We start from the raw sequence: 57,671 nt of genomic DNA on the forward strand, positions 1-57,671 counted from the left end.
CACGCTCAGCTTCTGCTTTTTCCGCAGCAATACGTTCTTGCTCTACACGCTCAGCTTCTGCTTTTTCCGCAGCAATGCGTGATTGCTCTACACGCTCAGCTTCTGCTTGTTCAGCAGCAATACGTGCTTGTTCTGCTTTCTCTGCAGCAATACGTGCTTGCTCTACACGCTCAGCTTCTGCTTTTTCCGAAGCAATGCGTGCTTGCTCTGCACGCTCAGCTTCTGCTTTTTCAGCAGCAATGCGTGATTGCTCTTCACGCTCAGCTTCTGCTTTTTCAGCAGCAATGCGTGATTGCTCTTCACGCTCAGCTTCTGCTTTTTCCGCAGCAATACGTGCTTGCTCTACACGCTCAGCTTCTGCTTTTTCCGCAGCAATGCGTGCTTGCTCTACACGCTCAGCTTCTGCATTTTCTGCAGCAATGCGTGCTTGCTCTTCACGCTCAGCTTCTGCATTTTCTGCAGCAATACGTGATTGCTCTTCACGCTCAGCTTCTGCTTTATCTGCAGCAATGCGTGCTTGCTCTACACGCTCAGCTTCTGCATTTTCTGCAGCAATGCGTGCTTGCTCTTCACGCTCAGCTTCTGCATTTTCTGCAGCAATACGTGATTGCTCTTCACGCTCAGCTTCTGCTTTATCTGCAGCAATGCGTGCTTGCTCTGCACGCTCAGCTTCTGCATTTTCTGCAGCAATGCGTGCTTGCTCTTCACGCTCAGCTTCTGCATTTTCTGCAGCAATGCGTTCTTGCTCTGCTAATTGCTTTTGGTTATCAGCATCTACTGCCTGCTCTGTTTGTTGTTTATTTTCTGATTTGCCAAAACCTAGCCAAGACAGGAATTTACTTTTTTTTGCCATAGTTGCTAATAACCACTTATAAAAATCTGATAAACTAATGCAAATAGTTTTATCTGAACTCGCTTTTTAAGCCGTTCATAAAACTATTGTCCAAGATGCTTATGGTAACACTTTTAGCGCAGTTGAAAAATGACGCGCTACGATATCAGTACAATATTATCTGAGCCGCGTAATAGATACCATTTTTTAGTGAGTTAAATGAGAAAAAAATCACCACAAAAACAGCCAAAAAACAAGTCAAATGATGGTTTTATTCGAATCATTAGCGGGCAATTCCGTGGCCGTAAGTTACCTGTTAAAGATGTACAAGGACTGCGTCCAACGACTGACCGCATAAAAGAAACTGTTTTTAATTGGTTAATGCAAGATACTCGAGATGCGAGAGTACTCGACTGCTTTGCTGGCTCCGGCGGGCTTGGCTTTGAGGCGCTTTCTCGATTTGCTCACTGCGCCACTTTTTTAGAGATGGACAATTCAGCAACGGCGCAATTAAAAACCAACGCGCAAACGCTTAATTTGAATAATGCAGAAATTTTTTGTACGGATAGTTTACGGCATTTGAGCCAAAACCCAAACGAACAACAATTTGATTTAGTTTTTGTTGACCCGCCTTTTCGCCAAAACTTAGCTCAACCATGTTGTGATTTACTAATAAAAAATAGTTGGTTAAGCGAAAATGCGTTGATTTATGTAGAAGTCGAAAGTGAACTTTACAATTTAGATCTCCCTAGCAATTGGCTGTTATTAAAAGAAAAAACAGCAGGCCAAGTGCAATGTCAATTATATCAAGTACAATAAAATTAATAACATAGAATTTATTTTAGTTTGCACTCAGAACTAGATAATATTTATCCTTTACATGTGGTGTGGCTTCGGATTACAATACCGCACCATTTTTGAACCACTTGATCATTGTTTGATCAACTTGAGCAACGCTCATTATTTAGGTAGGTGAATTTTTAATGCCAGTAATTAAAGTAAGAGAGAACGAACCGTTTGACGTAGCACTTCGTCGCTTCAAGCGTTCATGTGAAAAAGCAGGTATCCTTTCAGAAGTTCGTCGTCGCGAGCACTATGAAAAGCCGACAGCTGAGCGCAAGCGTAAAAAAGCTGCAGCGGTTAAGCGTCACATGAAGAAGCTTTCTCGCGATAACGCACGTCGCGTTAAATTATACTAATCGTATTTGGTCTTGTATAAATGAGCCTTTTAATAACGCTAAAAGATGCGCAAAAAGATGCAATGCGAGCGAAAGACAAATCACGTCTTAACCCAATTCGTATGGTACTTGCTGCAATCAAGCAACGTGAAATTGACGAGCAAATAACACTTGATGATGACGGTATTACCGCAGTCTTAGTGAAACTTGTTAAACAACGTCGTGATTCTTACACTCAGTACAAAGATGCTGGGCGTGATGATTTAGCGGAAGTTGAAGCCAATGAGATAACTGCACTTGAAGAATTCCTACCTCAACAGCTGAGTGAAGAAGAAATCATTGCCCTCATTGATGCGGCTATTGCTGATACTAATGCAGCTGGTATGCAAGACATGGGTAAAGTAATGGGTATAATCAAAAGCAAAGCTGAAGGTCGCGCCGATTTAGGTAAGATTTCAGGTTTAATTAAGCAACGATTAACAGCCTAATACGCCCACATACAAAGTATGATGAAAGCAAACCGAGCCATGTGCTCGGTTTCTTTGTTTTTAGCTTTAATAAAAATAGCGTTTGTGTTCAAATCTAAATTTGTAGAACGAAAGCCAATTCGCTCACTTTTTTTATTTATTTCAGGACGACTCACTCAGTATGGCCGGAAAAATCCCACGAAATTTTATTGACGATTTACTCGCCAGAACAGATATTGTTGAGCTGATCGACTCAAAAGTAGGCCTTAAAAAAGCAGGGAAAGACTACCAAGCCTGCTGCCCTTTCCATAACGAAAAGTCGCCATCCTTTACCGTGTCACAAGATAAACAGTTTTATCATTGTTTTGGGTGTGGCGCTAACGGTAACGCTATTTCGTTTGTTATGGAGTACGATAAACTCGAATTTGTTGATGCTATAGAAGAGCTTGCTAGTATCCTTAATTTGGATGTACCTCGCGAGCAAGGTAATACGCAGTCAGGCCCACAAAGAACTGCTGAACAAAAACGGTCTGATTATGATTTAATGCTCCACGCTGCACGTTTTTATCAACACCAATTAAAGCATCATGCCAACTCTGCTGACGTCATAGAGTATGTTAAAGGGCGTGGTTTAAGCGGCGAAACCGTTAAAAAGTTTATGATTGGCTATGCCCCCAGTGAATGGGAAGGCCTATGCCAGCAGCTTGGTCGCAATAAAGAACAAAAAGAGCAACTAGTTGAACTGAAACTCGCCTCAGAAAAAACCCCTGGCCGACAGTTTGACTTTTTCCGTGACCGATTAATGTTCCCTATTCGCGACAAGCGTGGTCGTGTTATTGCGTTTGGCGGGCGTGTTATGCAAGCAGATCAGGGGCCAAAATATTTAAACTCTCCTGAAACTCGTATATTCCACAAAGGCTTTGAGCTGTATGGACTCTATGAGGCAAAACAAGCACACAAAAAGCTCGACCATATCCTTATTGTTGAAGGATATATGGACGTGGTCGCACTCAGTGAGCAAGCTATTGAATACGCTGTCGCAGCATTGGGCACAGCTACAACAGCTGAACACATGCACACTTTATTTAGAACCACTGACAAAGTAATTTGTTGCTATGATGGCGACCGTGCAGGTCGTGATGCCGCTTGGCGCGCCCTTGAAAACGCACTCCCCTATCTAAACGATGGGAAAGCCCTGCAATTTGTGTTTTTACCTGATGGTGAAGACCCTGACTCTCTTGTACAAAAAGAAGGAAAAGAGGCCTTTGAGCTACGCTTGTCTAAAGCGGATGATTTTACCCACGTACTGTTTAATAAACTCAGCCAAGAGATTGATTTAACGTCAGATGCAGGTAAAGCAAAGTTACTCAGTGCGGTACTCCCTTTAATAGAAAAAATTCCCAGCGAGTTTTACCAAGAAAATTTACTAGAGCAACTTGGCCGGTTAATTGGGCGTACTAAAGAGCAGTTAAATAATCGCTTAAAAACACCTAAACAACAGCACTCTATTGAACGTAAATTTAAAATAACCCCCATGCGACGTGCTATCGGTTTGCTTGTGCAGCATCCTAGCTTATCGCACGCAGTGCCTTACTTACCAGATTTAGCGCAGATGAATATTGCTGGTATCGCGTTACTCATCAAATTACAGCACTGTGCTTTACAAAAAGACGGTATGACAACGGCACAGTTACTTGAGGCGTTTAGAGAAAGCCCTGAATACGAAGCGCTGATTAAACTAGCCACATGGCGCCATGAAATAAATGATGACCGCTTGGAAGATGAGTTTAAAAATACTTTCAAATTTATTGAAGATCAGTGTTTAAATTATCGACTCGAGACCCTATTAATAAAAGACAAGACCCAAGGGTTAAATAGCGACGAGCGACTCGAGTGTCATTTGTTAACTCAAGCGTTAAAAGGAACTAACGGCTAGTCAAAATTGATAAATGCTGTTATACTGTGCTATTCACTGCGTCAAATTATACTTAGCTTGGCTTATTAATAAGCGAGCTGGCGCCTGTTGTATCAACTTATCAGAGTGGAAGAAACAATCTCTATGGATCCAACTCCTCAGTCACAATTAAAACTTCTGATTCAAAAAGGTAAAGAGCAAGGTTATTTAACTTTTGCAGAAGTTAATGATCACCTTCCACAAGATATTATCGATTCAGATCAAGTAGAAGATATCATTAGTATGATCAATGATATGGGTATCAAGGTTAGCGAAAACGCGCCTGATGCCGATGAATTGATGATGCAAGAAACCACGACAGATGAAGACGCAGCAGAAGCCGCAGCCGCTGCGCTTGCTACTGTTGATAAAGAAATCGGCCGTACAACGGACCCGGTTCGTATGTATATGCGTGAAATGGGCACAGTTGAACTACTGACCCGTGAAGGCGAAATTGTCATCGCTAAGCGCATTGAAGAAGGCATCAACCAAGTACAGATCTCGGTTGCTGAGTACCCTGAAGCAATTACTTATCTTCTTGAACAGTGGGATAAATTTGAAGCTGAAGAAATGCGCTTAAGCGACATTATCTCTGGTTTCTTTGACCCAAATGAAGATGAAACGCAAATTTCTGCAACGCACATTGGTTCTGAATTAAGTGAAAAAGAGCTTGATGAAGAAGATAAAGACGATGCAGATAGTGATGATGATGACGATGAAGAAGAAGTTGATACAGGCCCTGATCCTGAAGAGGCCCGAGTTCACTTTGAAAATCTTCGTGATCTTTATAACAAAGCGCGCGACACGTTTGATAAAAAAGGCCGCTCACACCCTGATTCTCAAGCCGCTATTTTTGAGATCGGTGAGTTATTCAGAACTTTTAAATTAGTACCAAAACAGTTTGATCGCATGGTTAATAACATGCGTGAGATGATGGACCGTGTTCGAGTTCAAGAACGCCTTATCATGAAGCAAGCGGTACAATTTGCAAAATTACCAAAGAAAACATTTGTTAAGCACTTTGCAAATAACGAAACAGATTCATCGTGGATCGATTTGGAAATTGCAGCTAACGAAAAGCATTCAGCGAAGCTTGAAGAAGTGAAACCTGAAATAGTGCGCTGTATTAACAAGCTAAGTACCATCGAAGAAAGTACTGGTTTGAGCATTGAACGGATAAAAGACATCAACCGTCGCATGAGTATCGGTGAAGCAAAAGCACGCCGTGCGAAAAAAGAAATGGTTGAAGCGAACTTACGTCTTGTAATTTCAATCGCTAAAAAATACACCAACCGTGGTTTACAATTCTTGGATTTAATCCAAGAAGGTAACATTGGTTTAATGAAAGCCGTAGATAAGTTTGAATACCGCCGTGGTTATAAGTTCTCTACTTATGCTACATGGTGGATCCGTCAAGCAATCACTCGTTCTATCGCTGACCAAGCACGTACTATCCGTATTCCTGTACATATGATTGAGACGATCAATAAACTGAATCGTATCTCACGTCAAATGCTGCAAGAAATGGGACGTGAACCTAACCCTGAAGAGTTAGCTGAACGCATGATGATGCCTGAGGATAAAATCCGCAAGGTACTGAAGATTGCAAAAGAGCCAATTTCGATGGAAACGCCAATCGGTGATGATGAAGATTCACATTTAGGTGACTTTATCGAAGATACCACCATTGATTCGCCTATCGATTCAGCAACAATGGAATCACTTCGTGGTGCTACCAACGATGTACTAGCAGGCTTAACAGCCCGTGAAGCTAAAGTATTACGTATGCGTTTTGGTATTGATATGAATACCGACCATACTCTAGAAGAAGTAGGTAAGCAGTTTGACGTAACACGTGAACGTATTCGTCAGATTGAAGCGAAGGCACTGCGCAAACTACGCCACCCTTCTCGCTCTGATTTACTTAAGAGCTTCTTAGACGCTAAATAATTAGCTGCTAACAAACATAATCAAAAGGCCGCTGTAGCGGCCTTTTTTCTATTTCAAGGAAATAATCATGGCTTGGATCCAAATACGTATTAATGCTAATGCCGCAACTGCTGATGCTGTCAGTGACTTATTAATGGAAGCTGGCAGTGCATCTGTTACCTTTATTGATGCTAAAGACACCCCTATCTATGAGCCTAAGATTGGCACAGTCGAGTTTTGGGCTGATACCACTGTTATTGGTCTGTTTGAAGCTAATCACGATATGAATGCGGTTATTGAGCTATTAAAGCGCCATGACGAGATAAGAGACTCGTTAGTTTATAAAGTAGAACAACTAGAAGATAAAGACTGGGAACGTGAATGGATGGATAATTTCCACCCAATTCAGTTTGGCGAAAAGCTCTGGATTTGTCCAAGCTGGCGCGATATTCCAGATCCTGATGCCGTAAATGTATTACTTGACCCAGGCCTTGCGTTTGGCACTGGTACTCATGCAACCACGGCGCTTTGTTTGAAATGGCTAGAAAGCCAAGACTTAACAGGTAAGACTGTCGTCGACTTTGGGTGTGGTTCAGGCATATTAGGCATTGCAGCAATCAAATTGGGTGCTGAGCGAATGATAGGGATTGATATAGACCCGCAAGCACTTGAAGCGAGCCTTGATAACGCACAGCGTAACGGAGTAGCTGACAAGCTGGAAGTCTACTTGCCTGAGAACCAACCAGAATTTACCGCCGACATTGTTGTTGCGAATATTTTGGCGGCTCCTTTACGTGAATTACATGGTGTTATTTTAGGTTTACTCAAACCTGACGGAAAAATCGCCATGTCTGGTATATTAGAAGAACAAGCACAATCAGTTGCCGATGTTTATGCGCCTTTTATCGCCCTTGATGAGATTGCAGTTGAAGGTGAATGGACCCGTGTTAGTGGCCAAAAGCACACCAGCTAGCTGCTCGGTTTTTAATTAACTATTAACCCTAAATGCGTTTGTAAAGCCTGTCGTTAACAGGCTTTACCTATTATTTACACACTTATTTATGAAACAAAATAGACCCTTCATTTTTATTTTTGTATAAATAACAAACAAATAAACCCACCCTTCAAACTGTTATCAAAAGTCAATACGAAAAAGTCAAAAAAAAGTCACTTTTGTTCAATTTATAGCCTTTGTTTTTTAGCAAAAACACCGTAAACTTAGCGCCCCTTGAAAAGAGGCCTTTGAATATCGTGCGTATCGGTTCATACCAACTTGAGAATAATGTTATTGTCGCGCCAATGGCGGGCATAACAGACAGACCATTTAGACAGCTTTGCCGACGCTTAGGTGCAGGCCTTGCCGTGTCTGAAATGCTTTCGTCGAATCCAAGAGTATGGAAAACCGAAAAATCGATGAACCGTATGGATCATAGCGGTGAGTCAGGAATACGCGCAGTGCAAATAGCAGGAGCTGATCCTGAGTTAATGGCTCAGGCTGCACAATTCAATGTCAGCAATGGGGCGCAAATCATAGATATTAATATGGGGTGCCCTGCTAAGAAAGTGAACAAGAAACTCGCAGGCTCAGCCTTGTTACAGTTCCCTGGTTTAGTGGAAGAGATCGTCGATGCCGTAGTCAACGCTGTCGATGTACCTGTGACATTAAAGATTCGTACTGGATGGGATCAGGATAACCGTAACGGTGTTGAGATTGCGAGAATAGCTGAACGTTATGGCATTGCTTCATTAGCCGTACATGGGCGTACACGCGCATGCATGTATAAAGGTGAAGCAGAGTACGCCACAATCAGGGATATAAAGCGTTCAGTAACGATACCTGTCGTTGCCAATGGTGATATTACATCACCTGAAAAAGCAAAACAGGTTTTGGACTATACGGGTGCAGATGCCATTATGATTGGTCGAGCCGCCCAAGGTCGCCCTTGGATATTTAGGGAGATAGACCACTTTTTGCGAACCGGAGAACACTTATCTACACCGCCAATTGAGGAGGTACGGGGTATTTTGATGGAACACTTAGTGAACCTTCATGCGTTTTACGGGGAACCAATGGGAGCGCGCATTGCTCGCAAACATGTATCTTGGTATTTGCAAACCCATGACAGTGACGGTCAGTTTAGGCGAGTATTTAATGCTCTCGATAATCCACAGGCACAAATCGAGACATTAGAGCAATACTTTAAAACACTAGCAGCTAACTAAGAAAGAAAGAGATATAAACAATGTTCGAACAAAACGTGACTTCTCCATTTATCACTAACCCTCATGTTCAGTCACACGAGAAACCGCAGCCATTACGCGATGCAGTGAAAAAAGCTGTTCATCACTACTTAAAACAGCTTAACGGTCAAGATGTGCAAGACGTTTACGACCTTGTTCTTTCAGAGCTAGAAGCACCATTACTTGAAGAAGTAATGACTTACACACGTGGTAACCAAACACGTGCAGCAATCTTACTTGGTATCAACCGCGGTACTTTACGTAAGAAACTAAAGAAATACGGCATGAACTAATAGCCGTTTTAATGGTTTATTAATCCATTACAACAGTTATAGAAAGTAATAATTTAAAGTAACCATGTTATTTTAAATAAAAAAGCACCTTAGGGTGCTTTTTTTATATCTTAATTAATCCTCAAAAAGCGTCTAATTGCAAAATCCTCACCCTTTAAACATCGTTTTTTAAGCGATATTCAGTTAAAATACCGCCTTTCTAAGCTAGCTAAAACCTGAGGTAATCAAACTACAATGGATACACATCGTCCAATTCGTCGCGCACTTTTAAGTGTGTCAGATAAAACCGGTATTGTTGAATTTGCTCGCGCGCTTGAGTCACAAGGTGTCGAACTTTTATCAACTGGCGGTACTTGTAAATTACTTGCTGATAACGGCATTAAAGTCACTGAAGTATCTGACCACACAGGTCACCCTGAGATCATGGATGGTCGCGTAAAAACGCTTCATCCAAAAATTCATGGCGGCATCTTAGCGCGTCGTGGACAAGATGAAGACGTGATGAGCGAGAATAATATCTCGGCCATCGATATTGTTGTAGTTAACTTATACCCCTTTGCGAATACAGTCGCTCAAGAGAACTGCAGCCTTGAAGATGCTATCGAAAACATCGATATCGGTGGTCCAACTATGGTGCGTGCTGCGGCTAAGAACCACAAAGACGTGACTATCGTAGTAAATGCAACAGATTACGATCGCGTGATCAGCGAAATGCATAGCAACAATGGTTCAACAACGTATAAAACACGTTTCGACCTTGCAATTGCAGCTTACGAGCACACAGCTCAGTACGATGGCATGATTGCTAACTATTTCGGTAAAATGGTTCCTGATTATACTGATGAAGCGGCTGAGGAAACTAAATTCCCTCGCACAATCAATATGCAGTTCACTAAAAAGCAAGATATGCGCTACGGTGAGAACTCACACCAAGACGCGGCCTTTTATGTTGAGAACGACATACAAGAAGCCTCTGTTGCAACTGCAACTCAGTTACAAGGTAAAGCGCTCTCTTTCAATAACATTGCTGATACAGATGCTGCGCTTGAGTGCGTTAAAGAGTTCGACGTACCAGCCTGCGTTATCGTAAAACATGCAAACCCATGTGGCGTGTCGATTGGTGAAAACATTCTTGAAGCCTATGACCGTGCATTTAAAACTGACCCGACATCTGCATTTGGTGGCATCATTGCCTTTAACCAAGAGCTTGATGCCCAGACCGCAGAAGCTATTGTTGCACGCCAATTTGTTGAAGTGATCATTGCACCTAAAGTATCAGAAGCAGCAGCACAAATCGTATCTGCAAAGCAAAATGTGCGTTTATTAGAATGTGGTGAGTTTTCTGCTAAAGGCACAAGCCATGACATCAAACGTGTTAACGGCGGTGTATTAATTCAAGACCGTGATTTAGGTATGGTAACGCAAGGCGACTTAAAAGTTGTGTCTAAGCGTCAGCCTACTGAGCAAGAGCTTAAAGATTTATTATTCTGCTGGAAAGTCGCTAAGTTTGTTAAATCAAACGCTATTGTTTATGCCCGTGACGGTATGACAATCGGTGTAGGCGCAGGCCAAATGAGCCGCGTTTATTCAGCTAAAATTGCCGGTATTAAAGCCGCTGATGAAAACCTTGAAGTTAAAGGTTCAGTCATGGCGTCTGATGCATTCTTCCCATTCCGTGATGGTATAGATGCAGCCGCTGACGCTGGCATTACCGCGGTCATTCAACCCGGTGGCTCAATGCGCGATGAAGAAGTTATCGCTGCAGCTGACGAAGCTGGCATGGCAATGGTGTTTACTGGCATGCGTCACTTCCGCCACTAATCACGCAAAGAGCTAACGGTAAAAGTTAGCTCTTTTTGTTTGCACTAAATTCACGTATTCTGCTTATTCTATAACCTCTTGTAATATTATAATGTGAAGGAACAGACGATGAAATTTGCACTAAAATCTCTATTGGTTGCTACGTTAGCAGTCAGCTCAACAATGGCCATTGCGCACAACCACAGCAGCGGCTCGGCACTGCAAAAAGCTGTCGAATCTGCTGAGCGCAATAATGAGCGAGACCAGTATCGTAATCCTGTACAAACATTGGATTTTTTTGGTTTTAAACCAACGATGACCGTGGTTGAAATTGCCCCGGGCGGTGGTTGGTACAGTGATATTTTAGCGCCTGCATTAAAAGGACAAGGTACTTACTATGCCGCGCACTTTCCTGCAGATTCATCGGTTGGTTACTACCAACGTTCACTGGCAAGCTTTAAAAAGAAAATCACTGAAGATAAACGATATAGCCAAGTTAAGGTTACAGAGTTTGCTCCATTAACACATTTAGAAATAGCTCCAGCAAACAGCGCTGATATGGTATTAACCTTCCGCAACGTGCATAACTGGTATATGAGCAAAGAAAAAGACGCAGCATTAAGTGCCTTTCAGTCTTTTTTCTCAGCATTAAAACCAGGGGGGACGCTAGGTGTGGTTGAGCATCGCTTACCAGAAAGTAGCGCTGATGAAATGCAAAAGTCGTCAGGTTATATGAAGCAAAGTGTCGTTATTGCACTTGCTAAACAAGCAGGCTTTGAACTTGAAGCAAGCAGTGAAATCAATGCAAACCCTCTTGATACAGCTGATCACCCTAAAGGGGTATGGACCCTTCCACCTCGCTTAGCGCTTGATGAAAAAGACGCAGCTAAATATAAAGCGATTGGTGAAAGTGACCGTATGACGCTGAAATTTAAAAAACCGCTTTAATAGATAGGATATTACGCCATGAATGTATTAGTCATTGGCAGCGGCGGCCGCGAACACGCACTTGCGTTTAAGGCCGCTCAAAACACCAAAGTTAACACTGTATTTGTAGCACCCGGTAATGCTGGCACAGCGCTTGAGCCAAAGCTTGAGAATGTTGCTATTAACGTTGAAGATCTAGACGGCTTACTGAACTTTGCAAAGCAAAACAATATTGGCCTTACTATTGTGGGCCCTGAAGTGCCACTGGTACTGGGCGTTGTAGATAAGTTTCGCGAACATGGGTTAGCAATCTTTGGCCCAACAGCCGGTGCTGCACAACTTGAAGGCTCTAAATCATTTACTAAAGACTTTTTAGCACGCCATGCGATACCTACAGCAGATTACCAAACTTTTGAGCAAATCGACCCTGCTCTTGCCTATTTAAAAGAAAAAGGGGCGCCGATTGTAATTAAAGCGGACGGTTTAGCTGCAGGTAAAGGCGTTATTGTAGCCATGACTGAAACCGAAGCTGAAGATGCTATTCGCGATATGCTTGCGGGTAACGCGTTTGGTGACGCGGGTAGTCGCGTAGTCATTGAAGAGTTCTTAGAAGGCGAAGAAGCCTCGTTCATTGTCATGGTAGATGGTAAGAACGTATTACCGTTTGCAACGAGCCAAGATCACAAACGCGCTTACAATGGCGATAAAGGTCCAAACACTGGTGGTATGGGTGCATATTCACCAGCCCCTGTAGTAACCGATGAAATTCATCAACGCATCATGAACGAAGTGATCTACCCTACGGTAGAAGGTATGGCAAGTGAAGGCCATCCATACACTGGTTTCTTGTATGCAGGCCTGATGATCGACAGCGATGGCACACCTAAAGTTATCGAGTATAACTGTCGTTTTGGCGACCCGGAAACACAACCTATGATGCTCCGTCTGCAATCAGATCTTGTTGAACTGATTGAAGCGGCAAATCGTGTTGAACTTGATAAAACAACGATCGAGTTTGATTCGCGAGCAGCGGTCGGCATAGTGTTAGCTGCAAAAGGTTACCCTGCAAGCTACCCTAAAGGTGATGCAATCAACGGCCTTAAAGTAAACTATGCTGAGGGTGAAAAAGTATTTCACGCTGGCACTAAACAAGATGGCGAACACGTTGTCACTGCTGGCGGGCGCGTATTATGTGCAACCGCACTGGGCAACACCGTCACTGAAGCGCAACAACGTGCCTACAAACTAGTCGACGAAATTAGCTGGGAAGGCATGGAGTATCGAACTGATATTGCTTACCGTGCAATTGCACGCGAGCAATAAGCCTTACTTTATTGTTTTATTATTTACTATAAAGCGCAGTTCACTGCGCTTTATATTTTAGATTAATGCTACACTCTTTACAGGATCCGAAAAAGAACAACGAACATTGAAAAATAATTACTTACGTTATCACTTTATTGCTGTTTTAATATTAGTACTTTTATTTTATGTGATCGCAAATTTTGCGAGTAATCTCGCGAACCCTACTAAATACACCATAGATAAAACCACCCCCATCTATTTGAAGCATAGTTATTTAATTGATGACACAAAAAAACTGTCAGATGAAACTGTGTTAGACAACCTGCATACTTTTATAACTAAACCATTTGAAACAATCAATTGGAACTTTACCCCTCGCAATTACTGGCTACAAATCAAGCTAGATAACCGTAGTCATAAAGACGAAAATGTTGTCGCTCACTTTGATAACCCGATGATAGATCACTTAACGGTGTATCACTTAGATGAAAAAAACGCGCTCCTTTCACTCACTCGGCTTGGAGATTTAAGAGACGATCTCACTCTTTTTCAATACAGTGTGCCACACATTCAATTAAGCATTCCCTCACACACTAAACACACACTGTTGGTTAAAATAGACACGACGGGTATCAGTAAAACGCCCATTAACTTATATGGCGAGGTTGAATTTCAAAGTTTAAACAGATCACAAGCAACAATTTGGGGGATTTTTGTTGGTGTACTTATCATGGCGGCGCTTTACAACTTAGTGCTGTTTTTTGGTATTAAAGACCGCGTTTATCTTATTTACATTGGGTATATTATTAGCGCAATTATTCTAATGGGTGGAGTACTTGGCTTTGGTTTTTACCTTTGGCCTATAAGCTGGCAGCTGTTTTTTCAGAAATATATTATTGTAAGTAATTACGCCATCTCTATTTTCACACTCGCATTTTGCACCATGTTCTTACGCTATCACAAAGAGCGCTGCTGGCGTTTTAAAGCTAGTGTAGCATTGATGGCCGTTATGTTTATTTTGGCCATAGCCTCTTTTTTTATTGTCGAAAATATCGCCGCGCGGATCTTTTTTTCCACGATGGTATTGTTATACATTATCTGCATCATTATGATTTACAAAAAGCTGCGCAGTGGTTTTAGGTGGGCTAAGTTCTATGTTATTTCATGGATACCACTCATTATAGGCGCAGCAATTCAGCCCTTAGAATTAACCGATGTGCTCCCTTACAGTTTTGCTATTCGACACGCCTTTCTAATGGCCATTTTATGTGAAGTCATTTTAATGGCAATGGCACTGGCTGACCGTGTACGCTACCAGCGTGAGCGTGCGTTGTACCACGCAACCCATACACAGCAAACAAAATTGCTTAACAGTGCAATGTTAAAACAAGCCTACATGAGCCTTGAACATGCACAGCGTAAAAACACTTTATGCTTGATTAAAATTCGCTATTTTCATTCATTACACACCTTATTGACACCTACGCAAAGCAATAACTTAATCATCCAAGTCGCTCACTCTCTGGAGTTACAACTGACCGGTGAGCGCCAGTTTGCTCACTTGGATTCAACGTTAGATAGCCACTCAAAATTAGCTGACTTAGGAACAGGTATTTTTGCCTGTATTTCAACGAAAACACAAACGGCTGAAGCGCTGTCATTATGCTTAGCAAAAATAATTAAAGGGCTCCCTAAACAATATGAAATTCAAGGGTTAAGCTTGCAGTTGAAATACGCTGTTGGCATTAGCTTTTCCAATAATAACGATAACTTTGAAGCCTGCTTGCAACGCGGCTACGTCACTCTAAAGCAAGCTAAAAGTAGCCTTACAAGCATTAGTGACTCACAGCAACAAACCAATCAATTTATGGATATAGAGCTGGCAGCAAAATTACAAACAGCCATAAAAAATGACAGCCTTGCTTTGTATCATCAACCGCAATTAGATCTCACCACCAAACGTATTATTGGCAGCGAAGTATTACTCCGTTGGCCGACCCCTGAATACCGCTATTTAAATATTGAAGAACTCATACAACTTGCAGAAAGAACTGGCCTCATTAATGAGCTAACGCTGTGGGTGTTAGACAGAAGCTGCCGCGATTTACAAGCGCTCAATAAACAAGGTTTCACAGCACACACAGTAAGTATTAACTTAAGCGCTAAAAACTTAAGCATCAACCAATTAGCCGAAAAAGTTGAAAATATTTTATTAAAATACAATGTGCCTGCAAAGCAAGTTAAATTTGAATTAACAGAATCCGCATTAGTAAAAAACCAAGAAAGGATGCAACAGCTAATATCTCAATTTCATCGCCAAGGTATACAGGTCATACTTGATGATTTTGGAACAGGGTATGCTTCGTTAACTTATTTACTGCACTATACGTTTTCGAATTTAAAAATTGATCGGTCATTTGTCAGTAATTTAGAAAGTAACGAATCCCACAAAGTTATTGTAAAAACAGCCATTGATATGGCCCACAACTTAGGAATTACTGTTACCGCTGAAGGCGTTGAAGATGAGCATACTCACCATGTTTTAAAAGCAATGGGAGCTGACTTTTCTCAAGGCTATTATTACTCTAAACCAATTCCGTTCAACGATTACCTCGATTTTTTGGCTAATTATGCGTAATACCTTTACCTTGACTGCTCTTTGTAAAATCGCTTAAAACTACCACTTACAGTGTGATTTTTGGTAACATCCCTTTTTTAAACATCTTTAGGGGCGTAAAGATGCAAGGCACACTTAAAAAACTAAAATCTTCTCTTACACAACCAATCCAATACCACCTCCCAGTGGGCGATGAATTGATTGATTTGAATGCGTATATTGGTAAGCAACTTACACTCACGTTTAGCGGCACAATTTTATGCTCTAGTTGTGGTAAAAAAACAAAAAAAAGCTACTCTCAAGGCCATTGTTTTGTATGCATGCGTAAGCTTGCTAGCTGTGATATGTGTATCATGAAGCCCGAAACTTGCCACTATGATCAAGGTACCTGTCGTGAGCCACAATGGGGAGAAGAGAATTGTATGATCCCACACTATGTCTATCTTGCTAATACATCAGGGCTCAAAGTCGGGATTACTCGCCATACACAAATTCCTACACGCTGGATTGATCAAGGTGCAACGCAAGCATTACCTATTTTTAAAGTGCAAACACGCTTACAATCAGGCTTAGTCGAAGTTGCACTCGCGCAGTTTATTGCTGATAAAACAAATTGGCGCAATATGCTCAAAGGTCAAAGTGAAGTGCTTGACCTCAAAGCCGCTGCCGCAGAGTTAATCCCACAAATAGCAGATAAATTAAATGAGCTGGCCGAATTATTTGGTGCAACTGCAATTGAGCAACTTAATGAAGACGTTGTTGATTTAGCTTTCCCTGTAGCCGAGTATCCAACTAAAATTAGTTCATTTAACTTTGATAAAGAACCTGTTGTCAGCGGTATCTTGCAAGGTATTAAAGGCCAATACTTAATTTTTGATAAGGGCGTCATTAATATCCGCAAATTTACCTCTTATGAAGTCACCGTTGAGTAAATTGCGAATAAAACGCTAACCATTGCCGCTGCGCTAACGGGCGGCAATAGTGATACCCTTGGATAGCATGGCAACCTAAGCTAAATAAATACGTTTGTTGTGTTAATTTCTCTACGCCCTCGGCTATGACCGTTAAGTTTAAATTTTTAGCCAGTGCAATAATCGCGGCAACAATTTCACTGTTTCCATATTCATCCGGCACTTTTGCTATAAAACTTGCATCAATTTTCAAGGTATCAAATGGCAGCTTTGTTAAATAACTCAGCGCTGAATAACCCGTACCAAAATCATCCAAAGCAATATTGACACCAAGCGCTTTCACTTTTTGTAACTCCTTTTTAGCTTGAGTGAACGAGCTAATGAAGCTACTTTCTGTGAGCTCAATTTCTAGTAAACGCCCTGGAAGTTGATACTTAGTCAGCATGGTTTCAATGCTATTCGCTAATTTCCCCTGACTTAAATGACACGCAGAAATATTGATTGCCAATCGACCCGCTTTAACACCTAAAGCTTGCCATTGAGCAAGGTGTTTACCAGCCTGTTCAATCACCCATAAATCAAGTTGTACAATTAACCCCAGCTCTTCCGCTAGCGGAATAAAGTGAGCAGGAGAAATGACCCCTAAAGTAGGATCATGCCAGCGCAATAATGCCTCAACACCTTGAAAATTTTCAGTTTGAAGATTTAGCTTTGGTTGAAAATAAAGTTCAAACTCACTATTTTCTAGCGCAAATTGAAAACGGCTCATCATTGCTAGTCGCTCTAAAGAACGTGCGTTCATTGATGACTTGAATAGCTGAAAAGAGTTGCGACCTTGATCTTTAGAGCGGTACATCGCTATATCAGCATGCTTTAGGAGTGTTTCACTGTCTTGGCCATCATCGGGGTAAACGGCGGCGCCTAAAGAAGCGGTGATACGTACATCCGTTCCCTCTAACATAAAGGAGGCTTCTAAATTTTTTAGAATGATATTAGCTAGATTACTGACCGATTCAAAGTTTTCAACATTAAACAGCACAACAAACTCATCCCCTCCCAAGCGAGCAAGGGTATCGCCTTCACCAAGTATGCTTTCTATCCGTTTTGCAACCAGCTGAAGTAATATGTCACCCGCACCATGCCCGAGCGTATCGTTGATTTCTTTAAATCTGTCTAAATCAATAAACATCACAGCCAGCATACTATTATCGCGATGAGCGCTGGCCAGTGCCATATTTAATCTGTCGTTAAATAGCCGCCTATTAGGTAACCCTGTTAATTCATCAAAATATGCGAGTTGAACTATTTTTTCTTCAGCGCATTTGCGCTCTGTAATATCACTAAAGATAGCAGCGTATAATTTTTCACTATTATGTGGCTCTTTAATTTCAATGATCGTCAGCCATTCAACATATAATTCGCCATTTTTTTTACGATTACAGATTTCCCCTTGCCAAACCCCCTGCTCCTCAATTTGCTGCCACATTTGCTTATAGAAATGATCATCGTGTCGGCCAGAATTAAGTAAGCTAGGATTTTTTCCTATCACTTCGAACTCTTTATAGCCTGTTAACTTTGTAAACGCAGGGTTTACTTGAATAATATTCCCTTCTTGGGAAGTGATCATTATGCCATCTAATGAAGAATCTATAATCTTGTTGGCGAGGTAAAGGTTTCGTTGTGAATGCTGAAGTGCTACATCCCGTTGTTGGAGTACTTTTTCGAGCTCACAACAATACGCACTCTCAATTTCATTAATTAAATGCTCAAGTGACAATACACCTTTAATGACGCCTTCTTCGATAACAATTAAATGCCGAACATGGTTATGAGACATTAATCGGTATGCATCAAATAGACTCCCCGATGGACTAATTTGATGAACAGATCGATTAGCAAAATCCCAACATAACCCATCACCAAAGTGATCTAAAATTAAGTTCAACAAATCACGCTGAGTTATAATACCGTGCTCTTGCAACTGTTCATTATAAACAAGAATGGCTTTATCATTACGCTGGCGCATTTTAGCGATCGCCTCAGTCACAACCATATCGCTTGGTACAATCAGGATATTTTTATTGTATTGATCGTTAATAGTTCTAAATTGCAAATAGTGATCTAACCCTTGATTACGTACAATATCGCTAATACTTAGCACACCGCATGACAAGCTATTTTCATCGGTTACTAACAAATGCCGCACGCCATTTTGATGAAAAATAAGCGCCGCATCACTTAAAAGCTGTTTACTTGAAACTGTTAAAACAGGTGATGACATGACGTTTTCAATTGCAATATTTTTCACTGACTGCTCAGTGAGGTCGAGCTTCATACAATCAGACTCTGTCCAAACACCAATAATATCTTGCTGCCCTCTCACAAATATAGCGCTCACATTATGCGCTCGCATCTGCTTCACTGCTTCTATGAGTCGAGTGTCTTTTGCGCAAGCAATAACCTTGTTAGTATATACATCATGAACTTTTTGATAACGGCTATTTTGGGGCATAATCGAGTTCTTTGAGGCGATCGGGTCTTGAAGTATATATAACCTCAATAAATACAACTTGATTTAGGACAATAAATGAGTAATTTTCAACCATTAATACTGATTTACAACCAAGAAATTGATATTATTGAAGAGCCTAGCGATCTCGAAAATTTACTGTATGGGATGAGTGAAACCCAACAAAAAGACGTGGTTTTATTGGATAAAACAGCAAGCTATAGAACACTAAAGAATATTCCTTTACCCGCGTTATCATCACGCGAATTGGCCACATTAGTTAAACATTATCTAGCAAAAGAGGGGCAATGCTGTTTAGCTAAAATAGACCACATAACACCGGCTCAAGCGTTTGATTTATTAGCTATCAACTAGCGCTTTAATATGTGCAACCGCACTTCGGCCTAAAGCCGATAAGGCATACCCCCCCTCAAGGTAAGAGATTATCCCTTTGCAATTGAGCTCCTGACTCATTGATGCTAATTGCTCTGTTAACCAGATATAATCTTCCTCGACAAATTTCAAGCTCGCCATATCATCTTCAAGGTGCGCATCAAAGCCTGCACTAATAAAAATGAGCTCAGGCTTAAAAGCAGACAATTTAGGTAACCACTGCTGAGTGTAGAGTGCTTTTAAGTCATTACCGTCACTGGCGATAGGCAGTGGTGAATTCACTAATGTGGCATTATTTTCAATGGCAGTATTAGGGTAAAAAGGATATTGAAATAAGGAGCAAAAAAGAACGCTGTCATCATCCATAAAAATATCTTGTGTGCCATTACCGTGGTGCACATCAAAATCAACAATAGCAATGCGTTTAACGCCTTTGCTTTGTGCATACCTAACCGCAATAGCTAAATTGTTATACACGCAGAACCCGCTCGATACAGAGCGTGTAGCATGATGTCCCGGTGGCCTGACAGAGCAAAAAGCCGCATCTAAATTATCAGCAAGCACTTCATCAACTGCCAGTAAGCCTGCACCCACAGCTCGTTCAACTGCCTTTAAAGAATCAGGGCATAACCAAGTGTCACCATCTAACGAGGCTAGTCCTTCTTTTGGTAGGGTGTTTTCAACATGTTTAACAAGAGACTCATCATGCACAAGCAAATAATGTTCTCTTGATGCTTTTGGCGCTTGCTTTTGTTCAATTGCAATATCCAACCCACTGGCGAGTAGGCGATCTGCTATTGCATCTAAGCGTTCAGGACACTCTGGATGATCAATTATCATTTTATGTTTACGACAGTGCGGATGAGAGATAATTGCAGTACGCATACAAAGCTCCTAATAAGTTCACGTGGTTAACTATAACAAAGCCACCCGAAGGTGGCTTTGCGACTTTGGTTTACTATCATACAGTTGTATGCAATTTTATTGTTTTGCTTTTAAGGTCAAATTTCTAAAGTCAAAACTAAAGTCCGTCACCGCTGTTGAGACTGCTCGCATTTTTGCCTGCTCTACGCGGTTTTTAGCACTCATATCAAACGTAATATAGGCATCCGCTTCCAGTAGCTTCTCATCCCACTTTACAATAAACGTATTACCAGTGTAATGCTCAAGCTGACCTTTTAAGCGCTTGGTATGGGTAAAATCAATACGTAATTTTCCATCTAACTCTTCCACAACCACATCGCCATACCAGTCATCATGAAGCGTTCCGGTATAATTGATAGCAGGTAACTGAGGTTGATAATCTGCAGGGGCTTCAGGAGACGCGGTTTGATACGCTTTTTGCTTACCCTCGAAGTGCTTTTTCGCCAACATTTCAACCCAATCTTTATCTTCAAGGTTAAGTGCGTCTTCAAGCACTTCATGTGTAATGGCCGACAGCGCACTGAATGCTTGTTGATTACTTAAGATAACGATGCCTAAGCTTTTCTCTGGCACCAAGGTAACCTGTGATACCATCCCTAGAATACCTCCACCATGGGCTAATTTTTTTACACCATGATAATCTTCAATACTCCAACCTAAGCCGTACCCCCTAAACTGCTGATGGTAGGCTTCATACGCACTTTTAGATGCTAAAGACGTAATGTGTGGATGCCACATTTGTATTTGCTGTTGCTCACTAAAGAGCTGCTCACCATTTGGCATTTTACCACCAGCAAGTTGAGTGCGTAACCACTGACTCATATCACTGACACTCGAAGCAATGGCGCCTGCGCCCCTAAAATCCTCTAGGTAGTTCACAAAAAATGGGTGTAGTTTGCCATCCATAGGAATATGACCCGTCGCCCAGTTTTTATTACTGCGTGGAATGCGTGAAAAACCGGCTCGCGAGTTATTCATATTTAGCGGCTGTAGCATGTTTTTTTCAATGTAGTCGTTCCAGCTCATACCAGAAACACGGGCAACGACTTCACCAGCGGTCACAAACATTAAGTTGTTATAGGCATATTTACTGCGAAAACTACTTGCCGGCTTTAAATACTTTAAACCTGCTAAGATTTCTTCTATCGATTTATCGGTATCAGGCCAAATCATCAAGTCACCTTGACCTAACCCTAAGCCACTACGATGGCTTAATAAATCACGAATCGTCATTTCACGAGTCACATAAGCATCATACAAACGAAATTCAGGCAAATGGTCGATGACCTTGTCATCCCAGCTTATTTTGTTTTCATCAACCAGTTTGGCTAACGCCGCAGCGGTAAAAGCTTTTGTATTTGACGCTATACCAAACAGCGTGTTTTTGTTTACTTTACTACCCGTGTCCAAGTGAGTAACACCAAACCCTTTCGCAAATACTACTTTATCATTTTCAACAACAGCCACCGCCATGCCTGGTACATCAAAGCGTGCCATAGATTTTTTAATAACTTGATTTAACTGTTCAGTATTAACTTGTGCTTGGGCACAAAACGATAAACCCGTTAACAGTGTTGCTGCGATGGCTAATCTTTTCAATTTCATAACATTCCTTGGCGTATTTTTTATTGTTGATGTATGGCAAACTCAATAGCTGCGCGTGCTTTATCGCTATCTTGGCAAGTAGACCTAGATTTAATGTTTTCACTGTACGCATTTGGTAGTTCAGCTTCAAGCGCACCGCGATGAACGTGCTCTATGTACCAGTCATAAGGTAGGATTGATGCATCTGTGGTGTTTGCAATATAACAATGTGCGGTTATTCGCTCGCCATTTAACAACGTCACTTCGATATCAGCGCAATCGTAGCGTGGCCCTTCAATGTCATCGAGTATGGCTTTCTCACTCGCGGTTAACTGATACACAACCCCATAAACCAGGGCTCCTTTTTCGTTGCTCTGTTCAATGCTGCATTTACCCGACCCATCTAAGCTAAGCATATCAAAGGTTAGCTTATACCCCGCTAATGTAGCGGTACCAATACGCTTCACTTCAGGGAGTCGCGCAAGTAAACGCTTTGATGACATGTTTGACCCAAACGAAAAGTTATAAAGTGTCATAATTATTTACTCCTATAAAACTACGCGTAATGCTAATGCGATTAAAACCACGCCTATACCACGGTCGAACCAATAACCACTTTTTTTAAAAAATCCTCGTACGGCAGACTTTGATAACACTAATGATAAAAACGAAAACCAAACCCACGTTGCAACAGCCATATACACTCCGTAACCTGCTTGCACTAACAAGGGTGTTGTTTGACTGATCACCAAAGTAAATAACGACATAAAGAATAGTGTTGCTTTAGGGTTGAGTGCATTCGTTAAAAAGCCACGACGAAACGCAACCCAAACAGGCTCCTCACTTTGGATTTGAGGTACTTCTTCGCGCAAGTTGTCTGCGGGCTTAGCGCTTCGGAGTGCTTGAAATCCTATGTATGCCAAATAAGCGCCTGCTAAGTATTTTAACGCCATAAAGACAGTCGGTGATTGAGCTAACAATACCGCAACCCCCAATAAGCAGTAACCCACATGAAGTAAAATCGCTAAGCCAACACCAAAGCTAGTCCATAGCGCATTACGCCGACCATGTTGGATGCTTTGTTTAAGTACAATTGCAAAGTCGGGACCTGGGCTTGCTACCGCAAAAAAGTGTGCTAACGCTATGAGGATAAATTCATCTAAATAATTCAAATTGTTATCCGGCCTTTTTTTCGTCTAACGCGAGTAAAAGTGGGTTTGCAGTTTCATTTAAGAGTGCCTTTATTTCTTTTTGCGCTTTCTTAAATTGACTGCGCAAGTGTGGCTTAAGGTGCTTTTTAGAGTCATTGTGGCCTTTAAAGTGACATATTAAAGCGTGCATAAATAAGGTTTGTGATTCAGTTAATGCAGCTTGTCTATTCGCGTAAGGGTTATAGCACGACCCGCAGCCACCTTTAAACTGGTAAACCGTATTACTCATCATCACACCAAACCCTAAAAAGCACGCAAGCGCATCACTGGCCTGTGGTAAGAACTCTTTACCACCTGGCGGTAACACACCAACATGGTGGATCATGATCGTTGCCAATGTGCCAGCAAAGCTCGCCACTAAATCCTGTGGTTGATTTATTTGATTTGGATTAAACGACACATTAATTAAATGTGGCGGCGCAACGATTAACGTACTGTTTGGCGAACGCAATGTGTCTGTAAATTCAAAATGCGGAAACACTTGTGGCCGAAGCTGCGCAGGTCCAACAAGTTGAATCGGCCACGCTTGCATCCCCGCATAACCTACAACACGTTGAAATACCTTGCTAGCCATTTCTTCAATGCTTGATACAGGATCTGGAAAACATTGATGATTTGGTAAAACCAACTGTGTTTTATTAATAAAAAACTCACTGTCAAAATGCTCAACAGCCCACACAAACGTATCAATTAACCATTGTTGCTCTTGCGCGTCTAACAACGGTTTAGATTTAAATAACGCTAACATAATCAACTCTTAATATTATTGTTGGGTACTTGCCCATTGCCATGCCTGCGTATTATAAAGCGGCACAGTCGATAAAGCATGATGATGACTCCCTGTCGATTCTTTGGTTGAATACGACAGATATAATAAAGACCGTGTTTGTGCATCATAAATTCGACGTACTTTTAACGATTTAAATAAAATACTTTTTGATGATTTAAAAACAATTTCACCAGACTTGCTTCGGTCAATGTCAACTAACTGCTCTGCTGTAATAGGGCCTGTTTGACGGCATGCAATCGACATGTCCGACGGATCTGAAAAATCTAAATTCGCTTCAATGTGACTAATGTGGCATGTCACTCCTGTTACCAACGGGTCTTGTTGTGAAACTACTTTAATATCTTTTGTCGTGAATAACCCTAAACTCACTGACGCAGCATCGTCTGAGCACCCAACCTGCATGGCCGAAAGCACGACAATTCCTACCACATTTAAAAGTTTCATACCCTTTCCTTTTAATTCAAATTTAACGAGCTTTATCGCATTTATGTGTTATATCCAAGCTGAATATTGAGGTAGCTTGGGTACATATGGTTACATTTTTGTGATTGCTATGTTTCAATAATAACTTAAAAATTCTTCAACAACGAGATGCATGACGATGAAAAAAGCCCTAATCCCCCTGTGTTTTTTTGCAACCAATGCTTACGCAATAGATGATTACTCCATCAGTGTTTATGCTGGACAAAACTTTAACCAATCACTTGAAACTAAGGAATCAATCGAAGTAGAACTTAAAGATAATCATCATCTTGCTCTGAGTATCGATCGTAATATTGATAAAGCCCGATATGGTTTTTTCTATTCTAAGAGTAAAAATGACTTTTCAACCGAGGCCGATAAACACGTCACCATGCAATACCTCTTATTTCAGAGCGCTGTAGAGGTTCCAATAAGCAATCACTTTAATGGCTATGTGGGGGCTCAGTTAGGTGCCAATTACGTGCAAACCAACTTTTCAGCCAACGATGTGTTTTTTGCTAGTGGGCTGTTTGGAGGCGTTGAATACTTGTTTAGTGACCAAGTTCGTATATTATTTGAAACCCGTTGGCTGGCAACTATAGTTAACAACGACAGTGTTATAGATTGCACATTACCTGCAACCAAGAATGAGCAATGCCTATGGCATTTTGACGGGGATGTTCTTAATCAATTTCAAACCAGTCTTGGATTTACTTTCCGCTTTTAAGGAGTGTGTAATGCCTCATATTGTAATTGAACATTCTGAAGATTTACCTGTGCTACCACAAGTTCTGGTTGAAAAAGTACACCTAGCCACTTTCGAAAGTGGCTTATTCGAACTCGATACAATTAAAACTCGCGCAATCGCCTATACCCACTATCAATTAGGAAATGGCAAAGAAGGGTTCATTCATGTCAGCGCACATATTATGCAAGGGCGTTCGCCATTACAGAAGCAACAACTCAGTGAGCACTTATTAGCATGCTTAAAGCAGTATTGTAGAGAGTCAGATAGCTTGAGTGTCAACATTAATGATATGGATGAAGCAATCTACCGTAAATGTTAGCAAATTAACCTGCTAGACTGTGTGTTACTAAGGTAAATGCTCTGCCTGAATGCGCTTTATATCTATCTGGGGCGACTTGTATGATGTATAAACCAACCAATCAAGTTGTGGAATATACGTTAACCCTGATGAACGACTAAAGGCACGTTCAGGTAAGCGCATAACATCGCGATGTTGCTTAGTCGCAAGGTCGTATACACTCAGCCGATAATCACCTTGATGCACATTAAAATAAAATACCCTATCAGACTCGTTACCTTTTCCTTGAGCGTAATGCCAAGCAAAGCGATTAGATAAATTGATCGCCTCGACTAATACCAACTCTTCCCCCGTATCGTGATGTTTGATCCACAACTGAGTGGCGCTTTGATTTGCAAAAATAAGATCTCGCTTAACCGTTTCAATTGCATAATTCGCTGGCTGCTCTATTACCTTTCCTAAGTTTTCACCGCGTAAATTGAGGCGGTACACATACCCATTGTTAGATACCAGTACGCTTTGATTATCAGCCGACCATGCTGGCTTCCCATAACTATCAAAGCCACTTTGCAAAGGCGCACTGTTTAATTGCTTTTGAAAGTCATAAATAAACAGCTGACTTTTGCCTTCACTATTCGCGGTGTAAGCAATATAACGGCCATCATAAGACCACACGGGATGATACACACTAGCTTGTAAGCTACTTAATTGCTCTCGGTTAGTGCCATCAGGGTTAGCAACCCACAATTCAGTATTTCCTGATTCATTTGAAACAAACGCTACCTTGTTTTGTGCTTCATTATAATCGGCATAGCGCATATTAAAATGCGTCGATAAAACAGGGAAAGGCGAACTCACTATTGAGTCATTTACTTCTATACGCATCAAAGCGGAGTCAATATACCATTGATGAAAATAGAGGTTCCCTTTAGCAGTGAACTCAGGATAGCTTAACCCTTTTACCTTCATATCCGTTACAGTGTGAGTATCTAAGTTGTAAAAATACCCTCTGCGCTCATCTTGCTTTATCGCTGAAAAAACCAATTGGCTTTTAAATGGGTGCCAAGCAACACCACGAATATCAACAAAACCTGAGGTAAGCACTCTTGCATCCCCAGAAATAACATCTATTAAATAGAGGTTTTCACTCCCTGTTGGTAAGTTGCGCGAAACAACGAGCTGCTTTGCATCAGGAGAGAAAATAACGGACTCATCATTAAAGTGACACTCGCCACTGCATGGAATTTTTTTTATGCTTGCTTTGTCTGACGTTAAATCAAGAATATTAAGCTCTGTTTTAACCCCTCCATGACTTGGTACCTGACTAATAAAAACCAACTCAGTCCCTGCCGAGTTAATATCAAGATCTGTCGGACTACTTGCAGGGCAAGGTGCTAACACGCTAATTTCACCCGTTGCAATTGTATGCTCTACAATCTCACACGCCTTTGCAGTGATGCGACGATAGTAATAAAGACGCTGAAAGTCTGGACTAAAAACGGTGCGCCCTTCCACATAGTCTGTATTAGTTAGCGCTTTCATCGCTTGCTCAGGAGAGAATAGGTCCCGTAAATATAAATTCGTCGGCTTACCTGGTCTACGCCAAGAATACGCCATAAAGTGCTCATCATTCGAAACAGCAGGGTACAGCTCTCTACCAGGCCGTGTGGTGACCGTTTCAATATGATCAGTAAGCGGAAGCAATTGCGTTATCTGAGACGCTTCTTTATGAACAAAAAACCAGTGTTGACTAGCCCAAAAACTGGCTAGAAAGGCACTAAATAATGTAAATAGAGCCACTCTAACCGGTGAAAATAATGCCGTTTTTTTCTGCTCAAGCTCAGCAGGCTCAAGTGAGCTTGGCGCTATTGCTAATCGATATCCTTTTTTTCTAAGGGTTTCAATATAAGTATTGTTAGGGTCAAGCTCTTTAAAAGATTTTCGGAGGTGCCAAATCGCATTGGTTAATGCTTTTTCTCCAACAAAATAATTACCATCCCATACCTGGTCTATCAATTCTTCACGCGTTATTGCCTGCGGATAATGCGACGCTAAAACAGACAGTAATTCGATAAACTTAGGCTGCAAAACCACTTCAACATCCGCATATGTCAGCTTATTTTCAAGCACAGAGACATGACACTGATCTAATAAAAACGGTTTTTTAGTATTCATAAATGACAACAAGCACCTAATTCAGAAGTCTAGAAGGATAACCTTATAGTTAAACAAAAAGCAAAAACATGGGTTTAAGGTAAAGAATATTAAAACAAGAATCAAGCAATATAAAAACACAACACATTGTTTTTAAATGAATAGATATTAAATAGATGTAAAATAGGGATATAAACGAGACACCTCTCATTGTACTTTGATTCACGATTTCATAAAACATGTAACGAATAAAGCCCACCCGCTACTGCGTTAGAAACATGCTTTGAACTGCCCTTCAACAGGTTAACGCAGTAGCTTTTATAAAATCAAAAAGTAAGGGAAATCTGTGAGCACCATATCAACAAGAAAATGTGTTTTGGCACTTGCCATAACAGCAAGCTTTTCAAGCCACACTATTGCAAATACCGCAGAAATAGAGAGAACATCAACGAACAAACAAATCAATGAAGCCGCCCCTGAAGCGCCAGAAAAAATCGTTGTCACTGGTTCTCGTCTAAAAAGAGACAGTTTTTCAATTGCGACACCACTTGTCACTATGGATAGAGATGCAATTGAAGACACAGGTCTCACTAACTTAGCTGATATTCTGGTTGAAAATATGCCTGCTTTAACTGAAAGCATTGGTAATACAACCAGCCAATCGAGTGTATCTGTGACGGGTTTATCAACTATTCAACTGCGTGACTTAGGTGCGAACCGTACCTTAACATTGATCGATGGCCGACGCGTTGTCTCAAATAGCTACAGCGGTAACTATGTTAGTTTAAACACCATTCCCAGTGGAATGGTTGAACGCGTTGAAGTGATCAGTGGCGGCGCCTCAGCCACCTATGGTGCAGATGCCGTTGCAGGTGTAGTAAACATCATTACCCAATCTAAAAAAGAAGGGTTTGATTTTAAAGCACGTGCTGGTGAAACCACTGACGGTGGCGGTAAAGAATTCACCCTAGATTTGAATTATGGTGATTCATTTGCAGATGACAGAGGCTATGCCTACCTCAGTGTAAATTGGGATCGTGATTTTGGTATGAGCTTTTATGACCGAAAACGCGCCCAAATAGAAGATTCATATTCATACGATGATGATAAGATGTGTAATCAGATGCGAACAGCATCTGGCCTACAATGTATGCGTGACATCACCCAAGCTGACTGGGTAAGCAAAAGCGATGGTACTTTAGGGGGAGTATTTTTAGAGAACAGCCGCAACGACACCCAATTTTGGTATGACGGCCAAACGCTTCGTGATGACTGGAAAGGCAACGAAGAAATTTACGGTATTAATTCAAACCAATACGTTAAGCTTGATGTACCGAGTGATAACTTTTCTACAGCCATTAAAGTTGATTTTGATTTAACCGACGACATCATGTTGTATGGCCAAATTCAATACAGTGACAGCGGCTCATTTAATGATAAGTCACCTGAAGATGAATATGAAAGTGCTTACGTTCCACGTTTTGACCCAGTAACTGGCGCACCTGCTGGTGATGTTAGACCTGGCTATATTCCACTTGATAACCCCTATGTACCGCAAGAAATTTTAGATGCAAACCCTTATAAAGATCGTATTTATTGGGATCGCCGCTTTGGTGAAGTGGGTAACATCAACACTGACAACAGCAGAAAGACCATCCGTAGTTGGGCAGGCCTTCAAGGTACTGTATTCAATAACGAGTGGGATTGGGATATATCAGCAAGCTATGGTCGTTTTACACAGCACCAAGAGCGTAACAACGAACTAAATACAGTAAAACTTAACCAAGCACTACAAGCAGAACAACTGGCTGATGGCACCATTCAATGTAAAGACGCAGATGCCCGTGCCGCAGGCTGTGTACCAATTAACCTATTTGGTGAAGGGTCTATTACCCCATCAATGGCGGATTGGATTCGTACAACACCGATTATAGATACCGAAATAGAACAATATGGCGTGGTAGGTTATATCTCTGGTGATTTATTTGAATTGCCAGCAGGAGCTGTTTCGGCTGTATTTGGTGGTGAATACCGTAAAGATTCACAAGACTTAAAAACCAGCGACGATATGAAAGCCGGTGGCATCACGTTTAACTACGTGCCAAACTTTTATGGCGAAGTTGACGTTTATGAAGCATTTGCAGAGCTCGCTGTGCCATTATTAAAGGATGCACCGCTAGCTAAAAACTTAAGTGCTGAAACCTCGCTGCGTTTAGCCAATTACAGCATGGAAAATGTAGGCACTGTTGCCAGTTATAAACTGGGTGTGTTTTGGGAGCCTATCAGTGGTTACGCATTTAGAGCTAACTATGCGCGCGCACAACGTGCTCCAACTATTACAGAACTTATGTCACCTGAACGGGGTGATTACGATAGCTACTCTGACATTTGTGATGGCCTAACCGCCACATCAACAAAACCAGGGCATGACAGCTGCCGACAGGAGCCTGCATTTAAAGCTTTACTTGCAGAGGATGCTAACTTTGCCTTTGAAGATGAAAACAACGCCTACTCCCCGGGTGCTGGTAACAGAGAATTGAAAGAAGAAACAGCTGATACCTATACGTTTGGTTTAACACTCGCACCTGAGTTTATCGAAAACTTTAGGCTCGCTGTGGATTACTATGACATAGCGATTGTTGATGCCATTTCAACCATAAGTAACGAAAACATTCTTCGCGAATGCTATGACTCGGATGTCTCATGGGGTGATGATAATGTTTTTTGTAATGACGTAACGCGTAATGATGAAGGTAACATCACTAAAATCTTACAACGCCAATACAACTTAGATGAACTCACTGCGCGCGGCTATGATGTGGTTGCTCAGTATAAATTTGATGTTGATGGCGTGGGATCATTTGCATTCAAAGCTGATTACAATCATGTAATTGAAAACTCACAGACTTATCAAAGTGATGATGGCAGCTATATCACAAGCCATTATGCGGGCTACGGTAGCAGCAAAGATAAAGCAACGCTTTCTTTAACATGGCGCAATGATGATATACGCGTGCGTTGGAGCACCAACTTCCTTGGTTCATTTAAAGCAAGTCAAAGCCTAGAAGAAGATTGGCAAGAGTATATGGCAGCGAATGACGAACGTTGTACAGCCCAAGAGGAAAGCTGTATCGCTAATCCTGAGCCATTGAAGTACCAAAACTATGGGTCGTTTATGAAGCATAATATATCAGCGTCTTATAGCATGAGCCTGCAAGAACAAGGTGATTTACGCGTATTTGGTGGCATAAAGAATGTATTTAACGACAAAGGAGCTTTCTACCCGTATGGCCGAGGTAACTATTACTCCGGTTATGGCGGTGGTAAAGGACGCTATGTTTACTTAGGTGCTCAATATAGTTTTTAACCATGGTTAATGCCCGTTAACCATACCCCTACTAGGTTGTTACCAAAGGCGCGCTTCATTAGAACGTGCCTTTTTTCTATTCCCAATACTGCATTTCAACTAAGCGTGATGCTGTTCTGGCGAACTCAAAGGCGAGTTTTTTTCCTTGATATAACTGCTCAATATGCGCGTGAGCGCTGAGCACGAGTAATGTGCCACGGTCGTAAAACTCATCCACAAGGGCAATGAACCGCCGCGCTTCGTCATCTAAATAATGGTCGTTGTGTGCTTGATGTTCCCGCTGATAGCTATCCTCAATACCATGCACAATTCTTTTTGATGTCACCCCTTGCCCCATTACAGGAATGTTTACTACATATATCCGCGAATAACTGTTTGCTAATTCAATATAATCATAAGTACTGCGCGTACCTGAACACAGCGCCATAAAATCAAACATAATTGCTTTTTTATTGTGCATCAAATAAGGTACAGAACGCCCTAGGATAGTTAAGGCCTGATTGTGAGTCGTGGTATTGTCGCCACTGAATTTTTTAAACTCAGCCATGCTTTTATCTAAACTATGGGGGTAAATGAAGTAGTTTAATTGGCGACCAAACCGAAATCGATGATCGCGATCTCCTGCCACATCAATAACATGACAATGACTTTCTAAAAGGGCGATACACGGTAAAAACCGAGCACGTTGTAACCCATTAAAATACAACTGCTGTGGGTGACAGTTTGATGTAGCAACTAACACCACGCCTTGCGCTAATAATGCATCAAATAATCCAGACATGATCATGGCATCGCCAATATCACTGACAAAAAACTCATCAAAACACAACACACGGATTTTTTTAGCCCATTGTTTAGCAATAATCAGAAGTGGGTTTTTACTCCCTTGTAAACTGTTGAGTTGGCAATGTATTTGCGCCATGAAATGATGAAAATGCACGCGTTGTTTATTGTCAATCGGGAGTTGCTGATAAAATAAGTCCATCAGCATTGATTTTCCTCGCCCCACTGGGCCATATAAATAAACCCCTTTACGCTGTGGTTTAGCGTGCCACCAAGATGGCTGATGTGTTAGCGTTTCAGCAAGCAGCTGCAATGCATTAACCGCCAGTAATTGCGCCCTATCCTGTTGCAATTTACCGGCATTTAATTGCTGATTATAAGAGGCTAATATTTGTATCTGTGACACTGTCATGGTGGCTTACTATCGGCTATACTCGCCGCCATTGTAGCCGACTGAAAATGTGAACCCAATGAAATTCCCTTGCCGTTTAGATAAATTTATTAGCCACCTTGCGCAAATTCCTCGCAGTAAAGCAAAAGCTGCAATAAAGCAAAAAAAAGTAATGGTTAATGAGCATGTTATCACCGCGTTTGATCATGCGATCGTTCAAACTGATCTGGTGTTATTAAATGGCAAACCACTCACTTATTTAGGTAAACGTTATTATATGCTCAATAAACCTGTGGGTTATGTTTGCGCGAATATCGATGAGCTACACCCCACCGTTTTTGATTTACTGGACGAGCCTAATATGAATGATTTTCATGTTGCAGGGCGATTAGACATTGATACTACAGGCTTAGTACTCATCACCAATGATGGCGATTGGTCGCATAAAATCACTTCGCCCAAGCACAATAAGTTTAAAACTTACCTAGTCGAAACCCAAGAGCCGCTTACTGAAACTGCACTTGAGCAATTACGTCAAGGCGTACAATTACATAATGAGAAAGACCTAACTCGCCCTGCCATGGCAGAGCTATTAGCAAGCTACAGTTTGCGCCTCTCTATCAGTGAGGGTAAATATCATCAAGTGAAACGCATGCTTGCCGCAGTAGATAACAAAGTTGTTGAATTGCATAGAGAAAAAATAGCAAATATCGAACTTGATAGCGCACTTTCAAGCGGTGAATACCGCCAACTCACCGCCGCTGAAATCATACTCTAGGTGTGTCTATTGTGGAACTTGAGCAAATATCACGTCCAAAACCTATACTATTGTTAATTATAACTAACAACTGGCCGATAAACGTGGTAGAAATTTAAGGTCATAAAAAATAATAAGGGGCTTACCATGCTGTCTGGTTTGGCATTAAGAACGAAAATCATCCTATTTGCAGGAGCTATGTTCATAGCACTCAATGCAATTGCATTACTCGGCTTACAGTCACTGCGCCATGCCAGTGAGAGCGATAACATTGCACGTATCAACCAACTCATGAAAAGCACAACTAACATCGTCGAACAATTCGAGCTGCTCGCTAAAACAAAGCAACTCTCACAGCAGCAAGCACGCGAATTTGCGACGCAGATGTTACGTGAAAATAAATACCACGATTCTGAATACGTTTATGTTGTGAACGACAAGCTCGATTTTATTGCCACGCCTCATGACCCCCAACTGCATGGCACCAGTTTCAATGATTTTCAAGATGCCAACGGTAATAGCATTGGCCGTATGGTAGAGTCATTAGTCGGCAACCAAACCAATAAAATTATAACGTATCACTGGGACTCTGTGCGCGATGGTGAAACAGTCGATCTAACCTCCGTAGTTCAAAAAACGCCTTACTTTGGCTGGTACGTTGGCACTGGCATAAGCGCTAAAGAAGTCAACGCACGCTATTGGGATACAGCAAGTTGGCTGCTTGGGCTGTCATTAATTATTGCCATTGTGCTAACGATTGCGATTGCTCGCTTTGGTATATCTTTAAGTAACGCACTCGGTGGTGAAGTAAATCAAGTTATTGAAATAGTAAAGCAAGTATCAAGAGGTAATTTAGACTCTCATATTCGCAGCGATGCACCGCCTGAGAGCATCATTGCAGCAATGCAATACATGCAGCAAGGCTTACGCGGCGTTGTAGGTGGTATTAAAGGGGTCACTGACAGCCTTAAAAGTCAAAGTGTTGATAATGAATCTCGCTCGGTAGAACTCGATAAATTAACACGTAGCCTCAACGAAGAAACGCACATGGTTGCGTCAGCCATTACCGAGCTAACAGCTTCGGCACAAACCGTTGTCGAGCATGCAGAGCAAGCTGCACACTCCGTTCAAGAAGCCGAAAACCAGGGGCAAAGTGCTACGCATTTAACCACAGAGGCTGCGGACACCATTGTGCTTCTAGAGAAGCAAATTGACAGCGCTGGTAATAACATTCAACTTCTTGATGATGAAGTAAATAATATTGCAAATGTACTCAGTGTTATTCAAAGTATTGCTGAGCAAACGAATCTACTCGCGCTTAACGCTGCCATTGAAGCCGCACGGGCTGGGGAGCAAGGAAGAGGCTTTGCAGTTGTGGCTGATGAAGTACGCCAACTCGCCCAACGCACGCAAACCAGTACAGAAGAAATTCGCAATATGATTGGCAAACTTCAAACCGCAACTCAAGAAGCTAAAACATCAGTTAATTTAAGTATTAGCACCAGTGAACAAACCGTTGCTAAGTCAAAAGATGCCAGTGAAGAGTTGCAACGTGTCGCATCATCACTCAGTGCTATTGCACAAATGAGCCACCAAATCGCTATTGCCGCTAAAGAGCAACTCGATGCCGGTGAAGATACGGCTAAACGCATCGTGACAATTTCAGATACGGCTTCTCAAACAGCCAATGTCTCTCATCAAGCGCATGCTGCCACTGATTTAATTAAAGGATTAACGAGTGATTTAGAGGCCGAAACCGGCAAATTTAAATCTTAATCATCGACTTCCCTCAAAAGCCCGTACTCGTTTGCGGGCTTTTTTATTACGCCTTCAATTACGACTTTATTTGCACTAAATCAAAATCAGCAAGACCCGGTACTATCATTTGTAAGCGCGATTCTGTTATATCTAACGAATTTAAACACTCACAATACTCTGATGCTTTTTCTTCTAATTGGTGTGCTTTCTTTTGTAATGACTTATCGATTTCTTTAGAAATGATGTCCATCCGCTGACCCATGTCATTGATACGGTCTTCGATATTCCCTTCACGCGATTTAAATGCATCTCCAAGTGAAACTAAAATCGCTCCTAGTGAACCATGCACAGCTGAGTGAATTTTTTTACTGATCTCTTCGGTAAAGAAATCATCTATTTTAGACAATGACTGTGGCGCAATAAAAAAGAAGTCATCACCGCGTTTAAACTTGTCCATCAAGGCGCGTTCAACATATTGCAACTGTGTTTTAAGCACTTCAGGTTCTTTATCTGACATCCCCTCGACAACTTGCTCAATGGCACTCAGGCCTAAATTGACGCCGTCAGTCGCAAGCTCAACAAGCTCAGGAACAGTATCACGAATGCCTTTACTGAACTGTTCAAGCACCAGACTTTCCTCCTTACTTAAATCAATCCAATAGCCTCGGATAAATAACTGATTATTATTATTTATTTGTACCCGTGTTTGGCCTTTATCGACAATTCGAATAACATCATCAGTAATAATAAGACCATGGCTGAGTTCAACCTCACATTGGGCTTGAGCAAAGGCAAAGGTAGATGAAAGTGCTAAAGATAACGCCAATATCGAGCGAGATAAAAACGCCATAAACACCTCAAAAAGACTAAAAATGGAAGGCGAGTAGGTTAACAAAAAACCATTTTTATGCAAGCGAAACCGCCAAGGCTCTAGGTTTAACTCCCTAGAGCCTATAGCAGGTTATTAAATGGGTGAACCAGGTGGAATTGGCAGCACTTTAAAGTTTGATGGCCATTGACCTGACACTAAAAATTGCTTTATTTGCTCAGATAAATACTGCTTAAATGCACTTTCACCAACACTCACATTGCCAAGTAGCGAATGCTGTTGGTAGTCATCACTTAATTTAGCAAGGTAATAACGTAATTGAGCTTGCACTTCAGGATCCATGTCACTACTTACAACGAGATCAGCGAACTGCTTTGCCGTTAACAGTTGCACGCGCTGATTTATCTTAGCCGCCATTCCTGTTTGTTGCATTCCCTCAAATACGTGACTGTAAACCTGGGCAAGCATTTCATCCAACGAGAAAAACTCACTGCTACGCGCTTGTTGCTGCGCGAGACGATTTAAGCGCTGACTATTGAGTATTAACGTTAAACTGTGATTTGCAGCCACCTCTGGTAATGCCATTGCATCGAGTGTTAACCCCGTACGGCCGACAATACTCTCACGACTTTTTGACTCACCATACGCCTTAGGTGGGATCAACGCCAAAACGCTCTCTGGCAAAACGAGGTTTTCAGCTTTTAACGTACTTAACATAGCGGTGAGCGCTTGCTGCTGTATTGATTTACTCACCACTTGAGCGCCTTTTACGGCCTCATCACTGCGTACTTCGTAGTCATAATCAACACCGGCAATCAATTTAACAACTGACTCAACTTGGTAACGGTGAAATAAATACAAAGGCACCAGCATTTCTTCAAGTTGAGATAAAGCCGTTCCTGTTTTTATATTCTTGATACCAAAATTAGCCAGTGCGTATTTGCGCACCTCAAGTACACGTGTTAACTCTTCACTCGGTGATGTGCCATTATCCCAAAGATGGGCTGTAGGGTGAGCGCCGCCTTTAGGGCGGGCGTCGCTATCAGAGATAAACTCCAACCCTTTAGCTTTATTTTGCGCCAAAATAGCTGCAAGCTCCGCGCTTTCATCAAAGCCGGTAAAATCACTGTAGCCATATTTAATGACCTGTGTATCCCATTGCCCCATGCCATGCGCATAAGCACGGCTAACATCAAGCTCACCTTTATCGTTAAAGCTTAATAACGGGTGTGGGTAGTCCATCACTGACGCTCTATCTGCTACCGACGCTGAGAAGTTATGTGCAATGCCTAGAGTGTGACCAATTTCATGGGCGCTGAGCTGGCGAATGCGATCTAGTGCCATCGCTTGCAAAGTTTTAGTCACTTCATTTCCGCTTAAGTACGGCGCTGCGAGTGCTTCAGCAATTAAAATATCTTGGCGCACACGTAACGAGCCTAAAGTAACATGACCTTTTAAAATTTCCCCTGTCCGAGGGTCAATTACTGAACTACCATAAGACCAACCACGGGTAGCCCGATGCACCCATTGAATGACGTTATAACGGATATCCATCGGATCTGCGTTGTCAGGCAATACTTTAACAATAAAGGCATTTTTATACCCCGCTGCGGCAAAGGCATCGTTCCACCATTGTCCACCTTCGAGTAAAGCCGTTTTAACAGGTTCTGGTACACCTGGGTCTAAATAATATGTAATCGGTTTTACCGGTTCACTAATTGGTAATGAAGGATCTTTTTTAGCAAGGCGGTGGCGTGGAATATACCGCACTAACATTGAATCACTCAACGGCGCTGCGTAATCTTTATGCTCAATGCTCCAGTAACCTGATTGTGGATGAAAAGCGCGCGGTGTATAACCATCATCAGGTAACTCAATGAATGAGTGGTGCATATGCACTGTCAACGCATAAGGGTCTGCGCTGACTTGGCGGATATACTTACCCGGTTTGCTCCCTTTAAAGGTAAGCACCGCTTCAAGCTCAGTGTTTTTCATAAAGGCTTTAGAACGCGGCATATAAACTGCACTGCGGCTTTCATCTAAACTAAAGCTACCTTGTTTACGAGCCGCGAGGGTGCGGCTAACACCGTGAACATCGCTCAGTAAGTACGGGGTATAATCAATTAAAACAGCTTGTGGGCTTTGTGCCACTACTTTAAAACCCGCTAAAATACTTGACGCAAACGCCTCTTGAATACTTTTTTGCTCAGCCTTATTTGTTGTATTAGCACGGTAATACGTGTTGATTGCTCTGAGCATCACTTTATCGCCAAAGCGCTCAAACTGCACTAAATGTGTATTGCCTAACTGACCACGGTCGAGGCCAATATCATTCGAACCAACACCGTATGGTAAGCTTTGTTGCAGTAAAAATTGCTGCTCAAGTTTATCGACTTTTAAATAGACCTTGCCATTACCTGTATCGTAAAAGAATGAAAAATAGCCAGGAAAATGATTCATTTGTGCAGTAAAATCATTTATAGACTTAATTGCTGCGTGCGCTTGGGTTATCATAGTCAGCAACACAGTAAAGAGTATGTAACGTATCAATGGTATTTTTTGCATAATCTTATCTTTGTTATTCGCGTTTTAAATAAGCTTGAAGGTGGTTCTAGTATAGGATATCAGCTTTAAAATACAGTTATTTAAGACGAAATTCAGCGCTAGCTTTGATGATCCCTCTCACCCTATGATTATCATGGCCTTTAACGTTATCAGGAAAATAGAATGCGTAGACTACCCCCAGTATTACTTGAAGACGGTTGCCCGAGAGAGTTAATCTCGTTAATAAGAACGATTTTAGCTGCGTGCAAAGAAATTTCGTTCCGTGTAGGTCAAGGTGCATTATCGGGCGTGCTTGGTTCAACACTGGATGAGAACATTCAAGGTGAAACACAAAAGAAACTTGATGTGTTAACCAACCAATTATTAAAAGATATTTTACTGGAATCAGGCTACGTTAAAGCGATTGCTTCTGAAGAAGAAGACTACACCGTAGCAGGCAACCCAGATGCAAGCTACATTGTGGCATTTGACCCATTGGATGGCTCATCAAATACAGATATCAACTCATTAGTCGGCACTATTTTCTCAATTATGCGAGCACCTGAAAATTCAGACGCTGCGGATGAGCGCATTTTTATGCAACCGGGTAAAAACCAAGTAGCAGCAGGTTATGTACTTTATGGCCCTTCAACGGTGCTTGCACTAACAACGGGTAAAGGTACGCGCTTTTTCACGCTTGATAAAACACATGGTACATTCTTATTAACTGAAGACTTCGCTAAAGTACCTGAAGAGACAAGTGAATTCGCTATTAACGCATCAAACCAGCGCCATTGGCAGCCTGCTATGCAAAATTACATAAACGACTTATTGGCGGGTGAAACTGGCCCACGAGCTCGCAACTTTAATATGCGCTGGATTGCGGCCATGGTCGGTGATGTGCATCGTGTATTATGCCGTGGCGGTTTATTTACGTACCCTACTGACACTAAAGATCCAAATAAACCAAACAAACTACGTTTGCTTTATGAAGCAAACCCAATGGCGATGTTAATTGAACAAGCTGGCGGAATCGCTTCGACTGGTACTGAGCGTATTATGGATATTCAACCTGATGCTATCCACCAACGCGTAGCTGTTATTTTAGGCTCTAAGAACGAAGTAGAAACCTGCTTGAACTACCATAAGTAGCTCTCAGCTCTCTTATCTCAAAAATAAAGGCCATGTTTGTTAAATCAAGTATGGCCTTTATTTTACCGGGACCAAATCATCAGATCACTAAAATGACGGCTGACAGCTAAATTTTCAATAACTTAACCAACTTTGCCACTTTATCTTTATCTAATTCGCCCATTTGTTCACTATTACTCAAAGCGTAAATAACACCTTCAACAGCGCTGTAATCAATGTCGCTTCTTGATTCTATGACATTAGCCCAAAGCTCAAGATCATCTAAATCGATTTCGCCAGCAAGACAACGTTTAAGTACATCAAGTAGATTTTCGAGCGTTAAAATATAGCACGGGATCGGTTCAGCTTCGCCACCTGAAATAATAATACTAATTGCTTGATCCTTATTTTGACCAAAGGTGACAAATTCAGCCAGCGCTTGTGCTCTATTCATATTTGTTTATCTGTTATTCTAGTTGCCAATAAAAACGAAAAGCATAACCAATGACTCAATTAGCCTGTTCACAATGCCATGCAGCACTGACTTGTAATGTCGAAAATATCAATGCATGTTGGTGTAATCAATTACCCACTATTTTACCGCTTGATGACTCAACCACCAGCTGTTTATGCAAAGAGTGTACGTTAGCTAAAATCAATCAGTTCTTAGCTACCTTGTACAAGCAATCTTTAAAAGAGCAACTGACTTTTGCTAAACGCTTTAAGAGCAGTTCAAATCTAATAGAAAACCTCGATTATGAAATGCAGAACGGCTATATGGTATTCAGTCGTTGGTTTTTCTTGAAGCGTGGAACCTGCTGTAAGAACAATTGTAAGAATTGTCCTTACAAGCGTTAAGCATAGCGACATTTCACTAAACATAAAAACGTGCGAAAAGCACTTAATCTATAAGCAGTCAGCGAGTGTCAGCATGTTACAACTAATTCATTATAACTATGCGCGCTTAGGGCAAGGGCCGGTTTCGATGGGGAGTTCATCTCGTGCGCCCCACTCACTCCACGAACCGTCATAAACGTGTAAATCTTGATAACCACATTCCTCAGCAAACAAGGCTAATATGCATGCGGTTACCCCAGAACCACAACTAAATTGCAGCTGAGTTTGTTGATCAACAACCGTAGCGAAGGCCGCTTTAATTTGCTCAATTGATTTAGCTTCTCCGTTATCAAGTAACTCAATAAACGGCAATGAAAGGCTGTTGGGGATATGACCACTGCGCATACCCTCACGAGGCTCCGCCATCTCACCCGTGTAACGCTTATAACCTCTCGCATCAAGCATTAATACATTATCATCATCAATGCCATTAAACACCGCCGCAGCATCAATGAAATAGTCGGACCTTGGCTTAGCAGTAAAGCTCCCTTTGTGATGGTTATGACTATATTCGACTTGAGTTAGGTAGCCCAAAGACTGCCATTTAGTTAATCCACCACTGAGTACTTTAACATTATCAAACCCCATTGCCTTGAACATCCACCACCCGCGAGCAGAGCTAAACAGGCCTTGGTCTTCATATATGACAACCAGCGAGTCGTTATCTACTCCCATTGATTGCATTTGCTCAGCGAATTGCTGAGGACTACACATAGTGTGCGACAAGCCACTGGATAAATCAGCGAGCTGCTTTTTAAAATCAAACCGCTGTGCGTTTGGGAGTTTAGCATTCGGTTGATATTGACCAGACTGTCCTGGGCGCACCATACCCGCATCAAAGATAACGAGTTTTGAATCGTTTATGTGTTCGTTCAACCACTGGCATGTGACGATGTTGTTCATTGTGTTCCTTTACTTTATTTACTTGCTGAGAAAACGCATCGAGGCCGAGCAAACGCTTCTCAACAGCTTCAACATGATCTTTAGAGCAATCTTGCCATCTTCCTTGAACAGAGTAAACATGCTTTAAATAGCTAAAAAACTTATCTTTTAAATGTGAATCTACTTGCCAACCTTGCGTTATTTGCGAGAGGTGTTTACTTAACGCTTGCTCATTAGATGCATGCAATACTAAACCGTCAATGTTATAACATGCCTGCCCGAGAGTGATCACACGCTGTGCCATTAACAGCGCTTCAATACCAACGGTAGAGTTAATCGTGATTACTGCTTGTGCATTTTCTATTAAATCAGCCGTCGCATTACCATTGGCAAATAGTGCTTGAGGGTGTTTTTTATATAGATGAGGATAATGTTTATGCCACGATGGATGCTCTTTAAACACCACTTTTAGACTCGGATCATTTAATGTCTCTATAGCCTCCATCACTTTATCATACAGTGCTTCCATAGAGTGTATCCAAGGCGAGTAGCTAGCAATTTGCGTATCATGGGGCACTTGAAATGGCACAAAAATATACCGAGCTGGTAACTGACTTTGCACAAACTGCTTACGCTTTTTGTGATTGGCTCTAGGAGTTAATTCAGATGCATGAATATTAATATGATCAGGTAATTCAAAATTTAAATAAAACTCACGATCACGCTTGATTGACGATGCAAAGTTTACACCTTGGGGGTCTAAACAACTCGTGTTAGGCAACAGTCCGTTCTCATAATAAAAAACATTGATGCCTAGCCTTTTAGCTGCCTTAACAACCGTTATATTAGGCAGTTTATTGCCATTCCAAATAACTAAATGGGTCGGTTTTTGTTGTTCAAATAAGGCTAAGTATTTGGCATAACGGCAGCACTCAGTGATATTCAAAAAAAAAGCATAAGGCATAGCAAGTATACGATTGTTCCATACGCTATTTTTGGCTTGCTTACGTTTTATCTGAGTGGCAATGATATCGTCAAAAGACGTATTGAGTGCTTGGGGTATGTATTTTAAAGCGCTAAGCATTGGCTTGCCAAAAATGTGCATGCTGGCACTAATGTTTAGCTGAGAAATTAGTTTTTTATAATAACGGGCGTGTACATTACGCCGGGATACAAATAGAAAGTGCATAATGGGCTTATACCAATATTTATAGGTTTAATATAAATACTAAGCCGCCTATGTGACTTAACCATGACCAATTTATGGCAGTTTTATTCTACTGTAGGATCCTTTGATTAATTTATTTTACCGTCATAAAACTGTATCATAGATTTTGACTGTGATATGCGGAGTGTTTCCCTCTCACAACTTACCCATTTTCTATTTTCAGTCTTAAAGTGATGCTTCATGCCTAAACATTATTTATTTTACGTTGAACAAGCCTACAGCTTTGCAATATTGCGCCCTATCCAAGATGCAATAATAGAAAATGGCGATAAAGTCTGCTGGTATATTACAAAACGAAGTGGAATCACTGAAGGGTTATTACCCACAGAACAGCAACTCCATAGCGTTGACGAAGTGAAACAGTTTAATCCTCGCGCCGTGTTTGTGCCAGGTAATGTAGTTCCTGACTTTTTTCCTGGCGCCAAAGTACAAGTGTTTCATGGCTTAGAGTATAAAAAGAAAGGGCACTTTGGTATTCGTGGTTTTTTTGATTTGTACTGTACTCATGGCCCTTTGACAACAGAACCCTTTAATTTATTAGCTCTGAAACATCATCACTTCAAAGTTACTGAAACCGGCTGGCCTAAGTTAGACCCTTACTTTAGCTATGATAAACCAAACAATGTAAAGCCAGTGATCTTATACGCGCCGACTTTTTCACCCAACCTTACATCTTTAGTCTCTTTATTTGAGCATATCAAGACATTGGCAAGCACAGGCAACTACCTCGTAAAGTTAAAGTTTCACCCAAAAACAAAATCAGAGTGGCAGGCGCTTTACCAGCAACTACAGAACCTTGCGCATTTTGAAATATGCACAAGTGATAATTTAATCCCGCTAATTCAGCAGGCTGATATTGTTATTTCTGACACGTCCAGTGCAGTTGATGAATCTTTATTAATAGGTAAACCCGTGGTGACTTTTAATAATAGCCAACCACAAAACGCTTTAATTAACATCACCGAACCTGAACAGTTGGACGATGCGATACACCAAGCGCTAAATTTGAGCGAGCAGCAACAGCAAAGCATTTCTGATTACATTGCACAAGTTCACCCGTATACCGATGGCAAGAGCGCACAACGCGTGCTGGCGGCAACAGAAGAGGTTATAAATGCTGGACTGTTACCTAAGCCACTAAACCTATTGCGCCGTTATAAAATTCGTAAGGCACTCAACTACATGAAGTTATCTTGATGATTGGTAATGACTGCCGCTTAATGAGTTTAAGCATTTAGAGTAGACTGCACCGTACCACTTTAAATACGGACGCAGCGCCCACTAAATATGTTCTTCTAGATAATCAACGATACGATTGGTTGATAAACCATCAGTCCTTCCCGCGAGCTGCTTTATCAAAGCGGCCCTATTTTCTTTGAATGCCTCACTTTCTTTAGCGGCTTGTTCAATTTTTTCAGCGATTTGATTGTAATCCCTAGCAGGGTGACAAATTTCATTAAAGTAATGTATGTCATCATCTAATCGCTCTTTTAAACGAAACGAAAAGACTCCGCGATAGCTCCATCGTAATTTGTAAAAGTCACACCAGATAACAGGTTTGTCTAAGGCTGCGAATTCAAAAATTGCCGATGAGGCATCAGAAAGCATAATGTCCGAAACAGCTAAAAATGGAGTGAGATCAAATTGATTTGTATCGGCAATAAATACATTTTTGCTTTGCTTCCAGCGCGCTAATTTAACGCGTTGTTTTTTATAACGCGGCTTTGTTAACGAAAAGAAATGTGGCTTAATAATAATATTATATGCAGAAAAGTCATCTGCAAAGCCATCACTCATACACTCTATTGAGCTAGGGTAAAATGTAGGTGCATACAATAAAGTTGGTTTTTGGGGATCAAGGCCCAATGATGTTAACTGAATTCTTTCAACTGATTGATTAAACAGCGGGTCCAATTTAGCATACCCAGAGTCTACAAAGTTACCATTTGGATAGAGTGCTTCGAGGCGATTTTTTCTGTGCTCTCCCTCGACAAAACGCACGGTCATTCCTGCATTAGAAACGTCGTAATAACATTGTTTAGGTCCAATACCATGCTGCATCATGGCTGTTTTTTTATTTAATGCCTCACTTTGCGCAAATGCGTTGCCAAATATTATCCAATCTGCGTTACAATTTTGATAGAAATTAAATGCTTCATTCGTATTAGTTAACCAAACAGCTGTTACCTGGTTATCTTCTATAAACTGATTACAAATAGTGATGAGTGCAGCGTCTTGCGACTTATAAAAAACCAAAACACACTGATGCCCTTTCCCCGTTAGCTTTTTAATAACAGGTAAATATTGAGGTATATAATAAATATGTTGTACATCAAAATAAGCGAACATAAATTACATTTCATTAACGATAACAAAGACCATTGTACATAAACCAATGTGCCATTTCAGCCATAACTATCAAATATAAAAGCTATTTTTGATCAAATACGGATAATCTCAGGCCGTAGCGGTGCCATTTTAGCTAAAATTTTATTTTGCACCGTATGACTTACCTTTTGTTCGTCCATGGCATTAATGAGCAAGTCAACGACCCGATTAAAATCAGCCTCAGTTATATTCATGCCAGTATGAATAGCGACCATGCTATCGCCTTTGTATTCACAGGGCCCATCCGTTAAAGCACATAAATGATTGATAAAACCAGCGCGAAAATGAGCGACATTAGCATCCATAAAGTACGCTAAAATCTTTTTATCATTCCCAATTTCATTAATAAAACTATCGGTTAAACGCTCAATGCCAACTTGTCCACCAAGTTTCTGATAAAGTGTAGAGTTAGTTGTTGAAGTGCATGCAGTCAATATGATGGCAAATAATAAACAGACTGTTTTTTTCATTACCAATACCCTGTTACTGATAGATACCACCCAGTTTGATTTTTCGCGCCTGCGATACTACCCAGTTCAAGCCATGCAGCCGTTATACTTACATATTTGTTAGGCATCCAAGCTATAAATATATCCTGCCAATCTTGTTCACCTAATCCTAGGTTGTTAGCCTTTTGACGATATTCTACGCCCAAAGCAATTTCGCGGCTAAGAAAAATAGCGGCGCTACCTTCAAACAACAACTCTTTGCTCGTATTTTCACCACCAAAGCCAAGTAAACCCAGTTGGTTAGCATCACTGTAGCGAGTCGTTAAGTTCCAAAATACGTTATACCCTACCAAAGCACCTAAATGTAATTTGCTCGCTGCTAAGTAAATATCCGTTCCACGCGTTTCTTGCGCGCCCACAAGCGTGGCAACTGTCCCATCATCAAGTGACTTGTGTTGTACCCCTAAGCTTAACTGCGGCCATGGACTGTAAACTATATCACCATATAATCGTACTTTTGCAGCAGTAATCGATTGTTCTATGGTTGTATCTAATGCTGGCACTTCAAAACGTTGCTGCGCATAGCTCAGCTCGACACGGTCAAATATATTTATTTGTGCACCACACACATCCAAGCTGTAATCCGTAACATCAGCACGACTACAAAAACCATTGATAGCAAATTCATCCTCACTGGCATAACCAGCCAGCTGCGCCCAAGGAACAAGCCCTCCACCAGCGCTACCTTCTATCTGAGAGACACCCGGTGTACCAAGTAATTTTCCCTGCCCTGCCGTAACACTTAAAGAATAAACCGCAATGAATAGCCCTGTGAAAACATTAAGCCAATTCATTATACTGCTCCAGCCACTGCTCAAATAAATCGGCTTTCAAAGGCCTACTCAAATAATATCCTTGGATATGATCACATTTTAGATCATGTAATATTTCTAACGATTCGCGGGTTTCAACGCCTTCAGCTACAACTGAAAACCCGAGCTGATGGCCCAATGTAATGGTTGATCTGACAATAAACTGATCTTTTTCTGACTGATCGAGTTTTAAAATAAAGCATTTGTCTAATTTAAGTTCATCAATAGGAAGCATCTTTAAACGCCCTAACGAAGTTTGACCAACCCCATAATCATCAAGCGATATTTTAACACCTATGGCCTTTAGGTTTTCTAACGCTTGAATGCCTTTTTCTTCATTCTCAATCATATCGCGCTCTGTTAACTCAATGGTTATCAAAGCCGGTGCCACCGAGTTACTTTTTAAAACATGTAACAAATTGGCGTGAAAACCGGGGTAAGCAATATCTTGTGCGGATACATTAATTGCGGCTTGCATAAAAATACCCGCTTGTTGCCACTGCCCAACTTGTTTCACAACGGTCGCAATAACCCATTCAGTAAGCTCAACAATTAAACCGGATTGCTCAGCTAAATCAATAAATAACTCAGGTGATACCCAACTACCATTCTTCCTTTGCCAACGGATCAAAGATTCGGCTTTGTCTATTTTTTGAGTTGCCATGTTAAGTTTGGGTTGATAGGTCATAAAAAGCTGCCCATCATCTTCTGCTATTGCTTGTTTAAGCTCATCAATGATGAGTAAGCTCTCTAAATGTTCTTCATCTTCACCTTCTTGATAATGATGAATGTTCTCATGCTCATCAGCAGCGCCATCAACAGCGATTAAAACACGGCGCATTAAGTCATCAGCAAGTGTTCCTTGCGCGGGGTAGGTAACAACACCAGCACTAAAGCGCAAATTAATTTTCAACTTTTGCAAAGTGTAAGGCGCTTCTAATTGGGCCATTAACCCTGATATACCCCTTTTCAAATTTAGGCTTGAGCTAGTTGGAAAAACCGTTAAAAACTCATCTCCACCGATTCGAGCATGAAAGCCCCCTAACTCATCTGAAAACGCCGCAATTCTGCACGCAACGGCTTTTAAGCAATCATCCCCTACTCTGGGTCCTAACTTGTCGTTGATATGACGAAGCCCTTTGATATCGATAGCAACTAAGGTGTATTCTTGATTTTCAGCAAGAGAATCATTTAATACTTCTAGCATAGCAGAGCGATTATAGAACCCTGTTAACGTATCATGCTTTGCGGCAAAACTGATTTGCTGCTCACGCTCGTTAATATCGTTACCCATGTTTCTAAATGCATCTATTAATGTCTTAATTTCGTTGCTTTGCTTATTACTCATCGAATCAACGCTGTAATTACCACGAGCAAATTGACGGGCCAAATTCGCCAATTGAGATAAAGGCATTGTTAGATTGTTAGCTAACAAGCTACTGGCAACAACACCAATAACAATAGTTAAGGCCGCCAGCAAAATAATGGTAAAGAACAACCGTTCAAATTCAGTGTAGCTTTGTGTTAAATCAGCACTGAGTAAAACATTCACTGAGTGCCCTTCAAGCGACGCGAGATGTAAGTTACGGTTGCGGTAAATAACTTGCTCTCCAAATATGCGCGAGGTTGTTGCTTGATAAAAGTAATCATTCGGAGAAAAGGGGGATGGCCTTGATAACAATGAACTGCGCACTAATTCATCTTGCTCAGCAATAAAGCTCACGTCCATGTTGGTTAAGTTTTTTAATTCAGTCGCCACCTCGTCCGTTATCTTAAAACCAACTAAACTATATGCGATGGTTCTTGGTGCTCGAACGGGTAGCAAGATTACTTGGTATAAATCGTTATCAAGTACCACAAAATTTGATTGCTCTGCATTGGTCAAAAGTTCGTTCATCATTTGCTCTAAGTCATTGCTAAACTCTTGATTAGGCTTGTTTGATGAAATTAATTTACCCGATAAATCAAGTAGCAACATTAGCTCAGCATTAATGCGCTGGCTATGATTGTACAATACGCTACTGATAGTATCGGCATCTCGCGTAGCAACAGCTTGCTTAAATCCAAAGTCAGACGTTAAAACCTTTGCGGCCGTTAATAGTAAACTTTCTTTTGCTGTTAAGTATTGCTTATAGACATTCTCTGCCACATTGATATCTTGTGTGACTTTTTTCTCATTGAATTGACTTGTTGACCACCAAAAACTAAATAAACTCACTACGGTAGTAAGTAAAACGAGGCCAACACAGACTATTATAACGCGATTTTTTAAGCTATTAGTCATTGTTAGCCTTAAACTTATTACCAAACGTGTTGCGAGGTTTCGGTGATTGAATGTTGATAACGACTGTTAAGCTGGCTGGTGCACTTTTTGTTAACGTTAATGGCGCCTTTACTTCAAGTGGAATTGTTTGTGCGGCATGCCAAAGTGTAAGCTCAGTAGGTAAAAAAACATCATCAAGGGCGATCTGCCCTTTTGTATCACTTTGATAAACACGAGGGCTATTTGCAACGTAAATATAACCAACCATCGAATCATGAATATTACAGCCAAGTACGACAACCCCCTCGTTCTCAAACTCAATTGGTTCATCAGGTTGCCCTGAATATAGCTTCAATTGAAAAGGCTTTGCTTTAGAAAAAGAGTACACATGATGGCGAATATTGTCGCTATTTGGAAAGTTAACTTGTTGACCTTTTTGAGCAATCAATAAAGTGGGAGCAAACCGTTTATCGACCTGATCCATCACCAACTTCGGTAAATTAGCACTCTCTTCTGCAGGGTTTTGAACGAGTAGTTCAACCACCGTATCGGGTAATGGCTGACCATGTTGATCTATAATGTCTAACGTAATACTCGCGGCAAAGGTAGTATAAGAAAAAAACAACATACTAAGCATTGCTAAGCAATTTATCATAATTCCTTGCACAACCATTTAAATATCCTTTGTGTTTATAACCACATTAATTATTTTTTATCAGGATGTGATTAAGTTAATTGAACTATGACTTCAATTGCAAGAATAAAAGCCCAATCACACTAAATAATAGTTAATCATTGGGCTTTTAAAAGTTGTTTCATAAAATAATGATAATTAAGGCTTAAAAATAAGGCCGTATTGCTCATCTAAGATAGCGATTACTTCGCCACGGGGGTCGCGTGGAATCGCAACGTCGTAACCAACAATTTTACTTGCAATACCTACATAAGTATCAGATACGGACAACATAACTGACTCTGGTAATACATAGTCTCGCGCTAACTGTTCGCGCTCTGCCATACGATCTTTGTTCAGCAATACATCACTTTCTGGTACGTTGTTAATAAGTAACTGACGGAACCCTTCTTTCGAATTTTCAACAATTTTGCCATTGCGATACGCAGGACCGTCCCAAATACGTGATGAATCAGGAGTACCTACTTCATCAATGTAAATGAGTTTATCAGTACCATCTATATCTTCAACGTAACCAAATTCAAACTTAGTATCAACAAAGATTTGATCCAATTTTGCAAGCTCAGCACTGATCAGGCCAAACCCTTCGGCAAGTAATTTTTCGTATTTTGCGACATCCGCTTCAGACTTAAAGTTAAATACATTCAAATTATTAGTGATGTTGTCTCGGGTAATATTCACATCATCCACTTCAGGTATTTCATCAACACCTGTAATAATGCCTTTTGTAGAAGGTGTTATAAGTACATCATCTAATTTTTGGTTAGCTGTTAAGCCTTCTGGTAGTTCTAAACCACAAAAATTACGTACACCTTTGCTGTAATCACGCCACATACTGCCCGTGATGTACTGGCGTGCAATGGCTTCAACTTTAACCGTACTCGCTTTACGAACAATCCATACATAAGGGTGTGGTATATCAACAATATGATTACCAGCTAAACCAGCTTCATCAAACAGCTTAAACCAGTGGGAGGCTACGGTATTTAGCGCAATACCTTTTCCTGGCACACCATTTAAACCGTTTTCACCTTGCCAAATACAGTCAAACGCAGAGATACGATCTGAAATGACCATGATTGCTAATTCAGTACCTTTTGGAACTTGGTAACCTTTCTCACTTATTAGGCGCGCACTATCTTCGTCAGTTAACCAATATACTGAACGTACTTTACCACTGTGAACAGAACCTTTGGTACGTATTGGCAAATCATCGTTTACGTCTAAAACTTTATAGCTAGTCATGCTATCTCCGGATGTATGGCATGCCCTTTACGGGCACAAATATAGATTGGGGTTATAAGCTGCTAATAATAATCGAGACAGCGTTAAATCACAATTAAAGGACTTTGTTGTTTAACGTGTTTTGTTTTCATTTTTGTCACTGCGTTATAGTATAACAGCAAATAAATCTTAACTCGCTGCATATGATCAATATACATAGACTTAGTTTTAAATGGCACACGCAACAAACCATTCCCACACTGACTATTCCCTCGTTAGTCATTGAGCCTGGCGAGCATGTATTTTTGCATGGTCCGAGCGGGTGTGGTAAATCAACGTTACTTTCGCTTTTAGCTGGTATTAATAAGCCAAGTTCAGGGTCTCTCTGTGTGCTAAATACAAACTTAGCGCATTTAAGCAATCGTAAGCGCGATGCATTTCGCTCTGATCATATAGGGTATATTTTTCAAAACTTTAATTTACTCCCTTATCTGTCGCCACTAGAAAACGTGATGTTAGGGTGTCAATTTTCAAAGTCTCGCCAACAAAAAGCATTGCAACAAAGCAGCTCTTTGGAACAAGAAGCTGCACGATTGTTAAGTGCCCTTGGTTTAACAACCGAACACCACCAGCAAAGCGTGGCAAATCTAAGTATTGGTCAACAACAACGCGTTGCTGCAGCAAGGGCTTTTATTGGAAGCCCAGAGCTCATTATTGCCGATGAGCCAACATCGGCACTGGATGCCAATAACCGCAGTGCATTCATTGAGCTATTATTTGCTCAAGCCAATATAGCAGGCAGTACTTTAGTATTTGTCAGCCATGATGAAAGCCTGCAAACACTGTTTAATCGTTCAATTAGCTTAATGGATATCACGGAGCAAGCAGTATGATATTAATAAAGCTTGCCTATAAAAGCTTACTAAACCGCCGTGGCAGTGCATTTTTAACCCTGTTTACCATCGCTATCAGCGTTATGCTGCTACTAAGTATCGAGCGCGTCCGTGTTGATGCTAAAAGCAGTTTTAGTAATACCATCTCTGGCACTGATTTAATTGTTGGTGCACGTACTGGTGATATTCAATTATTACTGTCCTCAGTGTTTCGCATTGGCCATACCAACAATGGCGTTAGCTGGCAAAGCTATCAATACATAAAACAGCAACGTGGCGTTGCATGGACAATTCCACTTTCTCTGGGCGATAGCCATAAAGGCCATGCAGTTTTAGGAACTAACACAGACTACTTTAGTCATTACAAGTACGGAAAAAAGCAAACGCTAGCGTTTAGTGAAGGTACTGCATTTAGCCATTTAAACGAAGTGGTAATAGGCAGTGAAATTGCTATATCTCTTGGCTATGCGCTGGGCGATGAAATTATAATTTCCCACGGAATGGGCAACACCAGCTTTCACCACCACGATGATAACCCATTTACCGTAATCGGTATTTTAAACGCCACAGGGACACCGGTGGATAAAACCTTACACGTTCCGTTGGCAGCCATTGAGCTTATGCATGGTGTAGGCCATTCTGAGCATGAGCATGAGCATGAGCATGAGCATGAGCATGAGCAGCATGAAAACCTAACCGGAGAGCCAAAGCAAATCACTGCTTTTTTGATGGGGTTTGATTCACCTTTATACACCTTACAAGTGCGTCGCAACATTAACCAGTATAAACCAGAAGCACTATTGGCTATTATGCCCGGCGTGACTCTACGTGAACTATGGGAAATGCTCTCAATAGTTGAGAAAATCTTATTACTGTTTTCATCAATTGTGGTGTTGGTAAGCTTACTAGGTATGTTAACGACCTTGCTAGCAAGCCTCAGTCAACGCCGCAGAGAATTAGCAATTCTACGCTCAGTTGGTGCCAGACCTTGGCATTTATTCTCCCTTATTAGTATTGAGTCACTCCTTATCACCTTGCTTGGGTGCATACTTGGCTGTGGTTTATTTTATGGTTTAATGAGCGTTGCAGCAGGCTTTTTACAAAGTCATGCTGGTATCTCTATCACTATTGCCATGCTCTCAGACTATGAACTAGGTTTGATCAGCGCTATTATGGCCGCAGGCTTTATCGTGGGGCTTATTCCCGCAACGCGCGCATATTTTTATTCACTTGCCGATGGCATGAGCATTAAAATTTAAGAGGAACACAATGCAGTATATTCAAAAGCTTAGCTTTTTAAGCTTGGTTATTATTAGTATAGCAATAAGCTTTTTCAGCTATGCTAATGCACCAAAGGAAATTTTTTGGGAAGATTTAATACCTAAAGGCCATGTGCAGATAGACACTCAAGATCAAGCCAGCCATGAAGGCAGTGAACAAAACTGGGTTCAGCCTGATTTAGATGCGCCTGTCGTAAAAGAGTTAGATGGCCAATCGGTTAGCTTACCTGGTTTTGTTGTTCCGCTAGAAGGCGATAGCGAAGTAATCACTGAGTTTTTATTGGTACCATACTTTGGTGCATGTATCCATGTTCCGCCACCGCCACCGAATCAGATTGTGCATGTCACAATCAAAGGTGGCGTACCAATCGAAAGCTTGTATGATGCTATTGTTGTAACAGGTATTATCAGCACTGAGACATGGAGTGCCGATATAGCTCAAGTTGGCTACAAGATAAAAGCAATTGGTGTTGCTCCTTTTGAGCTTTAACCCTAATTTAAACATTGTAAGCAATGCTTATACCCAAACCACCTCAAGATGCAGAATTCAGTGTTTCACAGGGGCTTAATATCAAGGCGATGCTTTGCAAGAATGGCCATCCCTTTTAAGAAGGAACAATACTGAGAGTAAGTGCCTGTGAAACGCCCAAAGGGTTGGTTTAAAAGCTATTTATACTGCGTTATTGATTTTAACAAGGGAACAACCATTATTTGCAATCAATGCCTTGCCTAAATCGCTTTTAATTCCAACGACGCTCGGATCTTGAGGTGGCTTGGGTATATAAGGTTTAACAATTAACGCTGGCATTGACTGCAAAAAACAGTGCTACGCTGCCCTAGGCGGATTTCAGTTAAGTTCTTTTTGCACACAAAACAAGGCTCACCTTTTCTTCCATACACTAATAGTTGCTGAGCAAAGTAGCCTGGTTTACCATCGCTTTGTGCAAAGTCTTTCAACGTTGTGCCGCCTTGTACAATAGCAGCCGCTAAGGTTTCTTTTATGATAGGCACTAACTTTTCATAACGCGCTAAAGAGACTTTACCTGCCTCTCTCTTAGGGTGGATGCCCGCTTTAAAAAGCGATTCATTTGCGTAAATATTTCCCACCCCTACAACCACAGCATTATCCATTATAAATTGTTTAATGGCCGTCTTTTTATTGCGTGATTGCTCATAAACACGTTTAGCTGTGAAAGCATCTGTCAGTGGCTCAGGCCCAAGTTTGCTCAGCAACGTATGACATTCATTTGGCGCTTGCCACAAGCAGCAACCAAAACGGCGAGGGTCATTTAACCTTAGTGCTTTGCCATTACCAAAAATAAACTCAATGTGGTCATGCTTTTTAAGCGGTTCGGCTTTATCTACCACCCGTAAATTACCTGACATACCTAAGTGTAAAATTACGCTACCAAGTTCACAGGTCAGCAGTAAATACTTCGCCCTACGCTCAACAGCAACAACGGGAAGGGCCTCAATCTGGTAGACTTCGTCAGGTACCGGCCAACGCATATTTGGATTGTGAATATTCACCTTAACTACTGTTTGTTGCAAAATATGTGGGGTTATTCCCATTCGACTCACTTCAACTTCTGGTAACTCAGGCATTCTAGATAGACTCTCTCGGTAAAAACTCAAAATTTACAAATAAATGTTGGGCTTTATCTGCATCAATTAAAAATACCCGTTGCGTACTTTTATCTAATAAATAATACCCTTGTGGTGCGCTGTACAATTGATAAAGCCAGGGTAATTGCTCACCCGCCAACCAGAGCGTTGCAACAGTAATTGGTTGGGCTAGCTTTGCTGGTGATACATCGCTCACACTTAGTTCTACGCGTTGCCAATCATTTATAAGTTTAACAATGTTTTCTTGGTTTGCAGACCACTCATTACTTGCTGGGCTTTCAATAAGGGGCTGACTGCGCCACGCAGTGCCTATTCGCTCAATTTTGTGCTCAGGAAAACTAAGCGCAAGAATAAAGCTTTGAGCTGGCAGGACCGTTTGTATGCTTGGCTGCTCAGGCACACTATTAAGCTTTTTGTGAAGGCCATTAAAAAAGAAAATCATCAATAACATAGAGAAGATTAATACATTGTTCCATGCTTTGCGACTGAGCTGCATTTGAGACTCTTTACTGAAGATTCAATTCACTAAAGTGTAACTAAAAACAGCTAAAATGGCACCTGTAAATATATCAGTCCCCACCTTCAAAATACTACATGCTTTGGTTATTAATTATTACAAAAATTCAGCAACGTGAAATGTGCCAAAGCACGATTACTTTGCTAGAATATCTGCAAATTTTAAGGAGCTCCGTCAATGTCAATGTATGTAGTGGGTCACAAAATCCCAGATTCAGATTCAATTTGTGGTGCAATTGCACTTGCTTATTTAAAAAACCAAATCGATGAGCCGGCTATACCAACTCGTCTGGGTGATATTTCACCAGAAACACAATTTATTCTTGACCGCTTTGGCTTTGAAGCACCTGAGCTTAAATTAAGCTATGCCGGTGAAGATGTTTACATAGTTGACCATACGGAAAAAACGCAAGCACCCGATGACATCGATGAAGCACGCGTTGTCGGCGTAGTTGATCATCACAAACTAGGTGATTTAACATCATCAACGCCGCTTGAATGTTGGATTCGTCCAGTTGGCTGTTCAAACACTATCATCAAAATGATGTATGACTTTTACAATGTTGACATTCCAAAAGACATTGCTGGCATCATGATGTGTGCAATTTTAAGCGATACTGTTATCTTTAAATCACCAACGTGCACTACCGCAGATATCAAGTGTGTTGAAGCGCTGGCTGAAATTGCTGGCGTAGAAGATTTTAAAGAATTAGGTATGGACATGTTCCGCGTTAAATCTGCGGTTGAAGACACCCCTGCACGTGATTTAGTAATGCGTGACTTTAAAGACTTCAACATGAACGGTAAATTAGTTGGTATTGGCCAATTAGAAGTTATCGACCTTGCTGTATTTGATGATATCAAAGCCGATCTAGAAGCTGATATCGCAGCACTAAAAGAAGAAGGTAATCGTCATTCAGTATTTTTACTACTGACCGACATCATGAAAGAAGGCTCACAAATGCTAATCGCATCTGATGATGCAACGCTTGTTGAAACTGCTTATGGTGAAACGCCTAAAGACGGTAAAGTGTGGCTTGACGGCGTATTAAGCCGCAAAAAGCAAGTCGTGCCACCACTACAGGATGCATTCACTAAGCTTTAATATGCTAAGTGCTAAGTGCTAAGTGCTAAGTGCTAAGTGCTAAGTGCTAAGTGCTAAGTGCTAAGTGCTAAAAACATTAACCTTGTGAGCTTTGCTTGCAAGGTTTTTTTATGTCTGAAACCTAAAGGTTACGGCAAATCAAAAACAAAAAACCCAGCATAAGCTGGGTTTTTGATATTCTGAAGAAAACTAAATTACTTGATTTTAGCTTCTTTGAAAATCACGTGTTTACGAGCCTTAGGATCGAATTTTTTGATTTCCATCTTTTCAGGCATGTTACGCTTGTTTTTGTCGGTAGTGTAGAAAAAACCAGTACCAGCAGTTGAAACTAAACGGATTTTATCGCGCATGATTCAGTTCCTTAAACTTTTTCGCCGCGAGCACGGATTTCTGTAAGAACCGCGTCGATGCCTTTTTTATCGATAATACGCATACCTTTAGTAGTAGTGCGTAATGTTACAAAACGTTTTTCACTTTCAACCCAAAAACGGTGTGTTTGTAGGTTAGGTAGGAAACGACGTCTAGTCGCGTTTCTCGCGTGTGAACGGTGATTACCAACCGCAGGACGCTTACCTGTAACTTGACATACTTTAGACATGTCTATATATCTCCAATAACTTCGCTCGAGCTTAATTTAACCTAAGGCCATGTATTTCTGCCCTAGAGAATAAATCGAAGGGCGCTCTTTATACAGCTTTTACAGGCAAAGATCAAACACTGATCTATCCAATCAGCTCATATGTAAATTTGATAGCGGCTAATTATAAAGATCGAAAGCCCTTAGGGAAAGTAAAAACTGCATTTAAATTAAACTAATTTAGCAAAAAAGCGTAAACAGCTTATTTTTAACACACTTATCAAGCAAACAACGCTAAATAAGGCCTCGCTCTGCAAAAGAAATACAGTTATCTGCGCCAACAATGATGTGATCTAAGATATTTATATCGACTAATTGCAATGCTTGCTGCAATTTATTGGTAATTAGTTTATCTGCTTGGCTTGGCTCTGCAATGCCAGATGGATGGTTATGCGCTAAAATAAGTGCTCCCGCATTATTTTTAAGTGCAGCCTTCACGACTTCACGTGGGTAGACAGATGCAGCATTAATCGTTCCATAAAAAAGTGTTTCCTCTTTTATCAACCTATTTTGGCTATCAAGGTATAACACCATAAATACTTCCTGCTGCAAACCTCTTAGTTCCAGTGTGAGGTAATCGTATACCGCTTGTGGGGAATTAAACACAGCTTTGCGCTGGCATTGCTCCATCATATAACGGCGACTCAACTCAAGTACGGCTTGTAATTGCACAAACTTCGCTTTGCCTAAGCCTTTTTGTGCACAAAAATCCTCAATCGATGCGTTAAACAAGTTATGTAACGTTTCATTTTGCATCATTAAATGTTGCGCAAGTTCAACCACATTCATCCCTGGTAACCCTGTGCGTAAAAAAATAGCGAGTAGTTCAGCATCACTCAATGATTTAGCGCCTTTGGCTAATAGCTTTTCACGTGGTCGTTGCTCAAATGGTAAAGAAGTTAACTGCATCATTTCGTCCCTAAAATGGAGTAAGTTCATATAACTGTAATCTATAAATTAAATTTCGCCTGTGAAATGACAAATAAAATTCAAATTAAAACCTTCGTCCACACGGCAAAGATTTGATATCGTAAGCGCATACACAGATGAGCTTCACGCTATGGCAGAGTAATAATAATGTTAGAGAATAAAAAAATTGTATTAGGGATAACCGGTGGCATTGCCGCCTATAAATGTGCAGAGTTAGTAAGGCGCTTAAAAGAGCAACACTGTGACGTAAAAGTGGTTATGACCGAGTCTGCTAAGCATTTTATAACGCCGTTAACCCTGCAAGCAGTCAGTGGTGAAATAGTCTCAGATTCATTACTCGATCCCTCAGCAGAAGCCGCAATGGGTCATATTGAATTTGCTAAATGGGCTGATTTAATTTTAGTGGCACCAGCCACCAGCAATATCATCGCCAAAATGGCAGCAGGTATTGCCGATGACCTACTCACCACCTTATTACTTGCAACACCAGCCAAAGTCGCTATAGCACCAGCAATGAATCAACAAATGTATGCTCACCCTGCCACCCAAGCCAATTTAGCAACCCTTGCACTGCGTGGCGTTAATATTTGGGGTCCAGGCAAGGGGGAGCAAGCCTGTGGCGATGTCGGTGCAGGTCGCATGCTTGAACCCAGCGAATTGGTAACATTGTGCACTGAGCCTGAGCAACCACAATTACTTA

52 protein-coding genes and 1 pseudogene (1 of these 53 running past the window's edge) are annotated in these 57,671 nt (G+C 41.2%); 27 read left to right on the forward strand and 26 right to left on the reverse strand.

Going from position 1 to position 57,671, the window contains the following annotated elements; genetic code table 11:
• Positions 1-853 (reverse strand): annotated as a pseudogene (locus ATS75_RS18095) (signal recognition particle-docking protein FtsY); the annotation flags it as partial.
• A 198-nt stretch (positions 854-1,051) separates the two neighbouring features.
• Between ATS75_RS18095 and rsmD the strand changes: the two are divergent.
• From rsmD to ATS75_RS18160, 13 genes are all read left to right on the forward strand, one after another.
• Positions 1,052-1,651, forward strand: a complete 600-nt coding sequence (gene rsmD, locus ATS75_RS18100; protein WP_058561831.1) for a 16S rRNA (guanine(966)-N(2))-methyltransferase RsmD — start codon at positions 1,052-1,054, stop codon at positions 1,649-1,651.
• Positions 1,652-1,815: 164 nt separating this feature from the next.
• A complete protein-coding gene (gene rpsU / locus ATS75_RS18105) occupies positions 1,816-2,031 on the forward strand; it encodes a 30S ribosomal protein S21 (RefSeq protein ID WP_002957797.1) in 216 nt (71 codons plus the stop codon).
• Positions 2,032-2,051: 20 nt separating this feature from the next.
• The gene (locus tag ATS75_RS18110) at positions 2,052-2,498 is read left to right on the forward strand and encodes a GatB/YqeY domain-containing protein (protein ID WP_058561832.1); all 447 of its coding nucleotides are present in this window, start codon (positions 2,052-2,054) and stop codon (positions 2,496-2,498) included.
• 160 nt (positions 2,499-2,658) lie between these two features.
• Positions 2,659-4,413 (forward strand): DNA primase, encoded by a 1,755-nt coding sequence (dnaG, locus tag ATS75_RS18115; RefSeq protein ID WP_058561833.1) that lies wholly within the window; start codon positions 2,659-2,661, stop codon positions 4,411-4,413.
• A 123-nt stretch (positions 4,414-4,536) separates the two neighbouring features.
• Positions 4,537-6,381: an RNA polymerase sigma factor RpoD gene (rpoD, locus tag ATS75_RS18120; protein WP_058561834.1), complete on the forward strand. Its 1,845-nt coding sequence runs from the start codon at positions 4,537-4,539 to the stop codon at positions 6,379-6,381.
• Positions 6,382-6,448: 67 nt separating this feature from the next.
• On the forward strand, positions 6,449-7,333 hold the full coding sequence (gene prmA / locus ATS75_RS18125) for a 50S ribosomal protein L11 methyltransferase (protein WP_058561835.1): 885 nt from the start codon (positions 6,449-6,451) through the stop codon (positions 7,331-7,333).
• Between the two features lie 278 nt (positions 7,334-7,611).
• Positions 7,612-8,583: a tRNA dihydrouridine synthase DusB gene (dusB, locus tag ATS75_RS18130; RefSeq protein WP_201020980.1), complete on the forward strand. Its 972-nt coding sequence runs from the start codon at positions 7,612-7,614 to the stop codon at positions 8,581-8,583.
• Positions 8,584-8,603: 20 nt separating this feature from the next.
• The gene (gene fis, locus ATS75_RS18135) at positions 8,604-8,894 is read left to right on the forward strand and encodes a DNA-binding transcriptional regulator Fis (RefSeq protein WP_002957804.1); all 291 of its coding nucleotides are present in this window, start codon (positions 8,604-8,606) and stop codon (positions 8,892-8,894) included.
• A gap of 234 nt (positions 8,895-9,128) precedes the next feature.
• Complete coding sequence (gene purH, locus ATS75_RS18140; RefSeq protein ID WP_058561837.1) at positions 9,129-10,715, forward strand: bifunctional phosphoribosylaminoimidazolecarboxamide formyltransferase/IMP cyclohydrolase; 1,587 nt, start codon at positions 9,129-9,131, stop codon at positions 10,713-10,715.
• Positions 10,716-10,823: 108 nt separating this feature from the next.
• A complete protein-coding gene (locus tag ATS75_RS18145) occupies positions 10,824-11,642 on the forward strand; it encodes a class I SAM-dependent methyltransferase (RefSeq protein WP_058561838.1) in 819 nt (272 codons plus the stop codon).
• A gap of 18 nt (positions 11,643-11,660) precedes the next feature.
• Positions 11,661-12,944, forward strand: coding sequence for a phosphoribosylamine--glycine ligase (gene purD, locus ATS75_RS18150; protein WP_058561839.1), 1,284 nt, complete (start codon positions 11,661-11,663; stop codon positions 12,942-12,944).
• A gap of 106 nt (positions 12,945-13,050) precedes the next feature.
• On the forward strand, positions 13,051-15,564 hold the full coding sequence (locus ATS75_RS18155) for an EAL domain-containing protein (protein ID WP_058561840.1): 2,514 nt from the start codon (positions 13,051-13,053) through the stop codon (positions 15,562-15,564).
• 101 nt (positions 15,565-15,665) lie between these two features.
• Complete coding sequence (locus ATS75_RS18160) at positions 15,666-16,475, forward strand: DUF2797 domain-containing protein (RefSeq protein ID WP_058561841.1); 810 nt, start codon at positions 15,666-15,668, stop codon at positions 16,473-16,475.
• Here the strand turns inward: ATS75_RS18160 and ATS75_RS18165 are convergent.
• Positions 16,462-18,966, reverse strand: coding sequence for an EAL domain-containing protein (locus ATS75_RS18165; protein ID WP_058561842.1), 2,505 nt, complete (start codon positions 18,964-18,966; stop codon positions 16,462-16,464). The genes ATS75_RS18160 and ATS75_RS18165 overlap by 14 nt on opposite strands.
• 75 nt (positions 18,967-19,041) lie before the next feature.
• Here ATS75_RS18165 and ATS75_RS18170 point away from each other — a divergent pair, with 75 nt between their 5' ends.
• Positions 19,042-19,338, forward strand: a complete 297-nt coding sequence (locus ATS75_RS18170; RefSeq protein ID WP_058561843.1) for a hypothetical protein — start codon at positions 19,042-19,044, stop codon at positions 19,336-19,338.
• Here the strand turns inward: ATS75_RS18170 and ATS75_RS18175 are convergent.
• The 6 genes from ATS75_RS18175 to ATS75_RS18200 form a co-directional block, all read right to left on the reverse strand.
• Positions 19,324-20,241 (reverse strand): histone deacetylase family protein, encoded by a 918-nt coding sequence (locus ATS75_RS18175; RefSeq protein WP_058561844.1) that lies wholly within the window; start codon positions 20,239-20,241, stop codon positions 19,324-19,326. The two genes, ATS75_RS18170 and ATS75_RS18175, sit on opposite strands and share 15 nt — an antisense overlap.
• A 96-nt stretch (positions 20,242-20,337) precedes the next feature.
• Positions 20,338-21,885 carry a serine hydrolase gene (locus tag ATS75_RS18180; protein ID WP_058561845.1) on the reverse strand — a complete coding sequence of 516 codons (1,548 nt, stop codon included), beginning with the start codon at positions 21,883-21,885 and terminating at the stop codon, positions 20,338-20,340.
• A 20-nt stretch (positions 21,886-21,905) separates the two neighbouring features.
• Positions 21,906-22,400: a gamma-glutamylcyclotransferase family protein gene (locus ATS75_RS18185; protein WP_058561846.1), complete on the reverse strand. Its 495-nt coding sequence runs from the start codon at positions 22,398-22,400 to the stop codon at positions 21,906-21,908.
• A 12-nt stretch (positions 22,401-22,412) separates the two neighbouring features.
• A complete protein-coding gene (locus ATS75_RS18190; protein WP_058561847.1) occupies positions 22,413-23,036 on the reverse strand; it encodes a LysE family translocator in 624 nt (207 codons plus the stop codon).
• Positions 23,037-23,040: 4 nt separating this feature from the next.
• Positions 23,041-23,823 carry a hypothetical protein gene (locus tag ATS75_RS18195; RefSeq protein ID WP_058561848.1) on the reverse strand — a complete coding sequence of 261 codons (783 nt, stop codon included), beginning with the start codon at positions 23,821-23,823 and terminating at the stop codon, positions 23,041-23,043.
• 15 nt (positions 23,824-23,838) lie between these two features.
• Entirely contained in the window at positions 23,839-24,309 is a 471-nt protein-coding gene (locus tag ATS75_RS18200) for a CreA family protein (RefSeq protein ID WP_058561849.1), read from the reverse strand.
• 151 nt (positions 24,310-24,460) lie between these two features.
• Between ATS75_RS18200 and ATS75_RS18205 the strand changes: the two genes are divergently transcribed.
• A complete protein-coding gene (locus ATS75_RS18205) occupies positions 24,461-25,054 on the forward strand; it encodes a hypothetical protein (RefSeq protein ID WP_152996247.1) in 594 nt (197 codons plus the stop codon).
• Between the two features lie 10 nt (positions 25,055-25,064).
• Positions 25,065-25,394 (forward strand): 5-carboxymethyl-2-hydroxymuconate Delta-isomerase, encoded by a 330-nt coding sequence (locus ATS75_RS18210; protein WP_058561851.1) that lies wholly within the window; start codon positions 25,065-25,067, stop codon positions 25,392-25,394.
• Between the two features lie 27 nt (positions 25,395-25,421).
• On the opposite strand, the gene ATS75_RS18215 is transcribed toward ATS75_RS18210, so the two are convergent.
• Positions 25,422-27,548: a winged helix-turn-helix domain-containing protein gene (locus ATS75_RS18215; protein WP_058561852.1), complete on the reverse strand. Its 2,127-nt coding sequence runs from the start codon at positions 27,546-27,548 to the stop codon at positions 25,422-25,424.
• Between the two features lie 325 nt (positions 27,549-27,873).
• On the opposite strand from ATS75_RS18215, the gene ATS75_RS18220 reads away from it, so the two are divergent.
• Complete coding sequence (locus ATS75_RS18220) at positions 27,874-30,894, forward strand: TonB-dependent receptor plug domain-containing protein (RefSeq protein WP_058561853.1); 3,021 nt, start codon at positions 27,874-27,876, stop codon at positions 30,892-30,894.
• 76 nt (positions 30,895-30,970) lie between these two features.
• Here ATS75_RS18220 and zapE read toward each other — a convergent pair whose 3' ends face one another.
• Positions 30,971-32,089, reverse strand: a complete 1,119-nt coding sequence (zapE, locus tag ATS75_RS18225) for a cell division protein ZapE (RefSeq protein ID WP_058561854.1) — start codon at positions 32,087-32,089, stop codon at positions 30,971-30,973.
• A gap of 58 nt (positions 32,090-32,147) precedes the next feature.
• Between zapE and rsuA the strand changes: the two genes are divergently transcribed.
• Both rsuA and ATS75_RS18235 read left to right on the forward strand, forming a co-directional pair.
• Positions 32,148-32,846, forward strand: coding sequence for a 16S rRNA pseudouridine(516) synthase RsuA (gene rsuA / locus ATS75_RS18230; protein ID WP_058561855.1), 699 nt, complete (start codon positions 32,148-32,150; stop codon positions 32,844-32,846).
• Between the two features lie 126 nt (positions 32,847-32,972).
• The gene (locus ATS75_RS18235; RefSeq protein ID WP_058561856.1) at positions 32,973-34,601 is read left to right on the forward strand and encodes a methyl-accepting chemotaxis protein; all 1,629 of its coding nucleotides are present in this window, start codon (positions 32,973-32,975) and stop codon (positions 34,599-34,601) included.
• A 58-nt stretch (positions 34,602-34,659) separates the two neighbouring features.
• Here ATS75_RS18235 and ATS75_RS18240 read toward each other — a convergent pair whose 3' ends face one another.
• Together ATS75_RS18240 and ATS75_RS18245 are read right to left on the reverse strand one after the other, a co-directional pair.
• The gene (locus tag ATS75_RS18240; RefSeq protein WP_058561857.1) at positions 34,660-35,433 is read right to left on the reverse strand and encodes a YggN family protein; all 774 of its coding nucleotides are present in this window, start codon (positions 35,431-35,433) and stop codon (positions 34,660-34,662) included.
• A gap of 114 nt (positions 35,434-35,547) precedes the next feature.
• Positions 35,548-37,977, reverse strand: coding sequence for a zinc-dependent metalloprotease (locus ATS75_RS18245; protein WP_058561858.1), 2,430 nt, complete (start codon positions 37,975-37,977; stop codon positions 35,548-35,550).
• Between the two features lie 162 nt (positions 37,978-38,139).
• Here ATS75_RS18245 and ATS75_RS18250 point away from each other — a divergent pair, with 162 nt between their 5' ends.
• Positions 38,140-39,108: a class 1 fructose-bisphosphatase gene (locus ATS75_RS18250; RefSeq protein ID WP_058561859.1), complete on the forward strand. Its 969-nt coding sequence runs from the start codon at positions 38,140-38,142 to the stop codon at positions 39,106-39,108.
• A 106-nt stretch (positions 39,109-39,214) separates the two neighbouring features.
• Here ATS75_RS18250 and ATS75_RS18255 read toward each other — a convergent pair whose 3' ends face one another.
• Positions 39,215-39,541 carry a hypothetical protein gene (locus tag ATS75_RS18255; RefSeq protein WP_058561860.1) on the reverse strand — a complete coding sequence of 109 codons (327 nt, stop codon included), beginning with the start codon at positions 39,539-39,541 and terminating at the stop codon, positions 39,215-39,217.
• A gap of 50 nt (positions 39,542-39,591) precedes the next feature.
• Here ATS75_RS18255 and ATS75_RS20235 point away from each other — a divergent pair, with 50 nt between their 5' ends.
• Positions 39,592-39,945, forward strand: coding sequence for a DUF5522 domain-containing protein (locus tag ATS75_RS20235; protein WP_082665521.1), 354 nt, complete (start codon positions 39,592-39,594; stop codon positions 39,943-39,945).
• Between the two features lie 96 nt (positions 39,946-40,041).
• On the opposite strand, the gene ATS75_RS18260 is transcribed toward ATS75_RS20235, so the two are convergent.
• Both ATS75_RS18260 and ATS75_RS18265 read right to left on the reverse strand, forming a co-directional pair.
• Positions 40,042-40,887, reverse strand: coding sequence for a sulfurtransferase (locus ATS75_RS18260; RefSeq protein ID WP_058561861.1), 846 nt, complete (start codon positions 40,885-40,887; stop codon positions 40,042-40,044).
• Positions 40,820-41,950: a capsular biosynthesis protein gene (locus tag ATS75_RS18265; protein WP_235591208.1), complete on the reverse strand. Its 1,131-nt coding sequence runs from the start codon at positions 41,948-41,950 to the stop codon at positions 40,820-40,822. The genes ATS75_RS18260 and ATS75_RS18265 overlap by 68 nt, the downstream gene beginning before the upstream one ends.
• Before the next feature lie 324 nt (positions 41,951-42,274).
• Here ATS75_RS18265 and ATS75_RS18270 point away from each other — a divergent pair, with 324 nt between their 5' ends.
• On the forward strand, positions 42,275-43,291 hold the full coding sequence (locus ATS75_RS18270; RefSeq protein ID WP_058561863.1) for a UDP-N-acetylglucosamine 2-epimerase: 1,017 nt from the start codon (positions 42,275-42,277) through the stop codon (positions 43,289-43,291).
• 84 nt (positions 43,292-43,375) lie between these two features.
• Here the strand turns inward: ATS75_RS18270 and ATS75_RS18275 are convergent, their stop codons facing one another.
• The 6 genes from ATS75_RS18275 to ATS75_RS18300 all read right to left on the reverse strand — a co-directional run bounded on the left by ATS75_RS18275 (position 43,376) and on the right by ATS75_RS18300 (position 50,005).
• Complete coding sequence (locus tag ATS75_RS18275; RefSeq protein WP_058561864.1) at positions 43,376-44,443, reverse strand: CDP-glycerol glycerophosphotransferase family protein; 1,068 nt, start codon at positions 44,441-44,443, stop codon at positions 43,376-43,378.
• Positions 44,444-44,535: 92 nt separating this feature from the next.
• Positions 44,536-44,952 (reverse strand): group I truncated hemoglobin, encoded by a 417-nt coding sequence (locus ATS75_RS18280; protein ID WP_058561865.1) that lies wholly within the window; start codon positions 44,950-44,952, stop codon positions 44,536-44,538.
• On the reverse strand, positions 44,952-45,785 hold the full coding sequence (locus ATS75_RS18285) for a DUF3034 family protein (protein ID WP_082665522.1): 834 nt from the start codon (positions 45,783-45,785) through the stop codon (positions 44,952-44,954). Before ATS75_RS18285 ends, ATS75_RS18280 begins: the two co-directional genes overlap by 1 nt.
• Positions 45,772-48,087 carry an EAL domain-containing protein gene (locus tag ATS75_RS18290; protein ID WP_058561866.1) on the reverse strand — a complete coding sequence of 772 codons (2,316 nt, stop codon included), beginning with the start codon at positions 48,085-48,087 and terminating at the stop codon, positions 45,772-45,774. The genes ATS75_RS18285 and ATS75_RS18290 overlap by 14 nt, the downstream gene beginning before the upstream one ends.
• Positions 48,080-48,739 (reverse strand): methylamine utilization protein, encoded by a 660-nt coding sequence (locus ATS75_RS18295; RefSeq protein ID WP_058561867.1) that lies wholly within the window; start codon positions 48,737-48,739, stop codon positions 48,080-48,082. Before ATS75_RS18295 ends, ATS75_RS18290 begins: the two co-directional genes overlap by 8 nt.
• 159 nt (positions 48,740-48,898) lie before the next feature.
• Positions 48,899-50,005, reverse strand: coding sequence for a phosphoribosylaminoimidazolesuccinocarboxamide synthase (locus ATS75_RS18300; RefSeq protein ID WP_058561868.1), 1,107 nt, complete (start codon positions 50,003-50,005; stop codon positions 48,899-48,901).
• 182 nt (positions 50,006-50,187) lie between these two features.
• Between ATS75_RS18300 and ATS75_RS18305 the strand changes: the two genes are divergently transcribed.
• The 3 genes from ATS75_RS18305 to ATS75_RS18315 are packed head-to-tail and all read left to right on the forward strand — an operon-like array spanning position 50,188 to position 52,647.
• The gene (locus ATS75_RS18305; protein ID WP_058561869.1) at positions 50,188-50,877 is read left to right on the forward strand and encodes an ABC transporter ATP-binding protein; all 690 of its coding nucleotides are present in this window, start codon (positions 50,188-50,190) and stop codon (positions 50,875-50,877) included.
• Entirely contained in the window at positions 50,874-52,136 is a 1,263-nt protein-coding gene (locus tag ATS75_RS18310) for an ABC transporter permease (protein ID WP_058561870.1), read from the forward strand. Before ATS75_RS18305 ends, ATS75_RS18310 begins: the two co-directional genes overlap by 4 nt.
• A 10-nt stretch (positions 52,137-52,146) precedes the next feature.
• Positions 52,147-52,647, forward strand: a complete 501-nt coding sequence (locus ATS75_RS18315; RefSeq protein WP_058561871.1) for a DUF3299 domain-containing protein — start codon at positions 52,147-52,149, stop codon at positions 52,645-52,647.
• A 305-nt stretch (positions 52,648-52,952) separates the two neighbouring features.
• On the opposite strand, the gene mutM is transcribed toward ATS75_RS18315, so the two are convergent.
• A complete protein-coding gene (gene mutM, locus ATS75_RS18320; RefSeq protein ID WP_058561872.1) occupies positions 52,953-53,762 on the reverse strand; it encodes a bifunctional DNA-formamidopyrimidine glycosylase/DNA-(apurinic or apyrimidinic site) lyase in 810 nt (269 codons plus the stop codon).
• Between the two features lies 1 nt (position 53,763).
• Entirely contained in the window at positions 53,764-54,279 is a 516-nt protein-coding gene (locus ATS75_RS18325; RefSeq protein WP_058561873.1) for a hypothetical protein, read from the reverse strand.
• Positions 54,280-54,477: 198 nt separating this feature from the next.
• Here ATS75_RS18325 and ATS75_RS18330 point away from each other — a divergent pair, with 198 nt between their 5' ends.
• Complete coding sequence (locus ATS75_RS18330; protein WP_058561874.1) at positions 54,478-55,404, forward strand: manganese-dependent inorganic pyrophosphatase; 927 nt, start codon at positions 54,478-54,480, stop codon at positions 55,402-55,404.
• Positions 55,405-55,598: 194 nt separating this feature from the next.
• Here the strand turns inward: ATS75_RS18330 and rpmG are convergent, their stop codons facing one another.
• The 3 genes from rpmG to radC form a co-directional block, all read right to left on the reverse strand.
• Positions 55,599-55,754 (reverse strand): 50S ribosomal protein L33, encoded by a 156-nt coding sequence (gene rpmG, locus ATS75_RS18335; protein ID WP_004587947.1) that lies wholly within the window; start codon positions 55,752-55,754, stop codon positions 55,599-55,601.
• A gap of 11 nt (positions 55,755-55,765) precedes the next feature.
• Positions 55,766-56,002 (reverse strand): 50S ribosomal protein L28, encoded by a 237-nt coding sequence (rpmB, locus tag ATS75_RS18340; RefSeq protein WP_006793236.1) that lies wholly within the window; start codon positions 56,000-56,002, stop codon positions 55,766-55,768.
• A gap of 273 nt (positions 56,003-56,275) precedes the next feature.
• A complete protein-coding gene (radC, locus tag ATS75_RS18345) occupies positions 56,276-56,950 on the reverse strand; it encodes a RadC family protein (protein ID WP_058561875.1) in 675 nt (224 codons plus the stop codon).
• Positions 56,951-57,112: 162 nt separating this feature from the next.
• Between radC and coaBC the strand changes: the two genes are divergently transcribed.
• A protein-coding gene (coaBC, locus tag ATS75_RS18350) for a bifunctional phosphopantothenoylcysteine decarboxylase/phosphopantothenate--cysteine ligase CoaBC (protein ID WP_201020981.1) crosses the window boundary here: on the forward strand, positions 57,113-57,671 show its 5' portion. 635 nt of this gene lie beyond the right edge of the window; 559 of the gene's 1,194 nt are visible here — the first part of the coding sequence; its start codon is at positions 57,113-57,115; its stop codon lies off the right edge, out of view.

This window comes from Pseudoalteromonas sp. H105 (assembly GCF_001469215.1).
GTDB lineage: Bacteria > Pseudomonadota > Gammaproteobacteria > Enterobacterales > Alteromonadaceae > Pseudoalteromonas.

Bases quoted from the DNA above. Each gene is read 5' to 3' on its own strand.
- ATS75_RS18195 (WP_058561848.1), bottom strand. From the start codon at position 23,823: ATGTTAGCGTTATTTAAATCTAAACCGTTGTTAGACGCGCAAGAGCAA.
- ATS75_RS18290 (WP_058561866.1), bottom strand. From the start codon at position 48,087: ATGACTAATAGCTTAAAAAATCGCGTTATAATAGTCTGTGTTGGCCTC.
- mutM (WP_058561872.1), bottom strand. From the start codon at position 53,762: ATGCCTGAGTTACCAGAAGTTGAAGTGAGTCGAATGGGAATAACCCCA.
- ATS75_RS18325 (WP_058561873.1), bottom strand. From the start codon at position 54,279: ATGCAGCTCAGTCGCAAAGCATGGAACAATGTATTAATCTTCTCTATG.
- ATS75_RS18175 (WP_058561844.1), bottom strand. From the start codon at position 20,241: ATGCGTACTGCAATTATCTCTCATCCGCACTGTCGTAAACATAAAATG.
- fis (WP_002957804.1), top strand. From the start codon at position 8,604: ATGTTCGAACAAAACGTGACTTCTCCATTTATCACTAACCCTCATGTT.
- rpmB (WP_006793236.1), bottom strand. From the start codon at position 56,002: ATGTCTAAAGTATGTCAAGTTACAGGTAAGCGTCCTGCGGTTGGTAAT.
- ATS75_RS18110 (WP_058561832.1), top strand. From the start codon at position 2,052: ATGAGCCTTTTAATAACGCTAAAAGATGCGCAAAAAGATGCAATGCGA.
- rsmD (WP_058561831.1), top strand. From the start codon at position 1,052: ATGAGAAAAAAATCACCACAAAAACAGCCAAAAAACAAGTCAAATGAT.
- radC (WP_058561875.1), bottom strand. From the start codon at position 56,950: ATGCAGTTAACTTCTTTACCATTTGAGCAACGACCACGTGAAAAGCTA.
- ATS75_RS18235 (WP_058561856.1), top strand. From the start codon at position 32,973: ATGCTGTCTGGTTTGGCATTAAGAACGAAAATCATCCTATTTGCAGGA.
- purH (WP_058561837.1), top strand. From the start codon at position 9,129: ATGGATACACATCGTCCAATTCGTCGCGCACTTTTAAGTGTGTCAGAT.
- ATS75_RS18270 (WP_058561863.1), top strand. From the start codon at position 42,275: ATGCCTAAACATTATTTATTTTACGTTGAACAAGCCTACAGCTTTGCA.
- ATS75_RS18180 (WP_058561845.1), bottom strand. From the start codon at position 21,885: ATGAAATTGAAAAGATTAGCCATCGCAGCAACACTGTTAACGGGTTTA.
- rpmG (WP_004587947.1), bottom strand. From the start codon at position 55,754: ATGCGCGATAAAATCCGTTTAGTTTCAACTGCTGGTACTGGTTTTTTC.
- zapE (WP_058561854.1), bottom strand. From the start codon at position 32,089: ATGACAGTGTCACAGATACAAATATTAGCCTCTTATAATCAGCAATTA.
- purD (WP_058561839.1), top strand. From the start codon at position 11,661: ATGAATGTATTAGTCATTGGCAGCGGCGGCCGCGAACACGCACTTGCG.
- ATS75_RS18205 (WP_152996247.1), top strand. From the start codon at position 24,461: ATGACGATGAAAAAAGCCCTAATCCCCCTGTGTTTTTTTGCAACCAAT.
- ATS75_RS18165 (WP_058561842.1), bottom strand. From the start codon at position 18,966: ATGCCCCAAAATAGCCGTTATCAAAAAGTTCATGATGTATATACTAAC.
- ATS75_RS18245 (WP_058561858.1), bottom strand. From the start codon at position 37,977: ATGCAAAAAATACCATTGATACGTTACATACTCTTTACTGTGTTGCTG.
- ATS75_RS18265 (WP_235591208.1), bottom strand. From the start codon at position 41,950: ATGCTTAGCGCTTTAAAATACATACCCCAAGCACTCAATACGTCTTTT.
- ATS75_RS18160 (WP_058561841.1), top strand. From the start codon at position 15,666: ATGCAAGGCACACTTAAAAAACTAAAATCTTCTCTTACACAACCAATC.
- ATS75_RS18250 (WP_058561859.1), top strand. From the start codon at position 38,140: ATGCGTAGACTACCCCCAGTATTACTTGAAGACGGTTGCCCGAGAGAG.
- prmA (WP_058561835.1), top strand. From the start codon at position 6,449: ATGGCTTGGATCCAAATACGTATTAATGCTAATGCCGCAACTGCTGAT.
- ATS75_RS18315 (WP_058561871.1), top strand. From the start codon at position 52,147: ATGCAGTATATTCAAAAGCTTAGCTTTTTAAGCTTGGTTATTATTAGT.
- ATS75_RS18280 (WP_058561865.1), bottom strand. From the start codon at position 44,952: ATGAAAAAAACAGTCTGTTTATTATTTGCCATCATATTGACTGCATGC.
- ATS75_RS18305 (WP_058561869.1), top strand. From the start codon at position 50,188: ATGATCAATATACATAGACTTAGTTTTAAATGGCACACGCAACAAACC.
- rpsU (WP_002957797.1), top strand. From the start codon at position 1,816: ATGCCAGTAATTAAAGTAAGAGAGAACGAACCGTTTGACGTAGCACTT.
- ATS75_RS18275 (WP_058561864.1), bottom strand. From the start codon at position 44,443: ATGTTCGCTTATTTTGATGTACAACATATTTATTATATACCTCAATAT.
- ATS75_RS18300 (WP_058561868.1), bottom strand. From the start codon at position 50,005: ATGACTAGCTATAAAGTTTTAGACGTAAACGATGATTTGCCAATACGT.
- rpoD (WP_058561834.1), top strand. From the start codon at position 4,537: ATGGATCCAACTCCTCAGTCACAATTAAAACTTCTGATTCAAAAAGGT.
- ATS75_RS18330 (WP_058561874.1), top strand. From the start codon at position 54,478: ATGTCAATGTATGTAGTGGGTCACAAAATCCCAGATTCAGATTCAATT.
- ATS75_RS18215 (WP_058561852.1), bottom strand. From the start codon at position 27,548: ATGAATACTAAAAAACCGTTTTTATTAGATCAGTGTCATGTCTCTGTG.
- ATS75_RS18285 (WP_082665522.1), bottom strand. From the start codon at position 45,785: ATGAATTGGCTTAATGTTTTCACAGGGCTATTCATTGCGGTTTATTCT.
- ATS75_RS18200 (WP_058561849.1), bottom strand. From the start codon at position 24,309: ATGAAACTTTTAAATGTGGTAGGAATTGTCGTGCTTTCGGCCATGCAG.
- ATS75_RS18295 (WP_058561867.1), bottom strand. From the start codon at position 48,739: ATGGTTGTGCAAGGAATTATGATAAATTGCTTAGCAATGCTTAGTATG.
- dnaG (WP_058561833.1), top strand. From the start codon at position 2,659: ATGGCCGGAAAAATCCCACGAAATTTTATTGACGATTTACTCGCCAGA.
- ATS75_RS18185 (WP_058561846.1), bottom strand. From the start codon at position 22,400: ATGACACTTTATAACTTTTCGTTTGGGTCAAACATGTCATCAAAGCGT.
- ATS75_RS18255 (WP_058561860.1), bottom strand. From the start codon at position 39,541: ATGAATAGAGCACAAGCGCTGGCTGAATTTGTCACCTTTGGTCAAAAT.
- rsuA (WP_058561855.1), top strand. From the start codon at position 32,148: ATGAAATTCCCTTGCCGTTTAGATAAATTTATTAGCCACCTTGCGCAA.
- ATS75_RS18240 (WP_058561857.1), bottom strand. From the start codon at position 35,433: ATGGCGTTTTTATCTCGCTCGATATTGGCGTTATCTTTAGCACTTTCA.
- ATS75_RS18145 (WP_058561838.1), top strand. From the start codon at position 10,824: ATGAAATTTGCACTAAAATCTCTATTGGTTGCTACGTTAGCAGTCAGC.
- ATS75_RS18170 (WP_058561843.1), top strand. From the start codon at position 19,042: ATGAGTAATTTTCAACCATTAATACTGATTTACAACCAAGAAATTGAT.
- ATS75_RS20235 (WP_082665521.1), top strand. From the start codon at position 39,592: ATGACTCAATTAGCCTGTTCACAATGCCATGCAGCACTGACTTGTAAT.
- ATS75_RS18210 (WP_058561851.1), top strand. From the start codon at position 25,065: ATGCCTCATATTGTAATTGAACATTCTGAAGATTTACCTGTGCTACCA.
- ATS75_RS18260 (WP_058561861.1), bottom strand. From the start codon at position 40,887: ATGAACAACATCGTCACATGCCAGTGGTTGAACGAACACATAAACGAT.
- ATS75_RS18310 (WP_058561870.1), top strand. From the start codon at position 50,874: ATGATATTAATAAAGCTTGCCTATAAAAGCTTACTAAACCGCCGTGGC.